The 53,630-nt window shown below is 57.8% G+C and carries 67 protein-coding genes (2 of these 67 only partly in view); 50 read left to right on the top strand and 17 right to left on the bottom strand.

Annotation, left to right across the window (positions count from 1 at the left end):
- The 13 genes from RE428_RS15980 to RE428_RS15920 all read right to left on the bottom strand — a co-directional run.
- On the bottom strand, positions 1-183 hold the 5' portion of the coding sequence (locus RE428_RS15980; protein WP_004582931.1) for an HNH endonuclease. Its footprint begins 387 nt before the window's first position; only the first 183 of its 570 coding nucleotides appear in the window; the start codon lies at positions 181-183; its stop codon lies off the left edge, out of view.
- Positions 168-449 (bottom strand): hypothetical protein, encoded by a 282-nt coding sequence (locus RE428_RS15975; protein WP_004582930.1) that lies wholly within the window; start codon positions 447-449, stop codon positions 168-170. Before RE428_RS15975 ends, RE428_RS15980 begins: the two co-directional genes overlap by 16 nt.
- Positions 442-654 carry a hypothetical protein gene (locus RE428_RS15970; RefSeq protein ID WP_004582929.1) on the bottom strand — a complete coding sequence of 71 codons (213 nt, stop codon included), beginning with the start codon at positions 652-654 and terminating at the stop codon, positions 442-444. Before RE428_RS15970 ends, RE428_RS15975 begins: the two co-directional genes overlap by 8 nt.
- Positions 655-657: 3 nt before the next feature.
- Positions 658-1,275 carry a hypothetical protein gene (locus tag RE428_RS15965; protein ID WP_004582928.1) on the bottom strand — a complete coding sequence of 206 codons (618 nt, stop codon included), beginning with the start codon at positions 1,273-1,275 and terminating at the stop codon, positions 658-660.
- Positions 1,268-1,420, bottom strand: coding sequence for a hypothetical protein (locus RE428_RS15960; protein WP_154660779.1), 153 nt, complete (start codon positions 1,418-1,420; stop codon positions 1,268-1,270). Before RE428_RS15960 ends, RE428_RS15965 begins: the two co-directional genes overlap by 8 nt.
- Positions 1,417-1,791, bottom strand: a complete 375-nt coding sequence (locus RE428_RS15955; RefSeq protein ID WP_004582927.1) for a response regulator transcription factor — start codon at positions 1,789-1,791, stop codon at positions 1,417-1,419. Before RE428_RS15955 ends, RE428_RS15960 begins: the two co-directional genes overlap by 4 nt.
- Positions 1,788-2,042: a helix-turn-helix domain-containing protein gene (locus RE428_RS15950; RefSeq protein WP_004582926.1), complete on the bottom strand. Its 255-nt coding sequence runs from the start codon at positions 2,040-2,042 to the stop codon at positions 1,788-1,790. The genes RE428_RS15955 and RE428_RS15950 overlap by 4 nt, the downstream gene beginning before the upstream one ends.
- Positions 2,042-2,893, bottom strand: a complete 852-nt coding sequence (locus RE428_RS15945) for an ERF family protein (protein ID WP_004582925.1) — start codon at positions 2,891-2,893, stop codon at positions 2,042-2,044. Before RE428_RS15945 ends, RE428_RS15950 begins: the two co-directional genes overlap by 1 nt.
- Entirely contained in the window at positions 2,890-3,279 is a 390-nt protein-coding gene (locus tag RE428_RS15940) for a hypothetical protein (protein WP_004582924.1), read from the bottom strand. Before RE428_RS15940 ends, RE428_RS15945 begins: the two co-directional genes overlap by 4 nt.
- Before the next feature lie 401 nt (positions 3,280-3,680).
- Positions 3,681-3,959, bottom strand: coding sequence for a hypothetical protein (locus RE428_RS15935; RefSeq protein ID WP_004582922.1), 279 nt, complete (start codon positions 3,957-3,959; stop codon positions 3,681-3,683).
- On the bottom strand, positions 3,956-4,357 hold the full coding sequence (locus RE428_RS15930) for a helix-turn-helix transcriptional regulator (RefSeq protein WP_004582921.1): 402 nt from the start codon (positions 4,355-4,357) through the stop codon (positions 3,956-3,958). Before RE428_RS15930 ends, RE428_RS15935 begins: the two co-directional genes overlap by 4 nt.
- A gap of 138 nt (positions 4,358-4,495) precedes the next feature.
- Positions 4,496-4,681: a hypothetical protein gene (locus RE428_RS15925; RefSeq protein ID WP_004582920.1), complete on the bottom strand. Its 186-nt coding sequence runs from the start codon at positions 4,679-4,681 to the stop codon at positions 4,496-4,498.
- 88 nt (positions 4,682-4,769) lie between these two features.
- Positions 4,770-5,126, bottom strand: coding sequence for a helix-turn-helix domain-containing protein (locus RE428_RS15920; RefSeq protein ID WP_004582919.1), 357 nt, complete (start codon positions 5,124-5,126; stop codon positions 4,770-4,772).
- A gap of 683 nt (positions 5,127-5,809) precedes the next feature.
- Between RE428_RS15920 and RE428_RS15915 the strand changes: the two genes are divergently transcribed.
- The 22 genes from RE428_RS15915 to RE428_RS15810 all read left to right on the top strand — a co-directional run bounded on the left by RE428_RS15915 (position 5,810) and on the right by RE428_RS15810 (position 16,628).
- Positions 5,810-6,034, top strand: a complete 225-nt coding sequence (locus RE428_RS15915) for a hypothetical protein (RefSeq protein ID WP_004582917.1) — start codon at positions 5,810-5,812, stop codon at positions 6,032-6,034.
- A complete protein-coding gene (locus RE428_RS15910) occupies positions 6,034-6,867 on the top strand; it encodes a YdaU family protein (protein ID WP_004582916.1) in 834 nt (277 codons plus the stop codon). Before RE428_RS15915 ends, RE428_RS15910 begins: the two co-directional genes overlap by 1 nt.
- A complete protein-coding gene (gene dnaB / locus RE428_RS15905) occupies positions 6,864-8,240 on the top strand; it encodes a replicative DNA helicase (protein WP_004582915.1) in 1,377 nt (458 codons plus the stop codon). Before RE428_RS15910 ends, dnaB begins: the two co-directional genes overlap by 4 nt.
- Positions 8,237-8,533 (top strand): hypothetical protein, encoded by a 297-nt coding sequence (locus tag RE428_RS15900; protein WP_004582914.1) that lies wholly within the window; start codon positions 8,237-8,239, stop codon positions 8,531-8,533. Before dnaB ends, RE428_RS15900 begins: the two co-directional genes overlap by 4 nt.
- Positions 8,530-9,024, top strand: coding sequence for a hypothetical protein (locus RE428_RS15895; RefSeq protein WP_004582913.1), 495 nt, complete (start codon positions 8,530-8,532; stop codon positions 9,022-9,024). The genes RE428_RS15900 and RE428_RS15895 overlap by 4 nt, the downstream gene beginning before the upstream one ends.
- Positions 9,021-9,185: a hypothetical protein gene (locus tag RE428_RS15890; protein ID WP_154660777.1), complete on the top strand. Its 165-nt coding sequence runs from the start codon at positions 9,021-9,023 to the stop codon at positions 9,183-9,185. Before RE428_RS15895 ends, RE428_RS15890 begins: the two co-directional genes overlap by 4 nt.
- Positions 9,186-9,362: 177 nt before the next feature.
- Entirely contained in the window at positions 9,363-9,830 is a 468-nt protein-coding gene (locus RE428_RS15885; RefSeq protein ID WP_004582911.1) for a hypothetical protein, read from the top strand.
- Positions 9,827-10,414 carry an HNH endonuclease signature motif containing protein gene (locus RE428_RS15880; RefSeq protein WP_004582910.1) on the top strand — a complete coding sequence of 196 codons (588 nt, stop codon included), beginning with the start codon at positions 9,827-9,829 and terminating at the stop codon, positions 10,412-10,414. Before RE428_RS15885 ends, RE428_RS15880 begins: the two co-directional genes overlap by 4 nt.
- Positions 10,411-10,650 (top strand): hypothetical protein, encoded by a 240-nt coding sequence (locus RE428_RS15875; RefSeq protein ID WP_004582909.1) that lies wholly within the window; start codon positions 10,411-10,413, stop codon positions 10,648-10,650. Before RE428_RS15880 ends, RE428_RS15875 begins: the two co-directional genes overlap by 4 nt.
- Positions 10,647-10,880 carry a hypothetical protein gene (locus tag RE428_RS15870; RefSeq protein WP_004582908.1) on the top strand — a complete coding sequence of 78 codons (234 nt, stop codon included), beginning with the start codon at positions 10,647-10,649 and terminating at the stop codon, positions 10,878-10,880. The genes RE428_RS15875 and RE428_RS15870 overlap by 4 nt, the downstream gene beginning before the upstream one ends.
- Positions 10,877-11,173, top strand: coding sequence for a hypothetical protein (locus tag RE428_RS15865; protein WP_004582907.1), 297 nt, complete (start codon positions 10,877-10,879; stop codon positions 11,171-11,173). Before RE428_RS15870 ends, RE428_RS15865 begins: the two co-directional genes overlap by 4 nt.
- Entirely contained in the window at positions 11,170-11,640 is a 471-nt protein-coding gene (locus RE428_RS15860; RefSeq protein ID WP_004582906.1) for a hypothetical protein, read from the top strand. Before RE428_RS15865 ends, RE428_RS15860 begins: the two co-directional genes overlap by 4 nt.
- Complete coding sequence (locus tag RE428_RS15855; RefSeq protein ID WP_154660776.1) at positions 11,640-11,816, top strand: hypothetical protein; 177 nt, start codon at positions 11,640-11,642, stop codon at positions 11,814-11,816. Before RE428_RS15860 ends, RE428_RS15855 begins: the two co-directional genes overlap by 1 nt.
- Positions 11,817-11,850: 34 nt before the next feature.
- Complete coding sequence (locus RE428_RS15850) at positions 11,851-12,108, top strand: Acb2/Tad1 domain-containing protein (RefSeq protein ID WP_004582905.1); 258 nt, start codon at positions 11,851-11,853, stop codon at positions 12,106-12,108.
- A gap of 194 nt (positions 12,109-12,302) precedes the next feature.
- A complete protein-coding gene (locus RE428_RS15845) occupies positions 12,303-12,857 on the top strand; it encodes a recombination protein NinG (RefSeq protein WP_040883755.1) in 555 nt (184 codons plus the stop codon).
- Positions 12,854-14,125 (top strand): hypothetical protein, encoded by a 1,272-nt coding sequence (locus tag RE428_RS15840; protein ID WP_004582902.1) that lies wholly within the window; start codon positions 12,854-12,856, stop codon positions 14,123-14,125. Before RE428_RS15845 ends, RE428_RS15840 begins: the two co-directional genes overlap by 4 nt.
- Positions 14,122-14,553 carry a dATP/dGTP diphosphohydrolase domain-containing protein gene (locus tag RE428_RS15835; protein WP_004582901.1) on the top strand — a complete coding sequence of 144 codons (432 nt, stop codon included), beginning with the start codon at positions 14,122-14,124 and terminating at the stop codon, positions 14,551-14,553. Before RE428_RS15840 ends, RE428_RS15835 begins: the two co-directional genes overlap by 4 nt.
- Positions 14,550-14,756, top strand: coding sequence for a hypothetical protein (locus tag RE428_RS15830; RefSeq protein WP_004582900.1), 207 nt, complete (start codon positions 14,550-14,552; stop codon positions 14,754-14,756). The genes RE428_RS15835 and RE428_RS15830 overlap by 4 nt, the downstream gene beginning before the upstream one ends.
- A gap of 45 nt (positions 14,757-14,801) precedes the next feature.
- A complete protein-coding gene (locus RE428_RS15825) occupies positions 14,802-15,317 on the top strand; it encodes a hypothetical protein (protein ID WP_004582899.1) in 516 nt (171 codons plus the stop codon).
- 149 nt (positions 15,318-15,466) lie between these two features.
- Positions 15,467-15,958 (top strand): glycoside hydrolase family 108 protein, encoded by a 492-nt coding sequence (locus RE428_RS15820; protein ID WP_004582898.1) that lies wholly within the window; start codon positions 15,467-15,469, stop codon positions 15,956-15,958.
- Positions 15,955-16,389, top strand: a complete 435-nt coding sequence (locus RE428_RS15815; protein ID WP_004582897.1) for a holin family protein — start codon at positions 15,955-15,957, stop codon at positions 16,387-16,389. Before RE428_RS15820 ends, RE428_RS15815 begins: the two co-directional genes overlap by 4 nt.
- Positions 16,386-16,628 carry a phage holin family protein gene (locus RE428_RS15810; RefSeq protein WP_004582896.1) on the top strand — a complete coding sequence of 81 codons (243 nt, stop codon included), beginning with the start codon at positions 16,386-16,388 and terminating at the stop codon, positions 16,626-16,628. Before RE428_RS15815 ends, RE428_RS15810 begins: the two co-directional genes overlap by 4 nt.
- 2 nt (positions 16,629-16,630) lie before the next feature.
- Here the strand turns inward: RE428_RS15810 and RE428_RS15805 are convergent, their stop codons facing one another.
- Entirely contained in the window at positions 16,631-17,512 is an 882-nt protein-coding gene (locus RE428_RS15805) for an ATP-grasp fold amidoligase family protein (protein ID WP_338381148.1), read from the bottom strand.
- Positions 17,513-17,621: 109 nt separating this feature from the next.
- Here RE428_RS15805 and RE428_RS15800 point away from each other — a divergent pair, with 109 nt between their 5' ends.
- The 18 genes from RE428_RS15800 (at position 17,622) to RE428_RS15715 (ending at position 33,685) form a co-directional block, all read left to right on the top strand.
- Entirely contained in the window at positions 17,622-19,100 is a 1,479-nt protein-coding gene (locus tag RE428_RS15800; protein WP_338381147.1) for a heparin lyase I family protein, read from the top strand.
- Between the two features lies 1 nt (position 19,101).
- The gene (locus RE428_RS15795) at positions 19,102-19,860 is read left to right on the top strand and encodes a hypothetical protein (RefSeq protein WP_004582892.1); all 759 of its coding nucleotides are present in this window, start codon (positions 19,102-19,104) and stop codon (positions 19,858-19,860) included.
- Positions 19,860-20,327, top strand: coding sequence for a hypothetical protein (locus RE428_RS15790; RefSeq protein WP_004582891.1), 468 nt, complete (start codon positions 19,860-19,862; stop codon positions 20,325-20,327). The genes RE428_RS15795 and RE428_RS15790 overlap by 1 nt, the downstream gene beginning before the upstream one ends.
- A complete protein-coding gene (locus tag RE428_RS15785) occupies positions 20,327-20,650 on the top strand; it encodes a hypothetical protein (RefSeq protein WP_004582890.1) in 324 nt (107 codons plus the stop codon). The genes RE428_RS15790 and RE428_RS15785 overlap by 1 nt, the downstream gene beginning before the upstream one ends.
- A gap of 5 nt (positions 20,651-20,655) precedes the next feature.
- Positions 20,656-21,216: a terminase small subunit gene (locus RE428_RS15780; RefSeq protein WP_004582889.1), complete on the top strand. Its 561-nt coding sequence runs from the start codon at positions 20,656-20,658 to the stop codon at positions 21,214-21,216.
- A complete protein-coding gene (locus tag RE428_RS15775) occupies positions 21,203-22,798 on the top strand; it encodes a terminase large subunit domain-containing protein (protein ID WP_004582888.1) in 1,596 nt (531 codons plus the stop codon). Before RE428_RS15780 ends, RE428_RS15775 begins: the two co-directional genes overlap by 14 nt.
- Positions 22,798-23,055: a hypothetical protein gene (locus RE428_RS15770; RefSeq protein ID WP_004582887.1), complete on the top strand. Its 258-nt coding sequence runs from the start codon at positions 22,798-22,800 to the stop codon at positions 23,053-23,055. The genes RE428_RS15775 and RE428_RS15770 overlap by 1 nt, the downstream gene beginning before the upstream one ends.
- Positions 23,056-24,699: a portal protein gene (locus RE428_RS15765; protein WP_004582886.1), complete on the top strand. Its 1,644-nt coding sequence runs from the start codon at positions 23,056-23,058 to the stop codon at positions 24,697-24,699.
- Entirely contained in the window at positions 24,696-24,974 is a 279-nt protein-coding gene (locus RE428_RS15760; protein WP_004582885.1) for a hypothetical protein, read from the top strand. Before RE428_RS15765 ends, RE428_RS15760 begins: the two co-directional genes overlap by 4 nt.
- A gap of 65 nt (positions 24,975-25,039) precedes the next feature.
- Positions 25,040-25,993, top strand: coding sequence for a hypothetical protein (locus RE428_RS15755; RefSeq protein WP_338381146.1), 954 nt, complete (start codon positions 25,040-25,042; stop codon positions 25,991-25,993).
- A 189-nt stretch (positions 25,994-26,182) separates the two neighbouring features.
- Positions 26,183-27,031 carry a phage capsid protein gene (locus tag RE428_RS15750; RefSeq protein ID WP_004582882.1) on the top strand — a complete coding sequence of 283 codons (849 nt, stop codon included), beginning with the start codon at positions 26,183-26,185 and terminating at the stop codon, positions 27,029-27,031.
- Between the two features lie 59 nt (positions 27,032-27,090).
- Positions 27,091-27,366 (top strand): hypothetical protein, encoded by a 276-nt coding sequence (locus RE428_RS15745; RefSeq protein ID WP_004582881.1) that lies wholly within the window; start codon positions 27,091-27,093, stop codon positions 27,364-27,366.
- Between the two features lie 76 nt (positions 27,367-27,442).
- Entirely contained in the window at positions 27,443-27,862 is a 420-nt protein-coding gene (locus tag RE428_RS15740) for a hypothetical protein (protein WP_004582880.1), read from the top strand.
- Positions 27,859-28,506 carry a phage connector family protein gene (locus RE428_RS15735; RefSeq protein ID WP_004582879.1) on the top strand — a complete coding sequence of 216 codons (648 nt, stop codon included), beginning with the start codon at positions 27,859-27,861 and terminating at the stop codon, positions 28,504-28,506. The genes RE428_RS15740 and RE428_RS15735 overlap by 4 nt, the downstream gene beginning before the upstream one ends.
- Positions 28,506-31,157, top strand: coding sequence for a phage tail protein (locus RE428_RS15730; RefSeq protein ID WP_115840361.1), 2,652 nt, complete (start codon positions 28,506-28,508; stop codon positions 31,155-31,157). Before RE428_RS15735 ends, RE428_RS15730 begins: the two co-directional genes overlap by 1 nt.
- Positions 31,144-31,509 (top strand): hypothetical protein, encoded by a 366-nt coding sequence (locus tag RE428_RS15725; RefSeq protein WP_004582877.1) that lies wholly within the window; start codon positions 31,144-31,146, stop codon positions 31,507-31,509. Before RE428_RS15730 ends, RE428_RS15725 begins: the two co-directional genes overlap by 14 nt.
- On the top strand, positions 31,497-31,949 hold the full coding sequence (locus tag RE428_RS15720; RefSeq protein WP_154660774.1) for a hypothetical protein: 453 nt from the start codon (positions 31,497-31,499) through the stop codon (positions 31,947-31,949). The genes RE428_RS15725 and RE428_RS15720 overlap by 13 nt, the downstream gene beginning before the upstream one ends.
- A 44-nt stretch (positions 31,950-31,993) precedes the next feature.
- Entirely contained in the window at positions 31,994-33,685 is a 1,692-nt protein-coding gene (locus tag RE428_RS15715; RefSeq protein WP_004582875.1) for a hypothetical protein, read from the top strand.
- Here RE428_RS15715 and RE428_RS15710 read toward each other — a convergent pair.
- The gene (locus RE428_RS15710; protein WP_004582874.1) at positions 33,636-33,932 is read right to left on the bottom strand and encodes a hypothetical protein; all 297 of its coding nucleotides are present in this window, start codon (positions 33,930-33,932) and stop codon (positions 33,636-33,638) included. The genes RE428_RS15715 and RE428_RS15710 overlap by 50 nt on opposite strands.
- 24 nt (positions 33,933-33,956) lie before the next feature.
- On the opposite strand from RE428_RS15710, the gene RE428_RS15705 reads away from it, so the two are divergent.
- Both RE428_RS15705 and RE428_RS15700 read left to right on the top strand, forming a co-directional pair.
- Positions 33,957-40,499 carry an ADP-ribosyltransferase-containing protein gene (locus tag RE428_RS15705; RefSeq protein ID WP_004582873.1) on the top strand — a complete coding sequence of 2,181 codons (6,543 nt, stop codon included), beginning with the start codon at positions 33,957-33,959 and terminating at the stop codon, positions 40,497-40,499.
- A gap of 68 nt (positions 40,500-40,567) precedes the next feature.
- Positions 40,568-42,727, top strand: a complete 2,160-nt coding sequence (locus RE428_RS15700; RefSeq protein ID WP_004582872.1) for a hypothetical protein — start codon at positions 40,568-40,570, stop codon at positions 42,725-42,727.
- Between the two features lie 94 nt (positions 42,728-42,821).
- Here the strand turns inward: RE428_RS15700 and RE428_RS15695 are convergent, their stop codons facing one another.
- A complete protein-coding gene (locus RE428_RS15695) occupies positions 42,822-43,031 on the bottom strand; it encodes a hypothetical protein (protein ID WP_004582871.1) in 210 nt (69 codons plus the stop codon).
- Between the two features lie 692 nt (positions 43,032-43,723).
- Between RE428_RS15695 and RE428_RS15690 the strand changes: the two genes are divergently transcribed.
- From RE428_RS15690 to RE428_RS15660, 7 genes are all read left to right on the top strand, one after another.
- A complete protein-coding gene (locus RE428_RS15690; RefSeq protein ID WP_004578752.1) occupies positions 43,724-45,181 on the top strand; it encodes a circularly permuted type 2 ATP-grasp protein in 1,458 nt (485 codons plus the stop codon).
- A gap of 3 nt (positions 45,182-45,184) precedes the next feature.
- Positions 45,185-46,117 carry an alpha-E domain-containing protein gene (locus tag RE428_RS15685; RefSeq protein WP_004578751.1) on the top strand — a complete coding sequence of 311 codons (933 nt, stop codon included), beginning with the start codon at positions 45,185-45,187 and terminating at the stop codon, positions 46,115-46,117.
- A gap of 35 nt (positions 46,118-46,152) precedes the next feature.
- Positions 46,153-48,633 (top strand): circularly permuted type 2 ATP-grasp protein, encoded by a 2,481-nt coding sequence (locus RE428_RS15680; RefSeq protein WP_004578750.1) that lies wholly within the window; start codon positions 46,153-46,155, stop codon positions 48,631-48,633.
- A gap of 12 nt (positions 48,634-48,645) precedes the next feature.
- Positions 48,646-49,551, top strand: coding sequence for a transglutaminase family protein (locus tag RE428_RS15675; protein ID WP_004578749.1), 906 nt, complete (start codon positions 48,646-48,648; stop codon positions 49,549-49,551).
- Positions 49,552-49,670: 119 nt separating this feature from the next.
- Positions 49,671-50,174, top strand: coding sequence for a nicotinamide-nucleotide amidase (gene pncC, locus RE428_RS15670; protein WP_004578748.1), 504 nt, complete (start codon positions 49,671-49,673; stop codon positions 50,172-50,174).
- Positions 50,175-50,321: 147 nt separating this feature from the next.
- On the top strand, positions 50,322-51,368 hold the full coding sequence (gene recA / locus RE428_RS15665; RefSeq protein ID WP_004578747.1) for a recombinase RecA: 1,047 nt from the start codon (positions 50,322-50,324) through the stop codon (positions 51,366-51,368).
- 245 nt (positions 51,369-51,613) lie between these two features.
- Positions 51,614-52,084: a flavodoxin family protein gene (locus RE428_RS15660; protein WP_004578746.1), complete on the top strand. Its 471-nt coding sequence runs from the start codon at positions 51,614-51,616 to the stop codon at positions 52,082-52,084.
- 31 nt (positions 52,085-52,115) lie between these two features.
- Here the strand turns inward: RE428_RS15660 and RE428_RS15655 are convergent, their stop codons facing one another.
- On the bottom strand, positions 52,116-52,493 hold the full coding sequence (locus RE428_RS15655; protein WP_004578745.1) for a PilZ domain-containing protein: 378 nt from the start codon (positions 52,491-52,493) through the stop codon (positions 52,116-52,118).
- 723 nt (positions 52,494-53,216) lie between these two features.
- On the opposite strand from RE428_RS15655, the gene RE428_RS15650 reads away from it, so the two are divergent.
- Positions 53,217-53,630: the start of a Lon protease family protein gene (locus tag RE428_RS15650; RefSeq protein WP_004578744.1), read on the top strand. 2,001 nt of this gene lie beyond the right edge of the window; the window shows 414 of its 2,415 coding nt (coding positions 1-414); its start codon is at positions 53,217-53,219; its stop codon lies off the right edge, out of view.

Below are 53,630 nucleotides of genomic sequence, written 5' to 3'. Positions count from 1 at the left end.
GTGAGTCCGCTTAACGGTTCCACAGGGCTTCCCTGCATGAATTTTGTTGAAGTATTCGACGTAGGCATTGTCGTCTACGATGCTGTGGTCGATTTCCTTCCAGGTTAATAAGCCGCTCTCAGGGTCGTAATTGATCCGCGCCTTCACGCACTCAATATCGATAGGGTTCACTTTTCTTGGCATTGTTGCCTCCGCACCCGCTCTGCTGTTTTTGACATTTCCGCCAGCGCTTCTTTTGCGGCCTTGATCATTAACCTTTCTTCGCGCGGGTCTTTTGCATAAACCACGTTAGATAAGGTCCAATGGTAGGCCCGATTCTGCCCCTCCAGCTCTTTAACCTTTGCCTGGAGGGCGGTGATTTCGGTGGCAGGGTATACGCCGCATTGCGCACAGCGGCAAAACTTTCCTCCGTTGAATGTTTGCCACGCCTCATGCTTGCATTCACTCATCTTTATTTACCTCGATCGCCTCCACTACGCCGTCGATCTCCCCTGAATGGACCCATACATCATCCTCAGAACAGCCCATCCTTTCTGGGTCGATCAGCGTGCAGTTACCGCGCGAATTGGCGATTTCGAGTGCTTCTTCCTCGCTATCAGCCTCTATCGCGGTTGACATCGAGATGGTTACGCTTCCGACTGCTCGATACTTCATGGCTTATTCCTCCCTCTCATCCTCACCGCTGGGCTGCGGTTGGGGTGGGTTTGGGCGCTTCAGGCCGGAGCACATCCACTTGGCCCTGGGGGCATTTCCGTAGCCATAATTTTTAGCTACAGACTCTGGCGAAAGAAGAACCGGAGTATCGTTGTCAGCCGAATACCAGCAGTCAAAAGGGTGCGCCAAGCTCGGCAACCGATACGAGCAGTAAACCCACTGCTCCCGCCCTTGCGCGGGGTCTGGGTAAAGTGGCTCAACTTCATATCCACCCTCAGGGTCGCTACTTAGCAGCCCGCGACAGTAACGTCTCGCCGTCGACTCATCCCGGAATGGCTGGTTTGTATAGCTACCAGTCACTCTGTAAGCCACCGGCTCCGCATTGTTACGCTTTCCGTCACTATCCGCTGAGGCGCGGGCTTGAAGCTGATTTTCAAGATCAGCGATGCGCTCAATTGCGTAGTAGAGGTTCTTGAGGGTGCAAGACAATTCCTCGTCCTTACTATTTGGCTCACCGGTGTCGCCGCAATGAAATCCATCAGCGCCGAAAACTTGTATCCTGTTGCGACCTTCGCCGTCATCGCGCCAAACCTTCACTTCGAACTCTGCTTTCTCACTCACAATCCACCTCCACAATCTCCCCATCGATAACGCGCAGCTTGTCGCTGTACCGTGATTTCAGTTCGTCCTCTGCCAACTGATCCTCGGCTGCCCAGTAGTCATAGATCGTCGGCGTATCGGTGATGTATTCCATTGGGTCGGTCATGCTGCAGCCCTCGACATGTGGTCTTCGTAGCTCATTGGCAGCGGATCAAACCGCTTAGCGTGGTAGCGCTTCACGGTGACCTCGCAGACCCCGTAACGGCGGGCGATGGCCTTGTTGCTGTAGAGCTTCAATACTTCCTTGCCCTTCCAGTATTCCTCGCGCATGCGGATTACCTGCAGCTTCTGGTAAGGCGTCAGCTTCCGCGTGGCCTTGGTCTGGATCAGGTAAACGGTGCCGTAGCTCACGCCGAACCGCTCGGCAATGGCCGTGTTTGTGCGCTCGGAGACATACCGCTGCCACTTGTGCCGGGCTTCAAGGTCAGTCATGATCGCCTTCTGCACCTGGCGCTTGATGTAGTTGTTGGATTTCATGCTGCAATCCTCCAGGGCTTTGTGAGCCAGTGAGCCACCGGGTCTGGCTTCTCCACCTTCTCAGGCGGATTGCCTCCGTGCGGGAAGATGGCTTTCAGTTCACCGGTCAGGCCGGCCCGCTTGCTGGCTGTGTCGAGCCATGTGGTGCTGACGCCCAACTCTTGCGCAGCCGCTTTGCGGGTCATCCCCTGAGCACGGCATGCGCGCAGGTGGTAGATGTCATCCATCGTCATGTCGCGGCGTTTACCCATCACTCGGCCTCCCGGTCAAGGAACTCCCGCATAGCCGCGCCGAACTCGTCAGACTTCATCTGCTTGCGCTCTTCGGTGGTGAAGATCCCGCCCTTGCTCGGGGCCTTCCATAGCCGCTCCTGCTCGACTTTGGAGATCTCGGACATAGCCTCGGCCGCGCTACTGAAATCTTCATCAGCCAGCGCTGACTTGATCGCTGCGATGGTGGGGAAGTGGTCGCGTACCAGGGCCGCGTAATTCAGGTGAGCATTGATCTCAGCCTGGGCCTTGTCGTTCGGGTAGGCGCCGCCCGCATTGCCGTCGTCATCCTCGCCAGAGGTTGTGATGTTCAGCAGGGCCTGGAGCACATAGCGCTTGCCGTAGCTGACCGACGAGCCGACAGACTGGACGGTATTCTTGGAGCCCGTGATATCTGCCGGCAGGTCGATGGTTGTTTCTTCGCTATGCCCTTCCCGGTGAACCAGAACGCCGGTTACGCAGATGTGACTGTCGCCAGTCTTCACCCGGAACGAGATCGCAAAGCCGAATTTCTGCATCACAGGTCGCACGGCCTCGTTGATGTCCTCGAAGCGGGCGTACTTGCTGCGCACCTGGCCGTTGACTTTGATCTCGCCTTTCTCTGAGATCGTCGGCAACTCACCCTGGAGCTGGGCCATGGCCGCGCTGAACGCCGACTTGGCATTGCGCTCCATGATCCGCTCCTGCATGTCCAAGAGGCGCTCCATCTTGTTGATATCAACGTCCGGGTTTGTGGCGGCCCGCTCGATCACGCTGATGATCGCGTTGCCGGTTTGCTGCTGGCCGGTGTCGGCCAATTGATGGTTGTCCTCACGGACTGCTAAATCGTTCATATCGCCTCCCGATATTCGAAGAAATCAACGTCGTCCGGTTCTGCCTTCTCCGCATCCCAAAGGTTCTGCTTGTACTGCTCCAGCAGGGCCTTGATGCTGTTGCGCTTGGCCATGTCGAGGATTTCGCCGGCCTGCTCGTAGTTGATGTGGCAGGACTTGTAAGCGTCCTTTACAAGCTCGATCTCGCTGTCGTACATCTGCTGCTCGACTTCATCCGGGCCGACGAGCGGCTTGCCGTTCAGGGTGATCGTGTCGCCATTCAGGAGCCGGTGAAAAAGGTGGTGGTACTGCACGCTCCACCACAACTCCATCGCCGCTTCTTCGCGATCCTCAGCGTCCACCTGTGCCAGGTGTTCGCGTAGCTCTTTGTCAACTGGATCAACCATGTCGGCTCTCCATATTCCTAAGGGCCTGATAGACCCGCTGCTCGTGTGCAAGAAAGCGCTTCCGCTTCCTCAGATGGGCCAGCACCAAAATGCAGCCCAGTACGTGTTCTGTATGCCCCGGCACCTTGGCGCACTCTGCGTGGTAGATGCGGGAGGCGGTGGGGGTCACTGGTCTATCTCCACAATCTCGACTCGGAATCCGTTATCACGATCCCGCTCTATCGCTGTGTTGCAGTAGAAGAACGGCATCCCATCTTCCCCGCAGTCCATGATCCGAGGCTTTCCGTCACTGAAGACAAGAACAGGCTTAGCGGGACCTTCACACCCGACGCTAAGCTCGTTGCAGTCGCCCCAGCAGTGGCAGTTTTTGCTGTCCTTAAAGAAAGCGTTAGATGACTTCATCACGCAGCCTCCGCCTTGCTCTGTTCGATGCGCTCCCGTACTCGGGAAACGCAGTTCTCCATGCGTGTCTGGTCGGCCTTGGCCACCCGCAGCGCGAACTTCTTCCGCTCGTAGTCAACCAGTCGCTCGATCTCCGATTTCGGCACCAGTCCTGTCAGAACCTCGGGAGAAAAAGAGCGGGGTACAGCCTGCTCCCCGCTAACTCCTCTCGGCTCGCTTCCATGCGCTTGCACCATGAATCGGCGTTGAATTCGGTGGAAAACGGCGTCTAGGCTCATGACAAAACCCCTCCCACAACAGTCAGGTCGATTTCTTTGCGTGAGCCCTTGGCGATCTTTATTTCGACTCGGCTGCCAGGGCGCTTAGGCTTGATCTTGTCGACGGTGTAAGGCCCGCCTACCTGCGCTGAGGCAACGGCGCCGGTAATCACCAGAACGCGGATGTACTTCTTGCCCAGCCAGTAGGAGAGGACGCCGAACGAGTTGCTGGCATTGGTCTTCTGCAGCAGGTTCTTGCGGCGTTCCTGGATGGTGTCGACGCTGCGGAAAGCATCCCGGGCAGCATCCTTAGCGGTCATGCCTTTAAGGAACTGCTCGATGGTCTGTTCCTCAATCGGCGTGAACTCGCCCTTGCTATCGATGATGAATGTTGAGCCGTTGATCTCTGTTTGGATCATTGGAATTTCCTCCCTGTTTATGAGCACGATAATGCTCAGCTCAGGGAGTGTCAAGCATAATTGTGCTCAACATGAAGAAATTTTTTCTGAGACGATTTTGAGAATTGTTCGCGGGCGAGGAGGGGAAGGCTGGCGCCTTCACCCGTCAATGATTTCGATGGAGTCTTGGACGAGTTGTCGTGCGGATTTGGTCAGGGCGGTGACCAGGACTTCAGAGTTCTCTGCTTCCAGAATCTTGCTCTCGGCTATGTGATGCAGGATCGCTTCTACATCACACAAAATCTGTCGGACATCTTGTTCTTGGGTCTTCAGAGCTAGCGGCATACCGCCCCCTTTTGGTGGTGCTGGACTTATTACTGTATGTATAGACAGGAGGCATTTCAACTAATTATTAGCAAATGATATATGCGTTTTACAGATTTTGATTTTCGCTTAACTGCCCGTAGTCAGCCATTATATCGAGTACCTTCAGCTGATTGCGTTCAGAAAGTTTTTCAAACTGTTTCAGTACGGTAAGCGTCCGCTGAACGACTGTGGCGTCTAGTGGCATGTCTTTGCGGAAGAGCATAAAGGTGGGAGCGCCCAGGCCTTGGGCAACCATATCGACGTACTTTATTGCACTGGAACCGGCACCGCCGCCTTGTTCGATATTGGATATTACTCGCTGCGAAACGTCGGCGACCTCGGCGAGCTTACGCTGGGACCATCCCTTACCCATGCGCGCCCTTCTCACGTTATCACCGACGACCTCCTCCACCGGTACGTTCATTGATTTTCCTTAGAAATGTTGGTTTAGAGCATCTTATCGCTAACCGATATTCGAATTGTGCTTGATGCTGAGCACGATCATGCTCTAAACTCTCTGCATGGACAGCATACTCATTCAGAAAACGATTACGGGGCTGAGGCTCGCCAAGGGTGAGTTCAGAGCTATCGCTGAAGAAGCCGGTGTCGACTACTCCTGGCTCAGCAAGTTCTCTCGGTCAGTGTTCCCCGATCCATCCGGACGACGTGTGGAGCGTGTGTATCGCGCCTTGCTCGCTCGCCGGCTGGTAGAGCCAGTCATTGATTTCGGCGAGACAGCCAAGCTCAAAGACTGCGCATGATTGAAATGTACCGGCTTCGGGCCGGTTTTTCTTCCCCTGAAATTAGGGGTTTAGCTCTCTCCGGAGAGCGCATCTGGGATGGCTCTGCCTAGAAATAGGGTGCCCAGAGTATCTGGCTAAGCCGGTCGTGACCCGAGAGCGCTGAAATACGACACGAGTCGCCAGAGCCATCCGCAGATGCGGAAGTAAGCAGTCGCATCAAGCAGTAGGCCGAGCCCAGGCCGCGCAGAGGGGGCATGGCGACAATGTTGTTAAGCGGACTCTGCGCAACTTCCAAACATAAAAAAACCCGGTTACGGGCTGTGGCGGCCCCCGGGTTTCGATCGATCTGATGAGGACAGTTTACATGAACACCCCCAGAACTCAAGAGGCGCTGCGCAAGCTGAAGATCCAGCTCCTGCAGTGGCGTATCAACCGAACCCTGGATCGCATGGCCAAAGCCGACAACGACCCAGACCGCGCTCAATACATCAAGTTGTTCAACACGCTTATGCAGCTCGTCCATGTGAGAAATAGCCTACGCACACATTCAGAGATCGCTCAGATTGAATCTGAGAGGGGGCTGGCGTAATGGCGGCTTTGCCCTACATGCAGTTCTATGTTGCCGACTACCTGGCCGACACTGCACACCTGAGTGCCGAGGAACATGGCGCGTATCTGCTGCTGATCTTCAACTACTGGCAGACCGGTAAGGCGATCCCGAAGAAACGCCTGCAGATGATTGCACGGGTGTCCAACGACCGTTGGGCGGACGTTGAGCAAGCGATCAGCGAGTTCTTCACAGAGGTCGACGGCTGCTGGCGACATGACCGAATTGAGGCCGATTTGGCTGCCGTTCGTGAATCTCAGGATCAACGCGCTCGTGCCGGCAAGGCATCTGCAGAGGCCAGGAAGCGCGCGAAGCAGTCAGAAAAGAAGAAGGAAATCAACGATGCTTCAACGACCGTTGAACGACCGTTGAGCGACCGATCAACGAATAAAGAACAGAACAGAACAGATACAGATAATAAAACCCCTCCGTCATCTGGCGATGACGATCCCGGCCAGGTCGATGATTCGGCGAAAAGCGACCCAGTGGACTACAAGGGCATCATCAACCTCTACAACGACCTACTCGGCGAGTTCCTACCCGAAGTCAAGGTCCTGAACGAGAAGCGCAAGCGACTGATCAAGGCTCGCTGGAAGCAGAAGTTCGGGGAGCACTCGCACGGCAGTGACATGGACTTCTGGCGCCGATACTTCCTGCACGTCCGTCGCTCCAAGCCATTGACCGGCACCAAGGACGGCTTCGACTGGAGCCCTGGTTTCGACTGGCTGCTCAACGAAAACAACCTGGCCAAGGTGATCGAGGGTAATTACCACCAGGGTGACGACTACCGCAACGATATCAGGGAGGCGTCATGAGCGATTTCGACTTCGTAGAAAGCTCTGTCCTGGGCCTCGCGATTTCCCCCCGGCACACGGCTGAAGTATTCGCCCTGCTGTCGCCGGAAGACTTCTCGTCCGACCTTCGCCCGATGGCCGAGGCGGCCTATGCGCTGTTCTGTGAAGGCAAGGAGGTTGACGCGGTAACCGTCTCGGATCACCTCGAATCTCAGGGTGTCGTAAACGCCTCATCGCTGTTGATGAGCATCGCAGACAACTACGGCAAGGCCACGCCTGAGGCGCTCAAGAGCCACGCCGAGATCATCCGGGAGCGCTCGTTACGTCGCCAGCTGCACCGCGCCATCCTGGCAAGTGGCCAGATCTTGAGCACGGAGCGACCCGGTGCCGCGCAACAGCGGATCATGTCCGAGTTTGAGGCCATCGTCACAAAGCAGTCCGATGACTCCCTGTGGGACATGAAGCGGGCCAACACCGAGTTCCTGCAGATCATGCAGCGCCGGAACGAAGCGGGCGGCGAGCTGATCGGGCTGTCGACGGGCTTCAAGCATCTGGATAACCGGATGAACGGCATGGGCGAGGGTGATCTGATCATCGTTGCTGGCCGGCCGTCGATGGGTAAGACCACGTTCGCGCTGAACATCGTGGAGCACAACGCAGTACGGGCCAAGGTGCCTTGCCTGGTGTTCTCCATGGAAATGAGCGCCCCGCAGCTGATCGAGAAGATGACCGCCTCACTCGGCAGCATCAGCCTTGGGTCTATTCGCCGGGGCACGTTGACTGAGGAAGAGTGGACAAACTTCTCGGCGGCTAGCCAGCTGATCAAGAACGCGCAACTGCACATTGATGACCGTGGCGGCCTGTCCGTTCCCCAGATGCGCGCCAGGGCCCATGAGGTTAAGCGCAAGTGCGGTCGTGTCGCCCTGATCATGGTCGACTACCTGCAACTCATGACGGCCAACGCAGAGAACCGGACGCAGGAAATCACCAAGATATCAGGCGGCCTGAAAGCCCTTGGCAAAGAGTTCAAGTGCCCAGTGATCGCACTGTCCCAGCTTAACCGCTCCGTTGAAAGCCGTGCCGATAAGCGCCCCATGATGAGCGACCTGCGTGAATCCGGCGCTATCGAGCAGGACGCCGACGCGATCATCTTCCCCTTCCGTGAAGGCTACTACGAGAACCCAGACAACCCCGACCCGCTGACCGAAATCATCTTCGGCAAGCTCCGCATGGGTGAGCGTGGCAGTGAGGGGCTGGAGTTCCAAGGTAGTTACTCGCGATTCAAGTCACTGGACGGTCGCCCGGACTTCGCCGGGATCCGCGCCAGGAAGGAAGCCGCAGAACGAGAAGCACAGCAGCAGTCCAGAAAGGGCCGCAAGGGGTTCGCACTATGACCAACATCCTCGGATATGACATAGACGGCCGTCCGCTGAGGGCGGGGGATCAGTGTGTTTTGGCGGGACTTGAAGAGTGCCCGGAGTTCAACGGGCTTTACGTCATCGTAGTAGGTCCTGCCGACTGCGGATGGTTTCCGGATGATCTGAAGGTTAAGCATTTCGCTGAAACCCTGAAGGATCATGTGGCGCCTAATCGTCTGCGCAAACTCAACGACGACCACAAGCCCGCCTCCGAATCCTTCCAAGACATCATGCGCAAGTATGGCAGCAAGCAGGGGGTGGGAGCATGACCGATAACACTTTCAAGACCGAATACACCGACGGCTTTTATGAGGTCTCTGTTGAGATAGGCACCAAGGGTGGCCGGTTCACTGTGCCAGCTCTTGCGCATAAGAGCGCGCCAGGGCTGGCCGTCACCATGTTCCCGTTCGGTTGCTTCACCGTCACTCACATTCAAAGCGGCTCGAGTATGGCTATCGACTTCCAGCGGGCGTCAAACGCTCTGGTGGTAATGAGCCAGTACGCCCTGATTGCCGATATGCGTGGCACGTCATGGGAAGATCTGGATACCAAGGCGGCTGCAGCGTTTATCAAGGAAGTCAGCGGTGACGCGGTTCCTTTCGATGACTGCACGGTTACCTCTTGCGGCGAGACCAGAAAGATGACCGTCGCCGAGTGGTTCCAGTCAGTACGCATGCCGTTCCCGGACGAATTCCCTTGGGAGGACACCGATCCATATGAAGCTGCGCTCGAGAATTTCGAGAAGGTGGGTGGAGCATGAAATTCCATTACACCGCGATGATCTTCTGTGGGTATGCGTCCGGCATAGGTGCTGGTCACGCCTTGGCCAACGGCCACGATGGTTTCTCCATGTTCTTCGGCGCCCTGGGCCTTGTCTCAGCGGCTTGGTTGATCATCTTCCGGAAGGAGTGCGCCCAATGAGAGCTTTCCTTCGCTGGACAACCCGGCTTCTTAGCGTAGTCACAGCCAGTTTAAACCTGCTGTTCATCTCAGCCGCAATGGAAGGGCATGTGCCTGCCAGCCTGGTTTCACTTTGCCTGCTGTCCGGCTTCGCCTTGTCATTCGTCGCAACGATCTATTCGTGGGGAGTTGAGCCAAATGAGAGCCGTTAACCCAAACAACGACACAACCCAGGTATGCACCCTGCTGAAGGAATACCACAACGGTAAGCCCTGGATTCGGTTCGATGACGGCGGCGTATGGCCTCCCAGCCGGTGCAAGCCAATTATCTGTGACACCAAGGAAGAAGCCGAGGCACTGGTCAACAAGGTGGAAGCGATCGATACCCGCCGCAAAGGTTGCCCGCGCCACGGCCAGTGCTTCTGCGATGGGGCTTGTCTGCCGGACCGCAACGAGCGCCCTGAGATCGAGTGGACCGGCCCGTCTGTACGTCTGGCCAATGGCGAGTCACTGCTGAACAGCGAAGAGCTTGAGCGTGATCTTAAAGCCGCAGAAAAGCTGGCTGCGCACCAGAATCGCTTCACCCTCGAACCCAAGCACACCGACACCTGGCACCAGCCTCAGAAGCGGGACGACGTGCCTTTTGTTGTGGGAGGTGGGGTATGAAGTGGACCGCTCAACAAATCGAATGGCTCAAGGCCCTTTACCCAGATACCAGCAATGCGCAGATCGCCAATATGCTTGGCCGTGACCTGTTAAGTATCCGCAACAAGGCCGTGAAGCTCGGGTTGCGCAAGTCTGACGAGTACATGGCCACAAACCCCGGCTGTTTCCATGCAGAGCAAAAGCCATGGAACAAGGGTAAACGATGGGTTGCCGGTGGCCGCTCTGGTGAGACGCGGTTCAAGAAAGGCGGGAAGCCGCACACATGGAATCCGGTAGGGCATGAGCGCCTGACCAAGGATGGCATCTGGCAGCGCAAGGTAACGGACACAGGCTGCACGCCGCGTGACTACGTGGCCATCCACAAGCTGGTATGGGAAGAACACAACGGCCCGGTACCCAAAGGCCACATTGTGGTGTTCAAGGACGGTAACCGGGAGAACTTCGACCCGGCCAACCTCGAATGCATTTCCCGCAAAGAGAACATGCGCCGCAACTCCGTACACCGCTTGCCGAAAGAAGTGGCCGAACTGGTGCAGATCATGGGTGCACTGAATCGCCAGATCAACAAGAGGGCCCAGCCATGAAGAACAAGATCGAAGACCTGCGTGACCACCTGTTCGAAACCCTGGAGAAGCTGAAGGACGGGGATATCGATATCGAGCGCGCGAAGGCGGTATCCGGAGTGGCACAGACCATCATCAACAGTGCCAAGGTGGAGATCGATTACCTGCGAGTGACGGAGCAGCGGAGCGGTACCGGTTTCATTCCTGACGAGGGCGGACGGCAAGACGCTTTGCCGCCTGTGCGGAGGATCAAATGACCCAATCCCAACGAGACAAGATCCTGAAGGTGCTTGGAGAGAACAAGGATGGCCTTACGCCTTCGAAGGTGACCGAGTATATCGGCCTGGAAGTCACCGTGCCGAACATCTACGACGTGCGCAATGAACTGAATCGGATGGTCAAGTCCGGAACCCTGCGCATTACAAATGAGAACAGGTATCAATTGGTATTCGGGGGTTATGACCCGGATGGGGGTGATGCGGCATGAAGGACATTCGCATCTCCTACTGGTGGCAGTTCCATGTTAAAGGCGCATCGGATGGATCTATTCGCTCCATGGCCGCCTGGTTCTTTCGCAAGATTGGGTCGCTGATCGACGGTAAGCCGTCGCTGACAGTGGACATCGAGTCAACGCCTTGTGTCAGCAAGCAGGAGCAGGTCGAGATCATCCGCCGTGGCCTAGATGAGGCCTCGAAGATGTTCGAAGCCGCTGTGCGCCGGGAAGCAATGGAAGTCGCCATGCGTGAAACCCATCCCGAGCGGTACGAGGCCCGCCCATGACCACCCCCAAGCGCACCGAGCGCATACCTTTGCGAGTGGTTAAAGGCGGGTTTCAGCCGGCAGACCAGTCATGCGTCGCCCGCTTGCGAGACAAGGGCTTCCGGACTGGTGATCTGGTGTTCGTGGAGTTCAAGAAACCTCGTAACCCAGGCTTCCACCGGCTCGCTCACGCTATCGGGCGCTTGTGTGCGGAGAACATCGAGGCTTTCGAAGGCATGGATGCTCACCGCGTGTTGAAGCGCCTACAGATCGAGGCCCAGATCGGCTGTGACGAGATGGCGATCATTGTGCCGGGCGTCGGCAAGTGCTTGCACCTGATCCCGCGCAGCCTGTCGTTCGAGTCCATGGATGAGGCGGACTTTCAGGAAACAGTTAAGGGTTTCTGCCGACACATCGCCAAACAGTATTGGCAGGGCATGGAACCGGAGAAGGTGGAGCAAATGGCACAAGCGATGGTGGGGGAGTGATGGCCAGACCAACAGTACATAGCACCAAACGCGCCCAGCAGGCCGAGATAGCGCTGCTTACAAAAGACTACCTGATGAGCGGCAAGGCCATCACTGAGCTGGAATCGCAGCAGGAGCGGCTGGTGAAGCGCCCTGCGTTCAACGAGTACCGGGCGGAGGATTATTCGGAAGATTAATCGAAAGACACCAACACAGCAGAGGACCAATAGCATGGATAACCAACACCGCAAGATCAAAGGCTACCGCGAACTCTCGCAAGCTGAAATCGACCTGATGAACGAGATTAAGGCGAAGGGCGCCGAACTTGACGAGCTGATCACCAAGCTGCATGCGAGCCAGGATGCAATCACCAATGAATTCGGTACCGGTGACGCAGAGCCTCGCCGCTGGATCAGCATCGGGAAGACGCACTTGCAGCAAGGCCTGATGGCTTTGACTCGTGCCGTGGCCAAGCCGGAGTTTTTCTGATGGCCTCCCCGATCTGCCCTGATTGCAGGCGGTATCACTACCACTTGAAGAAATGCCGGTACCACCCGAGCAACGTCAGGGACCAGGCGCCAGCAAAAGGGGCCGAGACAGAGGACGAGCTTCACCCGGAATTCGCTGCGCTGCCTGACGTCGGTCAGCGGTTCCCTGAGGGCGAGTGGGGAGGTTACTAACACATGACCCACCCCAAGCAGAAAAAGTGCGCCGTGTGTGGAGGGAAGTTTGCGCAGTGGAACAGCTTGCACAGGGCTTGTTCGACTCGGTGCGCTTTGGAGCTTGGGAGGAAGATGCTGCAGCGGAAGTCAGAGCAGGAGCGCAAGGCCTGGGTCCGCAAGAAGAAAGCCGAACTCAAGCCCCGCAGCAAGGTGCTGAAGGAAGCCCAGGCCGAGTTCAACAAGTTCATCCGGCTGCGCGATCGGGACCGCCCCTGCATAAGCTGCGGCAGCTACACCGCTGGCCAGTACCACGCCGGCCACTACCGAACCACCAAGGCTGCGCCCGAACTCCGGTTCGAAGAGCTGAACTGTCACAAGCAGTGCGCGCAGTGCAACAACTTCGATTCCGGGAACATCGTTGAGTACCGCATCAGCCTGATTCAGCGCATTGGTCAGGAAGCGGTTGACTGGCTGGAAGGGCTGCACGCGCCCAAGAAGTACAGCATCGATGATCTGGAAGCCATCAAGGCGCATTACCGGAAGCAGAACCGTGAACTGGAGAGGAAGGCGGCATGATCGATGAGAAGTACACCGATAGCGAACTGGCGCTTGCCACCGAGAAGCAGCGGGAGGCGTATGCGGTATATCTGGAGTGCAACGGGAACAGCGATGCAGCGGGCTTGAAGCTTGGCATATCGGGCCGGGCTGTACGCCGTAACCTGGAGCTGCTGCGTAACAAGATCGCGGAGTCAAGGTCCGGGGTCGTGGTTGAGCAGATCGACCAGGTGGAAGAGCACCGGCTGAAGAAGCAACTGGCTCAGGAAAAGCGCAAGGTCATGGAGTTGGCCGAGCAGAAGATCGAGGACGAGCGCTTCCAACGGTTCGTTGGCCACCTGATGAGCAAGCCGACTCAGCCGCCGAAGTGGCTGTACAGCAAGAAGAAGGGCCAGGATCGAGCGATCGCCACGGCCATGCTGTCGGACACTCACTTTGATGAGGTTGTCCAGCCCCGGCACATCAACGGCGTGAACGCCTATAACCGGACCATAGCGACACTCAGGCTCCAGCGCTTCTTTGAGAACGTCCTGACGCTCTGCAAGCATCACTGCGGCGGGATCGACATCGAGGGCCTGGTGCTTCCCCTGGGTGGCGACATGGTGAGCGGCAATATCCATGAGGAACTGGCCGAGACCAACGAGGCGCCTATCATGGATACGGTGCTCTACTGGTCAGGGCAGATCATCGCCGGCATTGAAATGCTGCTCACTCACTTTGACCGACTCTATGTGCCATGTGTCACCGGCAACCACGGTCGCAACCACAAGAAGCCGAAGGCCAAGACCCGGGCCAAGGACTCGTTCGACTGGCTGATCTACAAGCTGGTTGAGCGTCATTTCCAAGGTCGGTCCGAAGTCACGTTCAACATCCCGCTTGAGACTGACGCCCGCTGGAATATCTACAGCACCCGCTACCACATGACCCACGGTGACCAGTTCAAGGGCGGCAACGGCATCGCCGGGATCTTCTCGCCGATCATGCGCGGCCACTACAAGAAGATGACACGAGAGCAGAGCGTCGAGACGCCCTATGACATCCTGCTGATGGGTCACTTCCACCAGTTGATCGACATGGGCAGCGTCATCGTCAACGGCAGCCTCAAGGGCTACGACGAGTGGACAGCCAGCATGAACTTCAACTTCGAATACCCGCAGCAGGCGTTCTTCCTCACGGATCCGAAGTGGGGCAAGACGATCACGGCACCGGTCCGAGTTATGAGCGACCAGGAAGACTGGAACTTCAACGAAGACGAACTCGAAGCGACCTGGCTTCAGGGTGCGGCATGAGCACGTTTCAATTGGATAAGTGGTGCGACACCCACAAGCGCCATTACGGCATCGCTTGCGTTGATTGCGAGACGCTCAAGGTCGGTGAATCAGACCCATCCGGCAAAGACGCGCACGAGCCAGGCGCAAAGCTGGACGCCGGCAAGACTCGCATGAGCCTGGTGCTCGGCGGCTTCTCGCTGGCTCTGACAGAGGTAGGCAAGGTCGGCACCTATGGCGCCAACAAGTACACCGATAACGGCTGGATGAGCGTGGAGAACGGCCAGGCCCGGTATTCTGATGCCATGCTGCGCCACTACTTCAGTGAGGCAGCCGGCGAGCAGTGCGACAAGGACACCAATCTGCGGCATGCGGCCCATGCGGCCTGGAATGCGCTGGCTCGGCTTGAGTTGATGTTGCGTGAAGAGCGCCAGGACGGTGCGGTATGAACGAAGCTGACCAAGACCTATTCAAACGCGAGTGCTACGCCCGGTGGATGAAAGACCAGATGCGGGTAGGGCGAAAGCTGCGCTCTGAGATCGAAGCCTGGCTCAAGAAGCAGCCGGACGAGCAGCACATGCGGGAGATATTGAACGGGAAGCCGTCGGCTTATACCCAAAACGGGCAGAAGTCTACCCAGAATGGGTATTAACGATCAGCAGTAAACCACAGCGCGGGCTGGAATATCGGGGGAGTTATGGCAGAGCAGAACCGGAAGACTGATGTACAGCGTGAATGGCGTCGGAAGGCTCAGCAGGAGGTCGAGATCTACCTTGACTATCTGTTTGCTGATGCCGACCAGCAGAGCATTATCGGTGAGAGTCGCAGTGTGATGGGAATTGCTGCTGACTTCTGGGGCCAGATTCCAAAAGGCTCGGGGTTCAGCGGGTTCTGCACCCTGGGGCATAAGGTAGATCGCATGCACCGTCGAGAGGTGAGCCCGCGTCAGCAACTTGCGGCCGAGCGACTGAGACAGTTGAGCGAGAAACAGCGCGGTGCGTTGTGCGTTGAACGCTGCTTCCGTGGCAAGACGAAGGTTGTCGCCCGAGATCCGTTCGTGCCGGAGAGCGGCGTTGAGATCACGTACCATGATGGCGACTGCGCGGAGATGCTGGATTGCACGGTTCAGGTGTTCCGGCAGCGGGTGAGCGATGGTTATGCGCGACTTGAGCAGGTAATGGGATTTGTGGCGGAAGAAAAGCGCGCCGCTTGACTTTTTCCTACCAGGAAGGTAGCTTGAAACTCTACTGGAAGTTGCCCCTAGAGTAAGGGTCAACGACGGTCAAACAGCATATCGATAGCCCAAGAAACCCGCAGGCTCACGCCTCGCGGGTTTTTTATTGCCTGAAATTCGGAGCCTTCATGCAAAGCGTATTCGAGCAAGCCTTAGAGCACGTTCTGCGCTTTGAGGGCGGCTATGTGAACGATCCGCACGACCCCGGCGGCGAGACTGTTTACGGGATTTCCCGTCGTTATCATCCGAATGCCTGGAAGCACGGCAAGCCGACAAAGGCCGATGCAGCCGAAATCTACCTGAAGCAGTATTGGCAGCGCTGCCGCTGCTCTGAATTGCCGGCTGCAGTTGCTGTGCAGGTGTTCGATGGCGCAGTCAATCAGGGTTGCACCGATTCAGTCCGCTTTCTGCAACTAGCCTCTGGCGCCAAGCCTGACGGCATCATGGGGCCAATGACTATCAAGGCCACCAACATGTGTGACCCGGCTAAGCTGGCTCAGGGTTACGCCGTAGAGCGGGCATACGATTACGCCTTACTCGACCACCTTGACGACCGTTACGGCCGCGGCTGGATGCGTCGACTGATTGCCTGCTATGACCTGGCAAGGAGTTATCTGTGAGCCTCAGCATCCCCATTATCGACGGCCTGATTGGTGTAGGCGGCAAGCTGATCGACAAGATATTCCCCGATCCGGTCGAGCGCGAGAAGGCTAAGGCTCAACTGTTGCAGATGCAGCAGGACGGCGAGCTGAAAGAGCTTGAGACGCGCATGTCGGCTATTCTGGCTGAGGCCAACAGCAAAGACCCCTGGACAAGCCGGGCCCGCCCGTCATTCCTGTATGTCATCTACCTAATGATCCTAGCCAGCATCCCGATGGGCATTCTCAGCGCCTTCGATCCTGCCCTGGCGCAGTCTATCGCCGACGGCATGAAGGCCTGGCTTGCAGCTATCCCTGACGCTCTCTGGACGCTGTTCGGCGTTGGTTACACCGGTTATGCAGCGGCTCGCACCTGGGATAAACGCACGATCTTGAAAGGCAAGCAGGGATGACCGTCCAAGCCAAAATCGAAACAGCCGCCCAGAACATCCCCTATGCTGGATCGGCCGTCATCGCTGGAGGCAGTATCCTTACCTTCAACCAGTGGATGGGCCTTCTGGGCCTGCTGTTCAGTATCGCGATTGGTATTGCAACATACCTGTTCAATGTCCGCATGCAGAAGCGCCGTGAACGCAGAGAGATCGAGCTGCACCGCAAGTTGATGGGTGAGGGCGACAACAGCCGCCCTTGAGGTTATGACAGGCCTGCTTTGCCGAACAGCAGGTTGGTGACGATAGGCGCATTCTCGACTGGAACCACTCGGCCGCGGGCATCCTCTGAGCAGTTGGTGAGCTCGCCGACAAGCAGCTTTTCACCGTTCGAATACAGGTCAACCCGGATCATTGAGAAGTCGCGGCTGAGTTGCCGGGCGACATCGAGCATTTCGGTAAGGTTGGCGGGCTTGGGTATATCTTTGCCTTGGCGGTAAACCATAGACACAGGCAGCAACTCCCAATCGGTGGTGTAGAAGTTGCGGCGGTGGTCGCCCTGGCGGTCGAGGTCTACCCAGATCATTTTCGGTTCGCCGTTGACGCAGAAGATCTTGTAATCCTCGCAGCTTTCACCACCGAAGATGTAGGGCTCAACGATAACTTTCGGTTTGAGCGGCCTGTAGTTCGCCTCTCGCGTCCAGTTGTAGTAGTTCGAATCGAACCATCGCGCCATGCGCTTGAAGTCCACCGGGCTACCCTCTCGGCGAAACATGACTTCGCCGGACATATGGGTCGGTTTGATCACGCAGTCAGCCGGGTAGTCGTACTCCATAGCGGCTTCAAGGCTCTGCAATACGGCGTCAGTTGGTACGTTGTACTCGTCTCCCGCGGTGGCCTTCACAAACTGCTTCAGGTGGTGCTTGTCGCTCACGAAGACGCGCAGCGGGTTTAGGATCTCGTCCGAGGTCTTCAGCGCGAACAGAGCATCGTTCAGATCACCGCCTTCTCGCTTTGGTAGGCGGCCCTGGTAGAGCACGAAAGTCAGCAGCGAGGTCATGTAATCGCCCCAACGGTTCTTTGGCAGTAGCCGCTTAACCAGGCGTACCGGCTTGTCGAGCTTGCCTCCGGCAATTTGCTTCTTCATATAACAACTCCATTTGACGTGATGCGTTCGTGCCTAGCGTTAGTCGCAGAGCAATCCAGTTTACACATGACGGGCATCGATTTGCGCGTAATTTTCGATAGAGGGCCGCATGGCGAATAACCAACAGTGGGACACAAGGGGCGCCGCTGCAAATCCAAGCGTCCTATGTGCCGTCACGCCGCTTGAAGGGCTGCCTCTGACTTCGCCGGGCATTTCGGTTGCCACAGTCGACGCATATACCCAGTCCGTATCACTCGATACGCCGGTTAACGGTGCAATATCGTATTCGCTTGAGCGCAGCCTGAACGGTTCGACCGGGTGGTCTGTCATTGCGTCGGGGCTTACTGAGGGCGACTTCAATTACGTTGTCTCTACGCTGACGGAGGACACTCGCTACTACTACCGCGGCGCAGCCACAGACGGCTCTGTTCAGAGCGGTTATAGCACGGTTGTTAATGCCATTACGCTTGCCGTACCAGCGGCCCCTGTTGCTGGCACGCCATCAGTGAATGCTTCATCGATTACTGGAGTAATCACCGACGGCGATGGTGCCGCGTCATATGAAACGCGTATAGACGGCGGTTCTCCAGTCAGCGGCCTGAGCGTAGGGAGCCTGACTGCTGAAACGACATATTCGGTAGAGCACCGAGGCCTGAACTCTGCGGGCAACCCTGGAGAATGGTGCACGCCCTACAACGCGACCACGACGGCGGCGACTGCAGGGGCGTTTACCGCGCTGTTCTCTGACGATTTTTCCACAAAAACACTGAATACTGCAGATTCAGACTGGCGTTATTCGCTTGTTACCAATGAGCGATCAGTATCTGGCACTCAGTGCGTGAAGATGAGGCCTAACCACGGTGATGTAGCGCCAACATGCGGGGGCGGCCACTTCTTTGCCAACAACCAGTCAATGACTGAGTCAGCCGGCATGGATGCCTTGGTGACGCCTGGGCACACCGTATGGTCAAGGGTCTTCTTCTATTTCCCATCAACATTTTCCTTTGGTTACCTGTTTGGCAGTGACGCAGAAGCTGCTGAGTGTGGGAAAGATGCGGACATGGGGCTGACGGGCGTTAAATGGCTGAATTTCGGCTCTTACCCTGGCGGCGGGTTGAAGGTCTACGTAAAAATCCCTTCTGCCTACCGAAAGGTGCAGCAGCCATCGGGGGCTGACCCCAACATACAGACCATCATGATCGAAAACGAAAGCGGGGGGGGTGGCGTCACGGCTGGGACTATCAATGTTCCGCTGGATCAGTGGTTTGCGATGCAGTTGTGCGTCAAGGTCGCTAAGGATAACACGGGCTTCATTCGCCTGTGGATTGACGACACCTTGATCGCTGAGCAATCGAATACACGCACACTACCGACATCTAGGGATGGGCTTGGAAACTGGGGTATTGGCGATTACTGGAATAGCGTTCCGTACATTTCAGATCCTAATGACGACAGCCAAAAATGGTTCTTTATTGATGAGGTAATTATTGCCTCCGACCTGCCGGGCTATGGCGCTCCAACCACGGTTGATTCGAACGGATACCCATATATTATTCCATCGCTACGTGTAGCAGATTTGGCGGCATGATATGACTCAGACTATAGGTTGCACTGCAGTTGGAAGCACCGCGCAGTCGCAGGCGCGCATCACCGACGAGGCGCCTTATATCGCGACATTAAATGCGGCCCAGGTGCTGGACAAGGTTTTTATCTATTCAGAGGGCGGGTCAGGTACAGGGACTTTCGACCTCGGAATCTATCGCGCCTTCGATGATCTAGGTAACTCGCCGCTGCTATTTCAGAAAAACGGCATCAGCTTCACAGTCCCTGCTTCAGCCGGGTGGGTCGAGATCACGACCGGGCTTGGTGATGACCTGTCGGCCCTGGAGGGCGAGGTAGTCACGGTAACCTGCAATAACCTATCTGGCTTCACCGGCAGGCAGGCCGATGGCGTTATCACCGCCTCATCCAATGGCCGGCGCAACGGAAGCGCGACGGCGCTAAACGATCCCTTTGGCGGCTTCTCTACCACAAGCCTCAACTCGTTCTACATCACTACCGAAGATGCGGTAACAGAGATTCCCGGCCTACCGTCCTATAACCTGAACAAGGATGGCGCCGACCAGGCGAGCAAGAGCGGTATTCAGGTGCGGGTTGTGGCTGGTACTGCGCTGAATGGCACTCAGTTGTACTACTCCAACAGCGTCACCACCGATGCGAACGGCGATACAAGCCCGATCGATCTGTCATCCAGTGCAGCAGCGGTCAATGACACCGTGACGGTCACCATCCTGACAGGCGACGGCTACGGCATCCCGTTTACCGACACGGTTGAGGACATCAGTTGATGAACCTCAACCTGGGGAGCTTCAGCGCCAACGTCATCGAGCTTGGCTATGTGGGGCCGTACTCTGCCTATCCTGTGCAGATCCCCATCCTCTGCGACTCGAACAGCATCATGGCGAACCAGAAGCTGGGTGTCGGCTACTCAGGTGACGCCTACGCCAACGCCTTCACGCTCCCGGTAGAGATCACAGAGCAGGGTGGCACCGTCGTCTCAGGCGGCGAGCAGATGACGTTCAAGAACGGCGCCACTGCGACGGATTACCCCATCGGCGATGACGTCAACGACTACCTTTCCCCGCCTGCGGGCTTCACCGGCTGGATGCGCTCTACCCATGAGCGGAAATTGGCTGATGAGTCTACGGCGACCTGGACGGTGGAGTACCAGATTACGGACGGGGAAATCATCGTCTCAGTAGCTAAGAACGTGCGCTCCCGGGCCACACGAAAGTTTCCAAAGAGGGTTGCCTAATGCCTGGACAACAGTATGCCACGACGCCCACGTATGACCGTGGCGTCCTCCCTGTCAGCGATGGCGCTGATGTTACGGCCGGCGCATCTAGCTCAGCCGTGGGCCCGCTGAATGCAAGCACACAGGCGGTTCGGTTCTCAGTGTCTGGCGCCAATTGCCGGATCCTGTTCGGTGGCAGCGGTGTCACTGTGACTGCATCAACCGGCTACCAGTTCGTGGACGGCCTGATCGACGTCATTCAGGTGCCCGGCGGTGCGACGCACTTCGCCATCATTCGCGAGGGCGCCACTGATGCCAATGTGAACTATGTGGAGCTTGGGTAATAGCGATGTCTCGCCTTGGTGCTAATCCCACAGAAAACACCAAGGCCAAGATGCGCCACTTTGCCGACCTGTACCTGGGCGGCCCTGATGAAGTCCGCAGTGACGCGGCAGCCTGCTACCGCGCGCTTTATCCAAAGTCGGCTCATCACTCAAGCCGCGGCCACGGCAGCGAGTACCTGAATCACCCATACACTCAGGCCTACATCAAAGAAAAGATGGAAGCCATGACTGAAGAATGTGACATCACCGTCAAGTATATCCTGACGACCATTACCGACACCATCGAGCGATGCAGGCAGGCAAAGCCAGTGCTAGACCGCAAGGGTGATCCTGTCCTGGTTGAAACAGAAGACGGTGAGATGAAGCCGGCATACACCTTTGACGCCAATAATGTGTTGCGTGGCGCAGACATGCTAGCTAAGTACAAGGGCATGTACGCCGAGAAGGTAGAGCTTACCGGTAAAGACGGCGGCCCGATCGAGATGAAGGATATCTCGGACAACGAATTGGCCCGTCGCGTTGCATTCATGTTGACCAAGGCGGCAAAGAGCAGTGAGCGGTCTTGATGAGATCCTGGCGCGGATTCAGGGCCTTCCTGAAGAAGAGCGCTCAGAACTTGAACAATTGGCTGTAGAGGCTACGAAAGACCGGTTATGGGTGCCAAATCCCGGCCCACAAGCTGATGCCTATTTCTGTGAGGCGGATGAGCTGTTCTACGGCGGCCAGGCTGGTGGTGGCAAGTCTGCCCTGGCGTGCGGCCTGGCGGTCACTGAACACCAGCGCTCACTGATCCTGCGCCGAATCAACAAGGACGCTAAGAAGCTGGCTGAGGCCGAACTACTTGGCAAGATATTCGATGGCGACCGCTCCGGCTGGAACGGTACAGACCTGAAGTGGAAGGTTGGCGGCCAAAGCATTGAGTTCGGCGGCTGCGAAATGGAAGTTGACAAGCAGCGCTACAAGGGCGACCCGCACGATCTGATCGTGTTCGACGAGGTCACTGACTTCCTGAAGTCGCAGTATGAGTTCATCACGATCTGGAACCGGTCGACGACGCCAGGCCAGCGGTGCCGGGTGGTTGCTACAGGTAACCCGCCGACAACGGCTGAGGGGCTGTGGGTCATCGAGCACTGGGCCGCATGGCTTGACCCGAAACACCCGAACCCCGCCAAGCCCGGCGAGCTTCGTTACTACGCCCGCAATGAAGAAGGCAACGAGATTGAGGTAGACGGTCCAGGGCCCCACCTGATCGGCGGCAAGGACGTTTACGCCAAGTCCAGGACCTTTATACCGGCCAAGCTTTCAGACAACCCGGATCTTGCTGCAGACGGCGAATACGAGCGTGTTCTAGACGCATTGCCGAAGGAATTGCGTGACGCCTATCGCGATGGCCGGTTCGACGCAGGCATCAAGGACAATCCGTGGCAGTTGATACCCACTGAATGGGTGGTTGCCGCACAGAACCGTTGGACACCCGAGCCCCCTCAAGGCATACCAATGTGCACCATCGGCGTCGACGTGGCCCAGGGTGGTGATGACAACAACATCCTGTCCCCGCGCCACGACAGTTGGTTTGCAGAGCAGATCGAGATCCCGGGCAAGAAGACGCCACTTGGGACTGACGTGTCTGGCGTGGTGATCGCTAATCGCCGGGATAACGCGACAGTGGTTGTGGACTGCGGCGGCGGCTACGGCGGCACGGTCTACACCCACCTCAAAGATAACGGCATCCCAGTGGTGGCCTACAAAGGCGCTGAAGAATCGCGGCGTCGGAGCAAGGACAAGCAACTCAAGTTCAACAATCGCCGCACAGAGGTCTGGTGGCGCTTCCGTGAGGCCCTGGACCCGGCGCAGCCTGGCGGATCGTCCATTGCGCTCCCGCCGAGCAACAAGTTGCTGGCCGACCTGACAGCCCCGACGTTTGAGGTCACCCGCCAGGGCGGGGAGTCGGCCATCAAGATCGAGCCAAAGGACAAGCTGATCAAGCGCCTTGGCCGCTCTACTGACCACGGTGATTCAGTCACGATGGCCTGGTCCAGCGGCGACAAAATGGCCTCCAGCCATGACCAGTGGAAATCGAATATTGGCGGCCAGACTGGCAGGAAGCCTCGCGTCGTCATGGGCCACCAATCAGCCAGGAGACGATGATGAGTAGCGCCAAGAAGGTAGTAAAAACGGCGATCAACCCGCTGTGGAGCGAGAGCGCCAAGCAGGGGAAGGATGCGGCCGACAATGCAGTTGATTCCATCACGCCAGACATGCCGGAGCCAGAAGAGCCGACAGTAATGCCTGACGCCGACGAAGCAACCTTAATGAAGGCGCGCAAGGCCTCTGCGGCTCGTCAGCGTCAGCGCTCCGGCCGTGCAAGCACCATCCTTTCATCCTCCGGCAAACTGGGCGGCTAAATGGATCAGCGCGCGAAAGACCTGATCAAGCAGGGCGATCATCTGTTCGAAAAGCGGACGTCGTTACTGCAGTTGTGGCAGGAAATTGCGGACAACTTCTACCCGGAGCGCGCTGACTTCACCGTGGTGCGCAATATCGGGCATGAGTTCGCCGACAACCTGATGACCAGTTACCCGATTATGGCCCGCCGTGACCTGGGTAACAGCTTTGCCGCCATGCTGCGCCGTGACGACTGGTTCAGCCTGCGCGCCGAGGAAGAATCCCGGGAAGACAACTCCGCCAAGAAATGGCTTGAGTGGGCGTCCGGCGTTCAGCGCCGTGCGATGTACGACCGCAAGTCCCGTTTCGTCCGCGCTACCAAGGAAGGTGATCACGATTTCGGCACCTTTGGGCAGTGCGCCATCTCAGTCGAGTTGAACCGTGACGCCGACGGCCTGCTGTATCGCTGCTGGCACCTGCGTGACGTGGCCTGGGCCGAGGATGCCGAGGGTGAAGTCGGTGAAGTCCACCGCAAATGGAAGCCGAGCCTGCGCAACCTGGCGTCGATCTTCGGTGAGAAGAAGATGAGCGCCGGCGCCAAGGAGAAGTTGGCCAAGAGTCCACATTCAGAGATCAACGTGCGGCACGTCGTGATCCCGGCAGAGCATTACGAAGCCCCGGCGGGGCAGCGCTGGAACACGCCTTTTGTCTCTATCTACCTGGACGTCGACAACTGCCACATCATTGAGGAAGTTGGCGTCTACAACAAGATGTATGTCATCCCCCGATGGCAGACTGTCTCGGGCTCTCAGTACGCCTATTCACCTGCTACGGTTGCGGCCCTGCCTGATGCCCGCCTGATCCAGGCAATGACCCGCGTACTGCTCGAGGCTGGCGAGAAGGCAACCAATCCGCCGATGCTTGCGGTTCAGGAGGCGATTCGCTCCGATATCAGCATCTATGCCGGCGGTATCACCTGGGTGGACTCGGATTACGACGAGCGCCTGGGTGAGGTTCTACGGCCGATTACCCAGGATAAGAACGGCATCCCCCTTGGTATGGAAATGCAGGCCGACACGCGCAACATGATTGCCGAGGCCTTCTACCTGAACAAGCTGACGCTGCCCCGCGGCACCGGTGACATGACGGCCACTGAGGTGTCACAGCGGGTTCAGGAGTACATCCGTCAGGCGCTACCGATATTCCAGCCGATGGAGTACGAGTACAACGGCGGCCTGTGTGAAGCGACATTCGACATCCTCATGCGCGCCGGTGCCTTCGGTTCCCCGGAAGACATCCCACAAAGCCTGCGCGGTCAGGATGTGCAGTTCAAGTTCCAGTCACCGCTGCAGGATGCTGTCGAGCGCGAGAAAGGCGACCGCTTCCTTGAGGCTGGCCAGTTCCTGGCCCAAGCCGCACAGATGGACCCGAATGCCCTGGCCAACTTCAACGCCAGTATTGCCCTGCGTGATGCATTGGATGGCATTGGCGTGCCGGCCCGCTGGATCTCCACTGAGGACCAGTATGGCCAGCGTGTCGCCCAGATGCAGCAGCAGCAGCAAATGCAGCAAGCAGCCGAACAGGCGGCCACTGCAGCCGAAATTGGGGAGCAGGCAGGCAAAGCTGGCCAGGCACTGGCGGCGGCTGAGGAACAGATGCAATGAGCAAGCCTGACAAGTCAGCAGCCTGCTTCCCGCCTGAGTGGGAGCCGGCAGACGTTCGCGCTATCCAGTCCCTGGCCTCTGGTGAAGCAACGCCTGATATGCAGAAGCGGGCCCTGGACTTCCTGATTAACAAGGCCTGCCTGACCTATGACCTGTCGTATCGCCCTGGAAGTGACCGTGAAACCACGTTCGCTGAGGGGCGCCGGTTCGTCGGGCTCCAGATCGTGAAGCTACTACACATCAACCTGGCCGCGATCAAGCAGGCCAAACAGTAAACCTCAAGCAGCGTGATGAAGCCCGCCATAGAGCGGGTTTTTTATTGCCATAAGAAAGGTGACCCATGACTGAAGCAGCAGCGGCAACTGAAACACCAGAAACAACGACTCCGGAAGACACCGCCACGCAGACACCTGCGGATCCGGCGGTAACCACTGAAACCACCGAAGCCAAGCCGGAGCAGGGCGGCAACATCCTGACCGGTGAGGGCGACGATAAGCCGACCGACACCCAGGCTAAACAGACCTGGCCTGACGACTGGCGCGCTCAACTGGCCGGTGAAGACGAGAAGCTGGCGAAGAAGCTCGACCGTTTCAACAGCATCAGCGATGTGGTCAAGTGGGCACAGAACCTGGAGAAGAAGATGTCCTCCGGGGAGTTCTCCCGCAAGCTGCCCGAGGATGCCACCGAGGAAGACATTAAGCAGTGGCGACTGGAAAACGGTGTCCCTGAGTCCCCGGAAAAGTATGACCTCGATGTTGATGGCATTTCAGTGGGTGAGGATGACAAGCCGTATCTTGACGAATTCCTGAAGGCTGCTCACGAACTGAATATGCCGAACGACCACGTGAAGCAGGTCGTAAAGTGGCACTTCGATAATGTCCAGGCGCAACTCGAAGAGCGTGCAGAGGCTGACACCGAGTTCATGCACGAATCCGTGCAGGCCCTGAAGGAAGAGTGGGGCGGCGAGTACAAGCAGAACATCAACATGGTGAAAGGCCTGCTGTCATCCGCTCCTGAAGGCTTCGCTGACCGACTAATGGGCGCGCGCCTGGGTGACGACAAGCCGCTTGGCAGCGATCCCGAGGCCCTGAAATGGCTGGCCGGTCTGGCCCGTCAGGTGAATCCGGTGGCCACTGTGGTCCCGGGCGCCGGCGGTGACCAAGTAGGTGCCATCGAGGACGAAATCTCCAAGATCGAGAAGTTTATGCGGACCAACCGCCATGAATACTTTAACGACCCGAAGATGCAGGACCGGTATCGCGACCTTTTGAGCGCGAAAGAGCGCCTGAAGTAACCCTTCGCCGGACAACCCGAAAGGCCCCGGCAACCACTGAAGTACCCAACCGCTTTCGAACGGCCCCTTTATCAGTCACGGCAGCCCCGGGCTTTACGCCTGGACAACCTGCTATTGCCTGAAGTTGAGGACAACCCGAGTCGGCACATGCGGTGACCAACCAATCCGTAATCCGATGAGGAATTAATCATGGCTGATACAGCTTTTCAAACCCAGTACCGGCAGGAGTTCATTGCCGGCTTTGAGCAGAAGCAATCACTCTTGCGTGACACCGCCACCACTGAAGTCGTAATCAAGGGCAATGAGGCTACCTTCCTGGTCGCCGACTCCGGCTCTGCTGAAGCCACTACCCGTGGCGTCAACGGTCTCATCCCGGCGCGTTCCGATAACCTGAACCAGTACACGGCTACGCTGAGCGAATGGCATGACCTGGTTCGTCGGACCAAGTTCAACGTGTTCGCCTCCCAGGGTGACGGTCGCCGCATCATGCAGGAGACCACCATGGGCGTGATCAACCGCAAGATTGATCAGGAGATCATCACCGAGCTGAACACCGGCACCGTGAACACTGGTTCCGCCGCTACCGGATCCCTGAGCCTGATGATGAAGGCCCTGACCATCTTGGGAAACAACGAGGTGCCCTATGACGGTCAGATCTACGGCCTGATCACGCCGGCGCTGTTGGGCTACCTGCAGCAGCTCAAGGAGTTCAACTCTGCCGACTACGTGAGCGACCGCAAGCTTGACGGTAGTGGCGCGCGTCAGTTGATGCAAGGCTACTACGACTGGAACGGCATGAAGCTCATCGTTCACCCGAACCTCCCGGGCAAGGGCACGAACGCCGAGAAGTGCTTCCTGTACCACAAGTCTGCCATTGGCCACGCGGCCAACCTGGAAGGCATGGACTCGGCAGTCGGCTACGACGACGAGCAGGACTACTCCTACGCTCGCGCCACCATCTACATGGGTTCCAAGCTGCTGCAAAACAGCGGCGTGGTGGTCATCAACCACGATGGCTCTGCGTTCGCAGCGGCTTAATCGTATCGCCTGCGGCTGCTTCGGTGGCCGCAGCCCACTGAATTCGAGAGGAATCTACCATGGCTTATAGCACTTCGAACCCTCCGCGCCTGTGTGGCCAGCCGATCGCCGGCCAGCGGCACTGGCAGTACGTCTCCACTGACGCAGTCACTGATGTGCGCGTGGACGGCTACTTCACCAACGCTGAAGAGCTCGGCATGAAGGTCAACGATATCGTCACCGTGATCGACAGCGACGGCAACGACGCTGACGTGTGTATCGTTCTGGCCATCAATGCCGACGGTTCGGCAGACCTGTCTGATGGCACCGCTATCAGCGAGACCAACACCGACTAATGCTGCGCACTTTGGGTGGCCTCTGGCCCTCCCTTTTTGCGCAGTGGTTCCGTCTACATAAAAACCGAGGTCAATCATGAAGCTGAGCAATCCCCGATTCAAAGAAGCTTCGTTTGTGCGCACCACCTTCGTAGCAACCCCTGAACACAAGACCACGATCAAGGACCTGGAGAGCCCGGAATACTGGTCTCATGTAGCGGCCCAGTTGAAGCCGTTCGACAAGATCGAGGTCATCCCGGAAGACGGCAGCTTCTACGCCGAACTGCTGGTGATCGACGTCAAGCGAGCTGCAGCGACGGTCTCTGTCCTCTGTCACCACAAGTTGTGCTCGGACAAGGCGCCTGAAGCAGATGCCGAGTACGTCATGGAATTCTCCGGCGGTCACACCAAGTGGCGCGTGAAACGTGTCAGCGACAACGAGGTGCTGAAGGATGGCATGACCAAGGATGAAGCTCAGAAGTACCTGTCCAGCCATGAGAAGGCGATGGCGGCATGACCGACCGGCTGAGCATCTACAACGCCGCGCTGAGGCATATTGGCGAGAGGGAGCTTGCTAGCCTCACCGAGAACCGGGAGCCGCGGCGTGTGCTCGATGGCGTCTGGGATGACGACTTCGTTGATTCCTGCCTGGAGCAGGGACTGTGGAACTTCGCCACCCGAGCGATCAAGATCACGTATTCGCCATCCGTGGAGCCGCCCTTCGGCTATCGGTATGCGTTTGACGTACCCCAGGACCACGTCCGCACGGTGGCTTTGTGCAGTGACGAGTACTTCCAGGTTCCGCTGCTGCAATACACCGTCGAGGGCGAATACTGGTTCTCGGACCTACAGGAGATGTACGTCAAGTTCACCTCCAATGACCAATATTACGGTGGCGACTTCTCCTTGTGGCCCAAGAGCTTTACCCGGTGGGTCGAGTTGCAGATGGCCACCATGGTGTGTGAGCGCCTGACCCAGAACGCATCGAAGCTGGAGGCGCTGGAGCGCAAGGCCCGCCGCGCACTGGTCGATGCTCGCTCCAAGGACGCCATGGAGGAATCCACCAAGTTCATGCCACCTGGCAGTTGGACGCAATCACGATCCGCCCGCGCCGGCCGTGGCCGCCGTGACTTCGGTAACCGTTCGAGCCTGTACGACTGATGCCAAAGCAAAACGTCGAGATGCTGGCCTTCAACCGCGGGATCATCAGCCCGCTGGCACTGGGCCGGGTAGATCTGGAACGCACCGCGCTGTCAGCCGAGATCCAGACCAACTGGATGCCGCGCGTCCTGGGCTCCATGATGCTGCGCCCTGGGCTGGAGTATCGGTGGGAAACCAATGACAGCGATGTCGCCAAGCTCATCCCGTTTGTCTTCTCAACGGACGAAACCGCGCTTGTCGAGGTGACCGGCTCCAGCATGCGCGTCTGGGACGGTGACAGCCTTGTGACCCGCCCGTCGGTATCCTCCACAATTACCAACGGCGAATTCACATCAAACCTCAACGGCTGGACAGATGCCGACGAGACAGGGACCGTTTCAGAATACGAGTTCGCTGCCTTGCTCGGCGGCCGGATGAAGCTGACAGGCAACGGCACCAACCAGGCGGCACGTTACCAAGCGGTATCGACATCCTCTGCTGGCACCGAGCATGCGCTGCGTATTGAAATCCTGCGCGGCCCAGTCGAGCTCAAGGTTGGCACGTCTGCCGGCGATGACTCTTATATCAGCGCCACGCTCCGGACTGGGACGCACAGCCTGACGTTTACGCCTTCAGGCACCTTTTACATCCAATTTTCTAGCTCCCTGAAGCGATCGGTTCTTGTCGAGTCTGTTGCTGTCGAGTCAGCCGGCATTATGGAGTTGCCTTCGCCGTGGGCCGAGGATGATTTGAATTACCTGCGATGGGACCAGTCAGGTGATGTTATCTTCGTGGCCTGTGACCGCTACCAACAGCGCCGTATTGAGCGCCGTTCTGCCACATCATGGTCTATCGTCAGGTACCAGCCCGAGGACGGCCCGTTTCGCATCGTCAATACCAGCCCGATTACGCTCACCCCGAGTGCGTTATCTGGCGATATCACGGTTACCGCGTCTGAAGACCTGTTCACCAATGGACATATCGGGGCGCTGTTCCGCCTGACGTCTGCCGGGCAAGAAGTGCAGGAGAGTATTTCTTCGGACGACACATTCACCAGCAGCATCCGTGTCACCGGCATTGGCAATTCCAGGGCGTTTTCTGTGAGCGTTTCTGGGTTCTCCGGCGGCACCGTAGTGACGCTGCAAAGATCGCCGGGTGAGCCTGGCTCGTGGACGGATGTGGAGGACTACACGGCCAACACATCAAAGCAGTACAACGATGAGCTCGACAATCAGATCATTTACTACCGGCTTGGCATCAAGTCCGGCGAATATGGCTCTGGCACTGTAACGGTAAGTCTGTCGTTTGCCGGCGGCAGCGCGAGCGGCGTGGTTCGTGTTAACTATATTGTGGATGGCACGGAAGTGGGCGCATCCGTTCTATCTGACCTCGGCAGCGACACTGCAACATCCGACTGGGAAGAAGGCGCGTGGAGTGACCTGCGCGGCTGGCCGTCGGCCGTGGCGCTCTATGAGGGCCGCCTGTGGTGGTCCGGTGGCGATTACATGTGGGGGTCCGAATCAGACGCCTATGAGGATTTCGACGACCAGACTGAAGGTGATGCCGGGCCCATCTCCAGGGCTATCGGCTCCGGCCCGGTCGATGTCATCAACTGGTTGCTTCCGCTCCAGCGCCTGTTGGTCGGTACTGAAGGGTCCGAGAAGTCAGCCCGTTCGAACTCACTGGATGAGCCACTCACGCCGACCAACTTCAACCTGAAGAACATCTCCACCCAGGGTAGCGCGCGGGTGCCGGCGGTTGTCGTGGACTCCAAGGGCCTGTTTGTTCAGCGCTCCGGCCTGCGTGTCTACGAGATGGACTTCAAGGCCAGCACCTACGATTACGGCTCCATGGATATGACCACGTTAGCGCCGAAGGTTTGTTCTCCCGGTGTTAAGTGGTTGGCCGTTCAACGCCAGCCCGATACGCGCGTTCACTGCGTATTGAATGACGGGGCCGTAGCGATCCTGATCTATGACCCCGTGGAGAATGTGGTCTGCTGGGTTCGCCTGGAAACGGACGGCGAGGTTGAAGACGCCGTCGTGCTCCCGGGTGACAACGAAGACCAGGTGTATTACGTGGTCAAACGCACGATTAATGGCGCCACAAAGCGTTACGTCGAGCGCTGGGCCAAGGAGGACGACTGCCAGGGTGGGACGCTGAACCGCCAGGCGGATTCGTTTGTGGTGTACCCCGGATCGTCTCTCGATCACCTGGAAGGGCAGACAGTGGTGATGTGGGGTGGCGGCCGAGACCTTGGCACGGCAACGGTCAGCGGTGGCTCGGTCTCGCTCCCTTCTGGCGTCACCGAGGCCGTTGTGGGTCTGCCGTACACCGCGCAGTACAAGAGCACCAAGCTGGCCTACGGGGCCGCGATGGGCTCTTCCCTGATGCAGCGTAAGCGCATCAACGCCCTCGCACTCATGCTGGCCAACACCCATTACCAGGGTCTGCAATATGGCTCAAGTTTTGACTTGCTCGATGACCTCCCGGGCATGAGCCAGGGCGCAGCCATCACTGACGATACGGTATGGGAAGGCTTCGACGAAGAGAGCTTCACATTCAACGACACCTGGGATACGGATTCCCGTCTGTGCTTGCAGGCATCGGCCCCGAGGCCATGCACCGTCCTGGCCGCTATCATGAGCATGGATACCAATGACAAAGCTTGAGATCAGGCCGGCCACCCGGGACATGCTGACCCGGTACTATGGCCGACCACCGAAGCAGTCCATGCGCGCCTGGATCGGTTTCCTGGGTGACGAGATGGTGGGTGCGGCCGGGTTTGTAATCGGCAGCCCCTATATCACCATTTTCTCGGACCTGAAGCCCGGCATCCGCGGGCACAAGAAAGAGATCTGGCGCGGGGCCGCCTTCATTATGGAGCAGGCCAAGCGCTATAAATCGCCGATTATGGCAATTGCAGACCCTGACGAGCCGACAGCGAAGCGATTCCTGCCGCGCCTCGGGTTCGTCTTCATGGGCACCTGTACGGACGGAGACGTTTACCAATGGCAAGCTTAGCAGTCCCTGCAATGGTCGCCGGCACCGTGATTTCAGCCGGCGGCACCCTGGCTGCCGGTCAGGCAGCAGAGGATGCCAGTAAGTTTGAGGCCGCCCAGTACCGGCGCAATGCCAGCAACACCCGGGGATCGGCTCAACGCGCAGGAGAAGAGCAGCGGCGCAACAAGCGCCTGGCCCAGTCCCGTCTACGTGCCGTAGCGGCGGCATCCGGCGCCAGCGCTTCCGACAAGACCACCACCGACCTTGATGCAAGTATTGAGCAAGAGGGCGAGTATCGTGCCCTGAGCGCCCTGTACGAGGGCGAGGAAGCTGCCCGCGGCATGGAAGACGCAGCCAAGGGCGCCCTGTACGAAGGCAAAGTGCGCAAGCGCGCCTCACAGATCAAGGCCGCTGGTGGCATCCTGGGTTCTGGCGGCTCATTGCTGGACAAGTACGGCTAATCTGCAATTCACACTGCCTTCCTTTTTCCTGATGGAGTTGATCAGTGCCAACATTGCCTGATGGTTCAAGCTTGGGCGCTCGCCCGATCGCACAGTCTTCCCGCGGCGTCACCCGTGTTCGCACAGGTGCCATTGAGTCAGCCACGGCTGATTTCGGCAACCAAGTTGCGGACCTGGGCCAGGAGATCCAGCGCCGTAATGACGTGGAGAAGGTTTCCCAGGCGATTACGCAGTTCGAGGATGAGCAGCGCCAATACCTGGTCGAGGGTGAAGACGCCGTCCTGAACCGCTCTGGCGACCGTGCGAAAGGGGCACTGAAATCAACTGAGGACTGGTGGGAGTCCACCTCCAACAAGTACGTCGCCGACCTCGATAATCCTGCACAGCAACGCACCTTCCAGGAAACCCTGCGCCGTCAACGTCAATCCGTCCTGAACACCGTTGCTCGTCACGAGTCGAAACAGAGCGAAATCGCCTTCGGCAATACGCTGGAAGCCCGCATTTCTACTGCCACCGACCGCGCCGCCGCACTCCCGGCCTCCCCAGAGATCGTCAACCAGAGCAAGGCTGAAGTGCTGGACGCGCTGTCCACGTTGGGTAAAAGTCGTGGCTGGTCACCGGAAGTCATGCAAGCCAAGCGCGCAGAGACGCTGAGCAACTTTCATGGGCGGCAGATTGAAGCGCTGATCGACGATAACCCGGATGCGGCTGAGACGTACTTCAAGGCCAACCAGGGTGACATGACGGCTGCGGCCCGCGCCAAGATCGAGAGCACCATCGAATCGGAGACGATTCGCCGGCGATCCCAGGGCATGGCCGATAGCATCATGAACGAGGGGCTGGGTGCCGAAGACAGCCTGAAGCGCGCACGTGGCATTCGTGATCCGAAAGTCCGGGATGAAGTGGTCAGCCGGATCCGTTCGCGCCTGAATGAACGAGAGTCGTTTGCCAAGAACGAGCGTTCCAAGTTGCTGCTGCAGGTGACCAATTTCATCGAAGAGACCGGCTCAATAGATAACGTGCCCGCTGAAATCTGGGGCTCGCTGTCGGTCACCGAGCGTAACCGCTTCCAGAAGTATGCCGAGGACATCTCAACCGGGCGTCCTGTCAAAACCGATTGGAATGTCTTCTACGACCTGTCCCAGATGCGCGCAGAGAACCCGGGTGAATTCCGAAATACCGACCTGTCGCCGTATTTCCGCAAACTCGGTGACGCTGAGCGCAAGCAGGTAATTGGCTGGCAGTCCTCGCTGCTGGAAGGTGAGCGCAACGCTGGTGAAGAGGCCTGGGTCCAGACCAAGACCAGCATCGTCAACGAAGCCCTGACCTCGATGGGCGTCGACTACGGCAAGACAGCAGGACAGGACGAAGCCAAACGTGCAGCCTCGTTCCGTGGTGCGGTCGAGAATCAACTATCAATCTGGCAATCCGAGAACCCAGGACGCAAGATCCCGCCCGATGAGTTCCGCCGCATTGTCGATCGACAGACCATTTCGGTGACCTTGCCTGATCGTGGCATCTTTGGTCGTGACATCGAGGCCCCGCTGTTCGAGGCCGAATCCGCCCCTGACTGGTACTTCTCTGGCGATGCTGATGACCTGCCGGAACAGGACCGCTTTGAAATCGAGAGCGCCCTGGAGGCGCAGGGGCTCACCCCGACGCCCGAGCTCATCCTCGAGATCTACATCAAGGCAAATGATCTGAATCGGCCGCCGGCCGAAGATGAAGGCGAATAGCCGTAATCGCCATAAAGATGCCGATCATAAAGGCGTGAGCACCTGTTCCCATGATCAGCATCATGACGGCTTGACCGCCATTGATACTACCTGCCACCAGATACACGACGCTCTGAATAGTTGCGACAAGCATGGCCGCAGGCAGTATCAATATGCACCTGAGCCAGATGTTGCGGCCTTTCACGATAATCAGGTTTGACGCGAACCAGTCGGCGACCAATAACGCGGCTATCAGCAGAATCCCCATAAATCACCCTCATAGCGCGAGCGTATGAATAAATACACCGAAGCAGTCTCACAGCTCACCGGTACCCAGTCGCAGGAGCAGCAGACACCTGCGCCCGAGAACAAGTACAGCAAGGCCGTTTCGTCACTGGCTGAGCAGCGCCGCTCTGTGCTCGCTCGCTCTGTCAACCAGGCAGTCACTGAGCAGCCAGATGACTTGGCCTACATCCGCCGCCTTTCCGAAGACACCGGACTGTCGCCGTATATCGTGCGGGAAAACAGGGATGATATTGAGCGTAGAGTAAAACAGCGGGAAATGGGAGCCCAAATAGAGGGGTTTTCACAGCCGGGGAAAGAGTGGTTGAGTCGTCCTGATAACCTTGGCGTTGCCCAGGATGACCTACCTGCACTGCGCGCGCTGGATGACGCTATCGCCAATCGGGACTGGTACGCCCAGGATTCTGTCGACAAGCTGATCGGCAGCGTAAAGACCGGCGCTATTAACGTTCGCCAGGCAGGATCGTCTGTCGCCGCAACGCCGGCGCTTAACCGTATTGCCGAGTTTGACCGCCTGGACTCTCTGCTGAACGAAGGCGGGCGTGAGCAGGCTTTAGGCTATATCCGTGAGAACGACCGGGCCCTGGCTGGTACAGCCCTGAAGGCTGATATGTTGCGGTACATTGGCGCCGATGACGTAGAGCGCGCTGACCTGCGCGCGATGGCGCAGGAGCAGATCAGCGCCGCAGGTACCGAGATCGCCGTCCAAGAGACGCAGCGCCAGGACATCCCGCAGGATCCCTTGCAGATGCAAGCCGCACGGGATGGGACTGTTGGTGGTGTTCTCAGCGCCATTGCCAAAGACCCGGGGATGATTGCCCGACTGACCACTGAGTCTATCGTCACCTCGTTGCCCACACTGGCTGCAGGTGCGCTGACGGGCCCGCTTGGTGCCGCTGGCGCCTCGTTCTCCACTGAGCGCGGCCTGGGACTGGTGAGCGCCCTACGTGAATCCGGCATCGATACCACTAACCCGGACGCCATTATTCAGGCGCTGACTGACCCCGCATTCCTTGAGGATGCGCAGCGTCGGTCGGAAATGAAGGCGCTTGGCGTGAGTATGCTGGACCTGGTTGGCGCAGGGATTGCCTCGCGCTCGCTGTCGCCGTCTTCCGTAGCCGGTCGCACACTCTCAGCGCGTCAGCGTGAACTGATCAATATCTTCGCACAGATGCCGGTCCAGGGTGTTCAGGAGGCAGCCGGTGAAGCGACAGGCCAATTCCTTGCCGACGGAGAAGTGAACCAGGCAGAGGTGGCACTGGAAGCCATTGGCGGGTTCTTTGGTGCGACGGCTGACGTCGTTGCATTTAGCGGCGGGCGCGTATTCGACGGCATCGTAAACAATGCAAATAACTATCGCAGAGCAAAACGTGATAGAGAATACCTGACTGCAGTAAAGGATGCCGCGAATCAGTCCAAGCTGCGCCAGCGCGATCCAAAGGCCATGAAAGAATTGCTGGATCGCCTGAGTGAGAGCGGCCCGGTCAATGAGATGTACATCAGCGGCAAGGACTTTCAGGAACTGTTCCAGTCGAACAACATGGACCCCGCCGAGTACGCGCAGAAGATGGAGTCTGTGGGCGAGCAGTACTACGAGAGCCTGGTGACCGGCGGCGACATTGCCGTATCTGTTTCTGACTTCGCCTCCGTTATCGCGCCCACTGAGGTGGCTGACGCCTTCATTCAGCGCTCACGGACCAAGACCGATGGTATGAGCCCGGCCGAGGCTGACCAGTGGATTCAGGAGCAAGCCCGGCCAGCGCTGGATGCCATTATCAACTACGACGGTGACCAGGCTGGTGCCGGTGCGCAGCGCGTCTACGACAATGTAACAGAACAGCTCATGGCCACCGGTATGGACCGTGGCGCAGCTGAGCGCCACGCCTCACTTTATCGTGCATTCTTCGGCGTAATGGGTGAGGTTGAGGGTGTCGACCCGTTTGATCTATACCAGCAGTACAGCCTGAGCATTACCCGGGAGCGTCCAGGCGTCCTGCAGAGCGATGACCTGGCAGCACTGGATCCGCTGCTGAACAGGATTCGTGAGGGCGACATCCCTGGTCCAGACACTGAAGACGCCAACTTGCGCCAGACTGCCGCCGATATTGCCTCACTTCAGGCAGAACTGGACCGCCTGGGCATTGACCTGCAGTCCACCGACAACGCCACAGCGCGCGCCGAGCTCGGCCGCGTGGTCTATGGCACTGGCGAAACGAACGCCGATACCGTATTGTCTCAGGACGAAATGCAGGTAGACGAGGTCACCGACAGTGAAGAAATCAGACGCATCCTCGACCAGTATCAACGTCGACAAAGCCCGGAACAGCAAGTCACTTTCAGAACTGTTGGCGGAAGGGAAGTTGACCAGTCCTGGCGCGAGGCAACAAGCTTCCGTGGAAACGACGGCCAGCCAGCGCCGCTCTACCGGGGATCAAGCCGGCAACTGACCGGCAGTGACTTCCAGCCCGAGTCCCTTGGCTTTGCCACGCAGAACCCCTCTGCTGCTCTAGGCGTCTGGTTTACCTCTGACCGCTCTGACGCCGGCCGTTACGGCAATGTCTCAGAATACTATGCCGATATCCGCAACCCGCGCGTCTACTCGTCCGACAGCATCCCAGAATTCAATTCCGCCGAAGACGCCGCCGCACTCCGTGAGCAACTAAAATCAGAAGGCTATGACGGTATCGTGTTCGATTACACCGATGTCGACGGCCCCATCCATGCCATTGCCTTTGAGCCAGATCAGGTCATAACCGGCGCCACCGAGTCGTTCAATCAGGACGTCGGCGGCAAGCGCGGCGTGATCCGTATCGACCGCGCCAACCGCAACTTCAATATCGAGTTGCTGGCGAACGCCGACCTCTCCACCTTCCTGCACGAATCTGGCCATTTCTTCCTTGAGGTCCTGGGTGACCTGGCGCAGGCCGAAGGTGCCAGTCAGCGGGTGCAGGGTCAGTATCAGGCTTTGCTGGACTGGTTCGGCGTGGAATCCCGTGAGCAGATCGGCACCGAGCAGCACGAACAGTTTGCCCGCGGATTCGAGGCCTACCTAATGGAAGGCAAGGCCCCGACGCCTGAATTGCAATCTGTCTTTGCTCGCTTCCGCGCATGGCTGCTGGCGATCTACAAGCGCCTGCGCGCCCTCGATGTCGACCTGACTGATGAAGTTCGTAACGTCATGGACCGCATTCTGGCCACTGACGAGGATATCGAGCGCGCCCGGGAAGGCGCCAGCATGACCGATACCCTGGGCGACATCGCAGCCATGGAGTGGACCGAGCAGGAACGCGCCCAATACCGTGACGTCGTGGCTGATGCCAAGGAAGCAGCGACCGCTGAACTGACCACGCGCCAGATGAAGGATCTGCGCAAAACCAACGAGAAGTGGTACAAGGACGAGTTGGAGCGTGTGCGCGATGAGGTTCGCCAGTCGCTCAATAACGACCCGACTTATCAGGTTCTGGCGCATCTCCAGCATGGCAAACAGCCTGATGGCACATCGCTGCCGGATAGCCTCAACGCCGTCAAACTTAGCCGTGGAATCCTGGTGGCGCAGTACGGCGAAGCCTTCCTCAAGCAACTACCCGGCCCCGGCAACAAACAACACAGTGGCCCCTACCTCTATTCCCGCGAAGGTGGCATCGACCCGCAGGTCATGGCCGACATCTACGGCTTCAGCTCTGGCGACGAATTGGTGCAGACGTTGGTTGCCAGCCGCCCCATGCGAGAGGTTGTCGAGGAACGTGCCACCCAAATCATGCGTGAGCGCTACCCGGACATTAACCTGACCGGTGAGGCGGCCGAAGCCGCAATTGCTGCTGTGCATAACGACAAGGCGGCAGAGCGCATGCTACTGGAGCTGAAGAAGCTTCACGGCAAGTCCCGGTTCTCCCGTAACCCGATGACACCGGCTCGCGTCATGCGCGAGGCTGCTGTGCGCCTGGTGAACGGGCAGAGAGTAAATGACATCCGTCCAGACCTGTATCGCCGGGCCGAATCCCGTGCAGCGCGTGAAGCCTTTGAGGCAGCAACCAACAGTGATTTCGACGTGGCATTCGACGCCAAGCAGCGCCAGTTACTGAACCACTACCTCTACCGTGAGGCCGTGAAAGCCCGCGATGAATCCGAAAGCATCCTTGAGTACGTGCGCAGGTTCGACAAGAAAGCGACCCGCCAACGTATCGGCAAGGCCGGTGGTGAGTACTTGGAGCAGATCGACGCACTGATTGACCAGTACGAATTCCGCCGCGTCTCGCTGCGCCAGATTCAGCGCCGTCGTTCATTGGAAGCCTGGGCACAGGAGCAGTCCGAGAACGGGCTTGATCCAGCTATCCCCGAGTCCGTCATGCGACAGGCTGAGCGAGTGAACTACAAGGAGGTGCCCTTCGAAGAGCTGGTCGGCATCCGTGACGCCATCCAGTCGATCGAGCACCTAGCCCGGACCAAGAATAAACTGCTGTCCTCCCAGTATAAGCGCGAGTTCGCCGAAACGGTCGATGATATTGTATCGAGCATTGAGGCCAGCCACGAGATCAAGCGCGAGCCGCCCCAGTTCGTCCGTGGGAAGTTGTCGCAATTGAAAGACTGGGGTGACCAGTACGTGGCCGCCCACGCCAAGCCTGAGTTCATCTTCGAGTACTTGGACGGTAACAAGTCGATGGGCCCTGTCTGGCAAGCACTGTTTAAGCCAATGGCTGATGCCGAGAATGCAGAGAACCGCATGACCGGCGAGACCATGGAGAAGCTGACCGAAATCATGAAGCCGTTCAAGGAAGAGCAGCGCGCCCACTGGTTCACGCAGAAGCAGTACCTGCCCGAAGTCGGCGTGTCAATGACCAAGTCCAACATGATCGCCCTGGCGTTGAACTGGGGCAACGAGGGCAACCGGGAGGCCGTACGCCGCGGCTATGACTGGACTGATGAGCAGGTCATGTCAGTGCTCAACCGCCTGTCTCAGGACGAGTGGCAAATGGTGCAGAGCATCTGGGACCTAGTTGACAGTTTCTGGCCGCAGATCGCCCAACTGCAAAAGGACCTTGTCGGCGTGGCGCCGGAGAAAGTCGAATCAGCGCCTATCCAGACACGTCACGGCACTTTTAAAGGCGGCTACTACCCACTGAAATACGACCCGCGCCGCAGCTTCCTGCAGTTCCGCAGGGACGAGGGCGTAAATACCCAGGATCTATTCGAGAACAACTTCCTGCGTCCGGCCACCAAGAAAGGCCACACCGTCGAGCGTGTCGGTAGTGCAGGGCAATCCGTGCGCCTGGATATGGCTGTGCTGGGCGAGCACATCTACCAGGTGATCCACGACCTGACGCACCGGAAGGCCATTATCGATGTCGATCGCCTCCTGGGTAACGTGCGTGTTCGCCATGCTATCGAAGGCTCTGCCGGCCGCGAGGCCTACCGCCAACTACGCCCATGGCTGCAGGCCATTGCCAATGACACCAAGTTGCCGACGCTGCCCTGGGAGCGCGTCATCAGCCATATGCGCGCCGGCGGCACCATCGTTAATATGGGGTGGAAGTTCACCACGGCCATCGTCCAGCCGCTGGGCTACCTGCAATCGGTGGACCAGATCGGGGCCAAGTACGCATGGAAAGGCCTGCGTGATTTCTTTGGGTCGCCCACGAAGATGAAGAAGCAAGTCGATTTCGTCTTCGAGCGCTCCGAGGCCATGAAGAATCGTCAGCGTACCTTCGATCGGGACGTGCGGGATTATGCCCGCAAGCTCGAGCGTGAAGGAAAAATGGATCAGGTGCGACAGTCCTTCTTCTGGATGACTGGCATGCTGGATATGAGCGTGTCCGTCCCAACTTGGCTTGGCGCCTACCGCAAGGCCATGGAGGGGGGCGTAGAGAATATCGCCAAAGGTGACGAAGCCGGCGCCATCGACTACGCCGACCAGGCTGTGCGCGAGTCCCAGTCTTCTGGTGCGGTGAAGGATCTGGCCAGGATTCAGCGCGGCAACGAAGCCTTCCGGGCGTTTACCATGTTCTATTCCTACTTCTCGGCGCTGTTCAACCTCCTGCGCCGCCGTCGTCAGGACCTGTCACTGGGCAATATCAACGTGCCTCAGTTCGCTGCGAGCATGGCACTGCTATGGCTGGCCCCGGCAATTCTTGGTGAGTTAGTCGCCGGTCGCGGCCCGAATGATGATGAAGAATGGGCGCAGTGGGCGGCACGTCAGGGCATGCTCTATCCGCTGTCCACCATGATCGGCCTGCGTGATGTGGCGAACGCCGTCCTGACGCCATACGGCTTCAATGCTTCACCAGCCTACGACGGTCTGGATCAGACAGCCAGGGCGCTGCAGATCCCGTACAAAGCGATGACCGGCGAAGAGCTTAAGCGCACCGACGTTAAGTCCGCCGTCCTCGCGACGAGCTACTGGGGGCACCTGCCAGGGCGCCAAGCCTGGATCACCGGGGAATATCTCTTCGATCTCATGGAGGGTAACGAGCGCCCAGAGAATCCGGCCGAGTTCGCCAAAGGCATCATGTTCAGCCGGCCTGCCGACGAACGCTAACTACCCAGTAGACCCAAACAAACCCCGCCAAGTGCGGGGTTTTTTATTGCCAATCTTGAGGTAACCGCATGTCTTCGACTGTGACTGATCGCATCCAGGGCCTTTCCACCTCTGTCGCCATGAAAGCGCCAGTGAAGGACTACACCACAGGTAATATCACTCGCGCAGGGCTTGGTGTACAGGCCGGGGGTAATTGGGCAACAGACTTGGTTACTGGCGACCGAATCCTCGTGAAGGACCAGACAGATGCCGCGGATAATGGCATCTATATTGCCGACACCAGTGATTGGTATCGCGCTCGAGACTTTGACGGGCGACGCGATGTAACGCAAGGAACGCTGGTAAGCGTGGCCAGCACCGGCAAACAGTTCCGCGTCATCACTCCAGACCCAATCTCTATAGGGGTCACCGGGATAAACTTTGCCGTTGTTCCTCGTGATGATCTGGAGGGGGTTGATTCTGTTCATGATCTATTTGGCGCCGACCCGTCAGCCAACCCAATCATTCTGGTTCGCAGTTATCACCCTAATTCAAGCAGGGGGGGCGGCTATTTCTATTGGGAGTCATCTAGATCGAAGGCAGAGCACAACGGAATAACTATCATTAGCCCGACTGTGCCCTCAGTTACGCTTCAGCCAGGCTCAACCGTCAGCGAGAAAACGGCAAGCTTCCACGCCGGCACAGGAGAAACTGACGTCGGTGGTGCCGGTTGTTTCGTGAAATCTTCGAATGAAGATGTCGACGCTTTCTCGAGTGGCGCTCTTCCTGGAAACGGCGACCAGTTACAGGTTCTTCAAAATGGTGTAAATGTCGGCAGCCCATTCATTATTGAGGGCGGGCAATTCGAGATTGACCTACAAGACCAAGCTAGTGGCATCGGCATTGTCCCGCGCAGCGGTCATAACATCGTTTGGCGTAACGGCGGGAGCATAAAGATCCTGCCCAATGACCTCGACACATATTTCGGTGTCTACATGAATGGTAGGTCAGGCGTTAGGCTTGTTGATCCAGTTATTGTTGGCGAAAAAGACGAGCACTTAGGTGCGACGGGCGAATCCGGCATGCTTATCGGTATGTACTCGTCAACCGATATTGAGATATCAAACCCCACCCTGTCTGGAGCATGGGGCGATGCCATCTATATGGGTGCAGATGCGCCAAATAATCCGGGGTCTCTGGATATAACTGGCGTAGCGAAAATCTCAGATTGTCGGCGCCAGGGTATCAGCGTGATTCATTGTGACCGTTTAACCGCGGATACTGTAATCATCTCCGACATTAGCGGCACAGACCCTTCGTATGGCATAGATTTTGAGCCTAATAATTCATCGCAGCGCATCCAGGGTGTTCATATCAAAACAGTCGTCACCCGCAATACTCTTGGTGGAATTGGTATCGCATTGCGCCAACTGCGAGACTCATCTGATCCTGTTGACATCAGAATCGACAACCTTGTTGATTATGACTCTCTCGACACCCTAAGAACCGACCTGTCATCGACCAGCGCCCCGGGCGGCAAGATTTCGTTCGGTAGCATAAAGTCTTATCGATCTGGCAACAGTGCTTTGTTAATCCGTCGGCATTATTCGGGAGGCCCCTGGATTTCTGCTGACCACGTTTATATCGAGGACGCAAACGAAAACGACCAAGGAGCTATTGACGGGGCGCCAATCAACCTATTAACGCTATCTGGGGAGTGTATTGGTAAACCGCTTGGCAATATAAGTCTGCTAGATGTAACAATCGAAAGAACAGCGGCTGGCGGAAGCACGCTTCCTACTGATATATCAATCCGTGATACGGAAAACGATGAAATCAGGCGCATTGAAATACTGAATGTTGCGTCTGATGCTGTAAGTCTTCTCGACTCCGCTTCACAGACTTTGGTTGAAGACAGCGGCACAGTCATTGTCACACGCCAGGGCGAAAATTTCGTTCGTAGCGGTAGCAATGCAAATGGCGAATGGACAAAGCACCCAGACGGGACAATGACGTGTCGTGCGAAAATAACGCTCACATTCTCCAGCGGAGAGGCAACTTGGACCCTTCCGGCTGCATTCATCAATAATGAATACATTTACGGGTGCTTTGGAGCCAATGGTGACCGAGATAACCTAATTGTCCCCTGGTTCTCATCTCTGCAAAACGAGACGCAGTGCAAGCTAAGAAGGAACGTCGATGGCACAGTGGATGTGATGCTGTACGCTGAGGGCCGGTGGAGAGAGTAATAGTCCTAAATGAAACGTCATCGATTCAAGCTCCACCACCTTCGCGCCCTCCTGGGCAACGCGCTGTTCCTGGTGGCTTGCTGGGTGTCTGTGGTTATGGCCCGTCGCCCGAAGCTAAAGGCAGCCCAAGGTGCCGGGCATCGGCGGCAGATATCCGGTACATCGGCATACGAAGTGAGCGGAGGTGACATAAGCGATCAAGGATAGGCGCCGCCGCCTGACTGTATTCCACTTTCAGGCGCTCGAGTTCCTCTAAAAGACACCTTTCCTCTGGCGACTCTTCGTAGATGGTTTCGATATTCATGATAGCTCCGTTAGCTGTGTCCCACTTTTTGTCCCAAACGCATCAATCTTACGACACGCTACGACACCAAACTACTGATTTTTATGGGGCTGCATGTCGAGCCATCCCTAAAAATCAGGTTCAAATCCTGCCATCCTGAGATTTGCCGTGTCCCGGCCCAACCCCTTGGGGCAAAAATGGGGCAAAATGCCGCCTAAAAATACCCCATTCTGCCGTTTTGACGAATCAGCGGCCAGCCCGAAAAACCCGCGCAAACACTGATCTACACTGCCTTACACTGAAAGCCCGCAACATACTGAAGCATCATGGGCGTCTGTTTACTGAGCTCGGTGGGCGCGATCGACATGCGGGATCCGTTTTTCTCGTTCCGGTGGGATGGGGCAAAACGGGATTGTAAGGAAATCTGCGAAGCGATGAAACGAGCCAGGGTGGCTGGATTTGTTCTGAGGAAGGTGACCCCTTGGGGCGCAAGGCTTACGTCGCAAAATTCACAGGCTCGACCTCACGGTCTAATCTTTAATTGAATAATTCAAAACAAATTGACGACCTCACGACAAAAAAAGCTGAATTCTGATGTGGCACTGGCTTTGCTGAACGTATAACTCCAGCGCGCGAAACTTATGGACCTCTTCGGTCGCGCTGGTTCTCCCAAAAACGGAGCCACCCAGACAACAGCAGGGAGCCTGACCACCATGTCAGATGTGATTGCACTTGATCCCTATCGTCCGTACCCGGACTGTTACGACGAGCTGGTGGATGCCCACGGCAACGCCCGCCCCCAGGCTCTGGCCATCACCCGCTTTATCATGCAGAACAGCGCCGATGAGCTGGCCGCCCGCCAGGCCGAACTGGACCGCACCATCTCATCCATGGGCGTCTCGTTTACCGTCTATTCCGATAGCCAGAACATCGACCGCGCGTGGCCGTTGGATGTTGTCCCGCGGACCATCGCCGCCTCGGATTGGGAACGCACCAGCGATGGGCTAAAACAGCGCTTGCAGGCACTGAACCTGTTCATCGATGACCTCTACAACGAGCAAAAGGTCCTCAAGGACGGCATCGTTCCCAAGGAGTTGGTGCTCAACTCGAAGAATTTCCTTGCACCATGCCAGGGCTTTCAACCCGCCTACGGTGTGTGGGCCAATATCTGTGGCACCGATCTGGTGCGCGATGGCGAAGGGCGCTTCCTGGTGCTCGAAGACAATCTCCGGGTGCCGTCCGGCGTGTCCTACATGCTGGAAAACCGGACGGTGATGAAACGGGTGTTCCCGGAACTGTTTGCCGAAACCACGATCGGCCCGGTGGATGAATATCCGGTTCGATTGTGGGACATGCTGGCTTCCCTTTCGCCCCGGGACGACGTCACGCCGCGCATCGTGGTGCTTACGCCGGGTATCTACAACTCCGCCTATTTCGAGCACAGCTTCCTGGCCCAGCAGATGGGGTGCCTGCTGGTGGAAAATCACGACCTTTATGTCGAGGACGACAAGGTGTTCGTCAAAACTCTGCGTGGGCCGGAGCAGGTAGACGTGATCTACCGTCGGATCGATGACACCTTCATCGATCCCAAGGTCTTCCGCAAGGACTCGGCGCTTGGGGTCCCTGGACTGATTGGCGCCTGGCGTGCCGGCAACGTAGCCATCGCCAATGCACCGGGCTCGGGCGTGGCGGACGACAAGGTAATCTATGCCTTCGTGCCCTCCATTATTCGCTACTACCTGAAACAGGATCCGCTGATCGAGAACGTGCCGACTTTCCTGTGCATGGACGAGAAGGAGCGTGATCACGTGCTGGCGAACCTGGATAAACTCGTGGTTAAACCTGCCAACGAGTCCGGTGGCTACGGCATCCTGATCGGGCCGCGGGCGACCGAAGAAGAGCGCGCACGTTGCGCGGCAGCTATCCGCGAGAACCCGCGCAACTTCATTGCCCAACCGACCCTGAACCTGTCTACGGCGCCCACCCTGTGTGAAGAAGGCGTATTGGAGCCGCGCCATCTGGATCTGCGGCCATTCATCCTGCAGGGGGAGAAGCTTTACTGCACCAACGGCGGCCTGAGCCGCGTGGCGTTGCGTCGGGGCTCCCTGGTGGTGAATTCCTCTCAGGGCGGCGGCAGTAAGGACACCTGGATCATCAATCACGGGAGCTGAGTCATGCTGGCAAGAGTTGCAGAAAACGTCTATTGGATGGGCCGCTATCTCGAGCGCATGGACGACACGGCCCGCCTGATCAATGCCACCACCCACATGCTCATCGATTCCCACGAGGACACCCGCATGAGCTGGCCGGTGCTGATCGATGTGCTGGGGGAAGAGGCCGGCGGTTTTGTCCAGGAGGGCAGCTCCAGCGAATTGGGGGTGATGCATTACCTGATCGTCGCCGAGGACAGCAACGCGTCGATCCGCCATTCCTGTGCCCAGGTGCGCACCAATGCCCGCTGCGTTCGCGAGGTTATTCCCAGGGATTTCTGGGAAGAGATCAATTCCCTCAACCTGTTCGTGCAGTCCGAATGCAAACTGGCCTCCAGCCGGGCCAAACGCTACAACCTCATGGCGCAGGTTATTCGCCGCTGCCAGGCGGTGGTGGGCGTAATGGACGGCACCATGCTGCGGGACGAGACCTACCAACTGTTCAATATCGGCCGCCACCTTGAGCGAGCGGACATGACCACCCGCATTATGGATGTGCTGATCCTGCAGCAGTTGGCGCCCACATCGAGCCCGCAGAGTCGTCGGCATTTCCAGTGGAGTTCGCTGCTCAGTGCGCTGGGTGCGACGGAATCCTATCGTCGCTATTTTGCCCAGGAAGAGGGTGAGACGGATGTAATAGATTTCCTGCTGACCTACGGCCCATTCCCGCGTTCGGTCATCTATTGTATGGAGAAGATCGAATGGGAAGTTCGTGACCTGCCCAACAAGAAGGATGTGCTAAAAACTACTGCGAAGATTCGGAAAGCGCTAGACTCTGATCCGCTGAATACGCTTTCGACGCTGGAGTTGCATGGCCTGATCGATACCGTTCAGGCGGGACTTATCGATCTGCATGGTGCCCTGGTCCAGCAAGCGCTTCACGCGCCGGCAGCCTAGCGGAAGCTCGACGACCATAAAAACAAGGTTCATCCATGACTCGACTCGACGCGCGCCTGTCGCTGGAGGACATCAGGCAGTCTTACCAGTGCCCGTCACGGGCCATGGATGAATGGTTGCCCCGGGCCGAAGATTCAGGTTGGTCCCAGGTGCTCGGCTGGTTGATGGAGCAGGGCGGCGATGTGCTCGGCGCGCTGTCCTCCGACCTGCAGCATCAGTTGCGTGAACATGGCGCTACCTTCGATCCCCAGCACCAGCAGAACCGCACCCTCGACCTGATTCCCTGGCTGTTCGATCTCGAAGAATGGGAAACCGTCGAAGCCGGCCTGGCCCAGCGTCGGCGCTTGCTATCCGCGGTGTTACGGGATCTCTACGGGCCGCAGAAATTGCTCCAGGACGGCATTCTGCCGCCGGAACTCATCTATAGCAATGCAAGCTTCCTGTTACCCTGCCACGGCTTGCTGCCAGACGATATGGACTGGCTGGTGATGCTTGGCTGCGATATGGGACGCGATGCCCAGGGGCGTATGACCGTCTATGGTGATTGCTCCCAGGCGCCTGGCGGGCTCGGCTATGTCCTCGAGAATCGGGTAGCCATCAACCAGGTCGTCCCGGAACTGACCCAACGATTCGACAAACGCCACCTAGCCAACTTCTTCAAGGATCTGCAACGCGCCCTGGTGCCCCAGATTCCCTACGCCAGTGAACCTCTGATCGGCCTCATGACCCGCAACTACCGGGACGGGCAATATTTCGAACATGCCTTCCTGGCCAACTACCTGGACCTGGCGTTGGTCCATGGCGCGGATTTGATGTTCCGCGAGGGACGCATCTGGCTGAAGACCCTGAGCGGCTTGCAGCCGGTGGACGCCTTGCTCCGTTACATGCCGGACTACCTTAGCGATCCATTGGAGCTGGACAGCGATATTGCGGGTAGTCCGGGCCTGCTGCAGACCATTCGGCAGGGTAATTTGCTGTGCTGCAACCCGCCGGGCAGCGCACTGGTCGACGGCGGCGCGTTGCTCCCTTACATGGAGACCCTGTGTCGCCATCTGCTGGATGAGTCGTTGATCCTGCCTTCGGTCGAAGCCTATTGGTGTGGCGATCCGGAGCAGCGCCAGATAGTGTTGGACGAGTTGATCGATATGGTCATCCATGACCTGGAAAAGCCAGGCAAGCTGATCACCTATGCCAATGCCAGTCGCCGCGAGCGGGAGGGGCTGGCGGACCGTATTGCCGAGGAACCCCAGCGGTTCGTGGCACGCCGTATCCTGCCGTTGAGTACGTTACCGGTATGGCAGAAGCGGGAAGTGCAGGCCCGCAATGTCGCCCTGCGTAGTTTCGTCCTGCGTCACGCTGAAGGCGACAAGATCCTCCCGGGCGGGCTGGCCCGCTGCCACGAACAGTCGTTGCAACTGCAGTTAGGTCTTGGCACAAAATTCATGGCCAAGGATGTCTGGCTACAGAGTCCGGACGATAGCCCTATCAGTCTGCTACACAACACGATGACCAGCGTGAGGCTATCGCGAAAGACCGGCTTGCTGCCCAGTCGTGTGGCGGATCACCTCTTCTGGCTCGGGCGGTACAGCGAACGGCTGAACCTGGCCTGCCGTGCCATGCGTGCATCCCTGCCCCTCGTCAGCACCCTGTCCCGAAATGAGCAGGTGCCGACCCTGACCCCGTTGGTTGAATTCGCCTGCACCATCAATGGCGGTGTGTTCATGCCCACGGAGTTTATGGAGGAGTTGACCCACCAGTTGACCGGGCTCTTCCTCTATGAGCGCAAGGACGGCCTGTTGGCGGTATTGCAGGCGCTGATCATGAACGCCCAGTCCGTGCGTGAATACTTCAGTGAAGACACCTGGTATGTGCTCGAACGGCTACAAAGTGCCTTGAACCAGTTTCCGGCCCGGGGTTCCACCTCGCGTATGGATCGGGCATTGGATGAAATCATTCTGCTCCAGTCCGCGATCTACGGACTTAACAACGAAACCATGAGCCGTACCCAGACCCTGCGATTCATGGATATTGGCCAGCACATCGAGCGCGCCCAGCAGACCACCGCGTTGCTGCACAAGGTTTTCGTGAAGTATCCGCGCCCACCGGCGGCGCTGATGGAAGCGGTGCTGCGTATGGCGGACACTTTAATGACGTACCGCCGGCGCTACCGCACGGAGCTGCATCCGGTGGCCATCATCGACCTGCTGTTGCTGGACGAAGGCACGCCGCGTTCGGTGGGCTACCAATGCGCCCGTCTCAAACGGCAGGTGAATCTGCTGCCGGAGCGTGATTCCACGCTCACTGGCCTGAACGCGGAGCAGCGCTTGATGGTTGAGTTGGTTTCCACTCTGCAACTGGTCGACCTGGAAGCACTGATCAGCGAATCCGGCGAACCCTCGCCACAGTTGGACGAACTGCTCACGCGCATCAACAACCTGCTGAGCAAGCTGTCCGAGGCGATCACGCTGGCATACTTCAACCACGCGGATATTCCGCGTCCGATCGACGATGTGTGAGGTGCCTGCGCAATGAAATACCGCATCACCCACATTACCCGCTACAAGTACGAGCAGGACATCGCAAACAGCTATAACCGGGGGTGTTTATTACCCCGCGGCCTGCTGTACCAGAAGATCGAGTCCAGTCGGCTGTCGGTGACGCCGAATCCGAGCAGTCTCTACAATCACCCGGATTTTTTCGGCAATCTTTATACCTTCTTTCACGTCAATACCGTCCACAGGAAGATGAGTGTCAAAGTCACCAGTCAGGTGGACGTAATGCCTCGAGGGTTGTCGGACGCCCCTGCCCGGTCGATGCCTTGGGAAGAAGCGCTGAAAACCCTCGACCAGAGCCGGGATCGGCTTGGGTTGCAGGCCCGCATGCTTCGCGTCGGCACGCGCATGGCGCCGACTGATGAGGTCATGGCCGACTTTGCACGCGGCATCTTCGAACCGGGTTTGCCGTTGCTGGAAGGCGCCCGACGGTTGACCCATCGGATTTTCAGCGAGTTTACCTATGACCCGGGTTTTACAACCCTCGCGACGCCGGTGCACACGGTGCTTAAGGAGCGACGGGGTGTTTGCCAGGACTTCGCCCATGTGGCGATCAGCGCGCTGCGTTCTCTGGGAATTCCGGCCTGCTATGTCAGCGGTTACCTGGAAACCATACCGCCGCCGGGACGGGAACGTCTGGTCGGCGCCGATGCCTCCCATGCCTGGTTCAGCGTCTACGATCCGTCATTGGGCTGGGTGGATTTCGATCCCACCAATGATCTAATGCCTGACGAGCGTCATATCACCATTGCCTTTGGTCGGGATTACGCCGATGTGGTGCCGCTCAAAGGTCTGATGAGTGGCGGCGGCGCCCACGATCTTAAGGTCGAAGTGGACGTTATGCCGCTCGATCACCTGGCAGCAAAAATTACCTCATCCTGAAATCGGCCGCATATCAAAGCCCTGACCGGTTGCCTCCTAAAATCCATGTCCGTTGGGGGTGGACGGCAGCGATCCAGGCATTAAGAATGTGGCTTTCTCATATCCGGGGAGGCTATTCCATGTCGATTTCCGATGATGTCCTCGAAGAGGCTGCTGTCGCGCTCGGTGACCTGTTGCGAGAGCGTGGGTTGATGATAACCACCGCGGAAAGCTGCACGGGCGGTTGGGTAGCGAAGGCCTTGACGGACCGGGCCGGCAGTTCGGACTATGTGCACAGTGGTCTGGTGACCTACTCGAACGAAGCCAAGCGCGTCCTGCTGGAAGTGACTGACAAGTCCCTGACCGAGCATGGGGCGGTGAGCGAACCGGTAGTTCGGGAGATGGTGGCGGGCGCGCTGGCTGCGACCGGTGCGCAAGTAGCTGTGTCCATCAGCGGTGTGGCGGGTCCGGGGGGCGGTTCCGACGAGAAGCCGGTCGGCACTGTCTGGTTCGCCTGGGGCCGCTCGCCGGCCGATACCGAAAGTGTGGTCGAACACTTTTCCGGCGACCGCGACGCCATCCGTCGCCAGGCTGTCCTGTTCGCCCTGCAGGGCGTACGGGGTTTCCTGCAGGAGCAGGGCTAGTCTCTCTATTTCGATAGCATGGGACATGGCACTTGGCCTGTTTCCAACGTTATGTTTTAATACTGTTCAAATATACAGTTCACCCGGTGCGGCCGGGTTTATGGATCATGCCGCCAGGCGGCACATCAAGACGAGGTTTTCGCAGCGATGGAAGACAACCGTAAGAAGGCGTTGGGCGCGGCACTGAGCCAGATCGAGCGTCAATTCGGCAAGGGCGCCGTGATGAAGATGGGTGATCAGCCCCGTGAAGCCATCCCGGCGGTCTCCACCGGTTCACTGGGCCTGGACGTGGCCCTGGGTATTGGCGGCCTGCCATACGGTCGGATCGTGGAAATCTACGGACCGGAGAGTTCCGGCAAAACCACGCTGACCCTGCAGGTCATCGCCGAAGCCCAGAAGGCCGGCAAGACCTGTGCCTTCGTCGATGCGGAGCACGCACTGGATCCGGTCTACGCCGAAAAGCTGGGCGTGGACGTGGATGAGCTGTTGGTCTCCCAGCCTGACACCGGTGAACAGGCTCTGGAAATCGCCGACATGTTGGTTCGTTCCAATGCCATCGACGTGATCATCGTCGACTCCGTTGCGGCACTGACGCCAAAGGCGGAAATCGAAGGCGAGATGGGCGATTCCCATGTGGGGCTGCAGGCACGCCTGATGTCCCAGGCCCTGCGTAAGTTGACCGGTAACGTCAAGCACGCCAACTGCCTGATGGTCTTCATCAACCAGATTCGGATGAAGATTGGCGTCATGTTCGGCAGCCCCGAAACCACGACCGGTGGTAACGCACTGAAGTTCTATTCCTCGGTTCGCCTGGACATCCGTCGCATCGGCGCCGTGAAGGAAGGCGATGAAGTGGTGGGTAACGAAACCCGGGTCAAAGTGGTCAAGAACAAGGTCTCCCCGCCGTTCAAGCAGGCTGAATTCCAGATCATGTACGGTAAGGGTATCTACCACATGGCGGAAGTGGTCGATCTAGGTGTGAAGGAAGGCTTCGTCGACAAGTCCGGCGCATGGTACAGCTATAACGGCGACAAGATCGGCCAGGGCAAGGCGAATGCCTGCAAGTTCCTGGAAGAGAATCCGGAAATGGCCACGGAAATCGAAGCCAAGATCCGCGAAAAGCTGATGCCGAAACCGGAAAGCAAGGACAAGGAAGCCAAGGCCCCGGCAGAAGCCAGTGGCGAGTTGCTCTAAAGTCGACGTATAGGGTTGTTTTCGAAAGAGCCGGTTCCGAAAGGAGCCGGCTCTTTTTTCGTTTTATGCCTTACGGCACGGCGTAGTCCAAGGTTAATTGTGAAGGGAGGTATTCCGGTTGAAGCATCAAATAGCCGCATACAATGCTCTAGCACGTAACGTATGCCCGCTCGGCACTTGTCACTACCCCTAACCAAATGCAGAGTAAAGGACTCCTTCTGAACGAGAGCTGGAGTTCGCACTGAATGGAAGCCCGCAAACGCCTACTGATTGTCGCCCACGTACCATCGCCGAATACCCGTAAGCTGCTAGAGGCGGTCGAGCGCGGCGCCCGCAATCCCGATATCGAGGCGGTGGACGTAAAGGTGATGGCGCCGTTGGATGCTGGCCCTGAGGATGTATTGGCGTGCGATGCGATTATCCTCGGGACCACCGAGAACCTGGGGTATATGAGCGGCGCGCTCAAGGATTTCTTCGACCGCAGTTATTACCCATGCCTGGAGAAAACCCAGGGATTGCCATTTGCGTTCTATATCCGTGCCGGCCATGACGGCACCGGGACCCATCGGGCCATCGAATCTATCACAACCGGCTTGCGCTGGCGTCTGGCCTGCGATCCTGTGCTATGTCGCGGCGAGTATCAGAATGCATTTGAAGAACAATGTGAGGAGCTGGGGATGTATGTCGCGGCCAGCCTGGATGCCGGTCTGTTTTGAGGGCGCCCTGTAACCGGGAATTAGGCGCTAGCTAGCCGGCCAGCCGATTGTAGAAGCCCTCGATACGCGAGAGTGCGTTGTCCACGGCGCGCGAGTAACTGTGGCGATTCCGGCAATAGCTGAATTGGATACCGAGCCGATAGCCCGCCTGGTAGGAATGGCAGTCGACAATACGCGCGGCTACGTGTGATTCGGAAATGTACTTGCCCGAGAAATCCAGCAGGAGTCGTGTGCCGGCATCCATCGGGCGCGGTGAGAGAACGGCCAGGCCGTAACGATTGATATCCAGGCAGGTGACTGGCAGGCGGTTTTTCTCCCGTCCGAAAAAGCCTCGCTCCCTGAGCCGGACCTGCAGGCAATGCGCCTCGTAGCGGTTCTTGATACGGCGGTCTCCAGTGTCTTTGGTCATAACCCCGGTTTCCACTCTTGTCATTGTTATGGGCGACGATCGTAAGCTCAGCCAGATAGTTGCATGTGCGCTTTATCTGTCTGGAGCTTTCATTTTAGGAGGCCGTGGGCAGGCTGAAAAATGATCGGGGCGACAAGTGTGACAAATGTCTCAAAAGCTGATGTGGCCCTTAAACTGGCCTTTTATGCCATCGGAACGCTCAAACTGACGTGTCGAGTCGTTCTCCCCGCCGATCTTCTGCGGCTATCGGTTGCGCGTTGTGAGGATGCAGGAGGCTGGGACTTCGACGGGTCGATCGTTTACGGCGGTCCTTGCCTTCGAAGGGTTGCTGTTGCCGCCGACGGTCCGGCCTGACGCGACGGTCCATCACTCGTTTGGTCGGCGTTGCGGGTGCTTCAGGGGTTTCCGGTGTGCGTTGCGGGCTTGCTGCCTTCTTGCGGTCTAGCGTGCTAAGACTGTAAGGCGATGAGCGTGATATTTCCATATAAGGTCACCTTGTAAACCTGCGCAGTCAAAGGGCCGACCGTAACTTCCTCTATGCGGGCCACCCATCTAAAAACATCGCAACCGCTCTGGGTTGAGGATCATTTCATGGTTTAACGGCAAAATCGCGCAAAACTTAAGCGTTCATGGATTACAAAATGGTTAACACACGACAGGGGCGTCGACACCTTCTACAATGCCCTGTTATTGCATTTTTACTTCCAGAAACAGGATGGCGCCTTGAAGTCACTGCCTCTAAACCAGCTTTACCGCACGTGCGATACCAAAGACTTTTCGTTCAGAACGACCCGCCAACTGGAGCCCCTTGAGGAAATAGTCGGCCAGCACCGAGCGCAGGAAGCGGTGCGTTTTGCGTTGGCAATGCCGCACGGTGGCTACAACGTGTATGCGGTTGGGCGTAATGGTCTCGGTAAGCTCACCATGATGCTGCGTTACCTGAAGCACCACGCGGACAAGGAATACAAGAGCTACGACTGGTGCTACGTCGCCAATTTCGAGGAACCCCGCTCGCCAAGGGTGTTACGCCTGCCCGCCGGTGAAGGTCAGGTCCTGAAGCAGGACATGGATCGCCTGATGATCCGTCTGACCCAGGTAATCCCGCAGACCTTCGAGGGCGATGCGTTCCTGGAACGG

The sequence above is a fragment of the Marinobacter nanhaiticus D15-8W genome, assembly GCF_036511935.1.
In the GTDB taxonomy this organism is placed as follows: domain Bacteria; phylum Pseudomonadota; class Gammaproteobacteria; order Pseudomonadales; family Oleiphilaceae; genus Marinobacter_A; species Marinobacter_A nanhaiticus.
Note: the sequence above shows the minus strand (reverse complement) of the source record. Positions and strands in the feature narration are given on the sequence as shown.

Excerpts from the sequence above, each read along its gene's own strand:
- RE428_RS15975 (WP_004582930.1), bottom strand. The coding sequence starts at position 449 with ATGAGTGAATGCAAGCATGAGGCGTGGCAAACATTCAACGGAGGAAAG.
- RE428_RS15970 (WP_004582929.1), bottom strand. The coding sequence starts at position 654 with ATGAAGTATCGAGCAGTCGGAAGCGTAACCATCTCGATGTCAACCGCG.
- RE428_RS15960 (WP_154660779.1), bottom strand. The coding sequence starts at position 1,420 with ATGACCGACCCAATGGAATACATCACCGATACGCCGACGATCTATGAC.
- RE428_RS15955 (WP_004582927.1), bottom strand. The coding sequence starts at position 1,791 with ATGAAATCCAACAACTACATCAAGCGCCAGGTGCAGAAGGCGATCATG.
- RE428_RS15950 (WP_004582926.1), bottom strand. The coding sequence starts at position 2,042 with ATGGGTAAACGCCGCGACATGACGATGGATGACATCTACCACCTGCGC.
- RE428_RS15945 (WP_004582925.1), bottom strand. The coding sequence starts at position 2,893 with ATGAACGATTTAGCAGTCCGTGAGGACAACCATCAATTGGCCGACACC.
- RE428_RS15940 (WP_004582924.1), bottom strand. The coding sequence starts at position 3,279 with ATGGTTGATCCAGTTGACAAAGAGCTACGCGAACACCTGGCACAGGTG.
- RE428_RS15935 (WP_004582922.1), bottom strand. The coding sequence starts at position 3,959 with ATGAGCCTAGACGCCGTTTTCCACCGAATTCAACGCCGATTCATGGTG.
- RE428_RS15930 (WP_004582921.1), bottom strand. The coding sequence starts at position 4,357 with ATGATCCAAACAGAGATCAACGGCTCAACATTCATCATCGATAGCAAG.
- RE428_RS15925 (WP_004582920.1), bottom strand. The coding sequence starts at position 4,681 with ATGCCGCTAGCTCTGAAGACCCAAGAACAAGATGTCCGACAGATTTTG.
- RE428_RS15920 (WP_004582919.1), bottom strand. The coding sequence starts at position 5,126 with ATGAACGTACCGGTGGAGGAGGTCGTCGGTGATAACGTGAGAAGGGCG.
- RE428_RS15915 (WP_004582917.1), top strand. The coding sequence starts at position 5,810 with ATGAACACCCCCAGAACTCAAGAGGCGCTGCGCAAGCTGAAGATCCAG.
- RE428_RS15910 (WP_004582916.1), top strand. The coding sequence starts at position 6,034 with ATGGCGGCTTTGCCCTACATGCAGTTCTATGTTGCCGACTACCTGGCC.
- dnaB (WP_004582915.1), top strand. The coding sequence starts at position 6,864 with ATGAGCGATTTCGACTTCGTAGAAAGCTCTGTCCTGGGCCTCGCGATT.
- RE428_RS15900 (WP_004582914.1), top strand. The coding sequence starts at position 8,237 with ATGACCAACATCCTCGGATATGACATAGACGGCCGTCCGCTGAGGGCG.
- RE428_RS15895 (WP_004582913.1), top strand. The coding sequence starts at position 8,530 with ATGACCGATAACACTTTCAAGACCGAATACACCGACGGCTTTTATGAG.
- RE428_RS15890 (WP_154660777.1), top strand. The coding sequence starts at position 9,021 with ATGAAATTCCATTACACCGCGATGATCTTCTGTGGGTATGCGTCCGGC.
- RE428_RS15885 (WP_004582911.1), top strand. The coding sequence starts at position 9,363 with ATGAGAGCCGTTAACCCAAACAACGACACAACCCAGGTATGCACCCTG.
- RE428_RS15880 (WP_004582910.1), top strand. The coding sequence starts at position 9,827 with ATGAAGTGGACCGCTCAACAAATCGAATGGCTCAAGGCCCTTTACCCA.
- RE428_RS15875 (WP_004582909.1), top strand. The coding sequence starts at position 10,411 with ATGAAGAACAAGATCGAAGACCTGCGTGACCACCTGTTCGAAACCCTG.
- RE428_RS15870 (WP_004582908.1), top strand. The coding sequence starts at position 10,647 with ATGACCCAATCCCAACGAGACAAGATCCTGAAGGTGCTTGGAGAGAAC.
- RE428_RS15865 (WP_004582907.1), top strand. The coding sequence starts at position 10,877 with ATGAAGGACATTCGCATCTCCTACTGGTGGCAGTTCCATGTTAAAGGC.
- RE428_RS15860 (WP_004582906.1), top strand. The coding sequence starts at position 11,170 with ATGACCACCCCCAAGCGCACCGAGCGCATACCTTTGCGAGTGGTTAAA.
- RE428_RS15855 (WP_154660776.1), top strand. The coding sequence starts at position 11,640 with ATGGCCAGACCAACAGTACATAGCACCAAACGCGCCCAGCAGGCCGAG.
- RE428_RS15850 (WP_004582905.1), top strand. The coding sequence starts at position 11,851 with ATGGATAACCAACACCGCAAGATCAAAGGCTACCGCGAACTCTCGCAA.
- RE428_RS15845 (WP_040883755.1), top strand. The coding sequence starts at position 12,303 with ATGACCCACCCCAAGCAGAAAAAGTGCGCCGTGTGTGGAGGGAAGTTT.
- RE428_RS15840 (WP_004582902.1), top strand. The coding sequence starts at position 12,854 with ATGATCGATGAGAAGTACACCGATAGCGAACTGGCGCTTGCCACCGAG.
- RE428_RS15835 (WP_004582901.1), top strand. The coding sequence starts at position 14,122 with ATGAGCACGTTTCAATTGGATAAGTGGTGCGACACCCACAAGCGCCAT.
- RE428_RS15830 (WP_004582900.1), top strand. The coding sequence starts at position 14,550 with ATGAACGAAGCTGACCAAGACCTATTCAAACGCGAGTGCTACGCCCGG.
- RE428_RS15825 (WP_004582899.1), top strand. The coding sequence starts at position 14,802 with ATGGCAGAGCAGAACCGGAAGACTGATGTACAGCGTGAATGGCGTCGG.
- RE428_RS15820 (WP_004582898.1), top strand. The coding sequence starts at position 15,467 with ATGCAAAGCGTATTCGAGCAAGCCTTAGAGCACGTTCTGCGCTTTGAG.
- RE428_RS15810 (WP_004582896.1), top strand. The coding sequence starts at position 16,386 with ATGACCGTCCAAGCCAAAATCGAAACAGCCGCCCAGAACATCCCCTAT.
- RE428_RS15805 (WP_338381148.1), bottom strand. The coding sequence starts at position 17,512 with ATGAAGAAGCAAATTGCCGGAGGCAAGCTCGACAAGCCGGTACGCCTG.
- RE428_RS15800 (WP_338381147.1), top strand. The coding sequence starts at position 17,622 with ATGGCGAATAACCAACAGTGGGACACAAGGGGCGCCGCTGCAAATCCA.
- RE428_RS15795 (WP_004582892.1), top strand. The coding sequence starts at position 19,102 with ATGACTCAGACTATAGGTTGCACTGCAGTTGGAAGCACCGCGCAGTCG.
- RE428_RS15790 (WP_004582891.1), top strand. The coding sequence starts at position 19,860 with ATGAACCTCAACCTGGGGAGCTTCAGCGCCAACGTCATCGAGCTTGGC.
- RE428_RS15785 (WP_004582890.1), top strand. The coding sequence starts at position 20,327 with ATGCCTGGACAACAGTATGCCACGACGCCCACGTATGACCGTGGCGTC.
- RE428_RS15780 (WP_004582889.1), top strand. The coding sequence starts at position 20,656 with ATGTCTCGCCTTGGTGCTAATCCCACAGAAAACACCAAGGCCAAGATG.
- RE428_RS15770 (WP_004582887.1), top strand. The coding sequence starts at position 22,798 with ATGAGTAGCGCCAAGAAGGTAGTAAAAACGGCGATCAACCCGCTGTGG.
- RE428_RS15765 (WP_004582886.1), top strand. The coding sequence starts at position 23,056 with ATGGATCAGCGCGCGAAAGACCTGATCAAGCAGGGCGATCATCTGTTC.
- RE428_RS15760 (WP_004582885.1), top strand. The coding sequence starts at position 24,696 with ATGAGCAAGCCTGACAAGTCAGCAGCCTGCTTCCCGCCTGAGTGGGAG.
- RE428_RS15755 (WP_338381146.1), top strand. The coding sequence starts at position 25,040 with ATGACTGAAGCAGCAGCGGCAACTGAAACACCAGAAACAACGACTCCG.
- RE428_RS15750 (WP_004582882.1), top strand. The coding sequence starts at position 26,183 with ATGGCTGATACAGCTTTTCAAACCCAGTACCGGCAGGAGTTCATTGCC.
- RE428_RS15745 (WP_004582881.1), top strand. The coding sequence starts at position 27,091 with ATGGCTTATAGCACTTCGAACCCTCCGCGCCTGTGTGGCCAGCCGATC.
- RE428_RS15740 (WP_004582880.1), top strand. The coding sequence starts at position 27,443 with ATGAAGCTGAGCAATCCCCGATTCAAAGAAGCTTCGTTTGTGCGCACC.
- RE428_RS15735 (WP_004582879.1), top strand. The coding sequence starts at position 27,859 with ATGACCGACCGGCTGAGCATCTACAACGCCGCGCTGAGGCATATTGGC.
- RE428_RS15730 (WP_115840361.1), top strand. The coding sequence starts at position 28,506 with ATGCCAAAGCAAAACGTCGAGATGCTGGCCTTCAACCGCGGGATCATC.
- RE428_RS15725 (WP_004582877.1), top strand. The coding sequence starts at position 31,144 with ATGACAAAGCTTGAGATCAGGCCGGCCACCCGGGACATGCTGACCCGG.
- RE428_RS15720 (WP_154660774.1), top strand. The coding sequence starts at position 31,497 with ATGGCAAGCTTAGCAGTCCCTGCAATGGTCGCCGGCACCGTGATTTCA.
- RE428_RS15710 (WP_004582874.1), bottom strand. The coding sequence starts at position 33,932 with ATGGGGATTCTGCTGATAGCCGCGTTATTGGTCGCCGACTGGTTCGCG.
- RE428_RS15705 (WP_004582873.1), top strand. The coding sequence starts at position 33,957 with ATGAATAAATACACCGAAGCAGTCTCACAGCTCACCGGTACCCAGTCG.
- RE428_RS15700 (WP_004582872.1), top strand. The coding sequence starts at position 40,568 with ATGTCTTCGACTGTGACTGATCGCATCCAGGGCCTTTCCACCTCTGTC.
- RE428_RS15695 (WP_004582871.1), bottom strand. The coding sequence starts at position 43,031 with ATGAATATCGAAACCATCTACGAAGAGTCGCCAGAGGAAAGGTGTCTT.
- RE428_RS15690 (WP_004578752.1), top strand. The coding sequence starts at position 43,724 with ATGTCAGATGTGATTGCACTTGATCCCTATCGTCCGTACCCGGACTGT.
- RE428_RS15685 (WP_004578751.1), top strand. The coding sequence starts at position 45,185 with ATGCTGGCAAGAGTTGCAGAAAACGTCTATTGGATGGGCCGCTATCTC.
- RE428_RS15680 (WP_004578750.1), top strand. The coding sequence starts at position 46,153 with ATGACTCGACTCGACGCGCGCCTGTCGCTGGAGGACATCAGGCAGTCT.
- RE428_RS15675 (WP_004578749.1), top strand. The coding sequence starts at position 48,646 with ATGAAATACCGCATCACCCACATTACCCGCTACAAGTACGAGCAGGAC.
- pncC (WP_004578748.1), top strand. The coding sequence starts at position 49,671 with ATGTCGATTTCCGATGATGTCCTCGAAGAGGCTGCTGTCGCGCTCGGT.
- recA (WP_004578747.1), top strand. The coding sequence starts at position 50,322 with ATGGAAGACAACCGTAAGAAGGCGTTGGGCGCGGCACTGAGCCAGATC.
- RE428_RS15660 (WP_004578746.1), top strand. The coding sequence starts at position 51,614 with ATGGAAGCCCGCAAACGCCTACTGATTGTCGCCCACGTACCATCGCCG.
- RE428_RS15655 (WP_004578745.1), bottom strand. The coding sequence starts at position 52,493 with ATGACCAAAGACACTGGAGACCGCCGTATCAAGAACCGCTACGAGGCG.